Origin of the sequence: Methylobrevis albus, from assembly GCF_015904235.1 — a bacterium.
Taxonomy (GTDB): domain Bacteria; phylum Pseudomonadota; class Alphaproteobacteria; order Rhizobiales; family Pleomorphomonadaceae; genus Methylobrevis_A; species Methylobrevis_A albus.
In genome coordinates this window covers 1-57340 of sequence record NZ_JADZLT010000055.1, presented here as the reverse complement: position 1 = coordinate 57340, position 57340 = coordinate 1, and the positions used below count along the sequence as shown (strand labels likewise).

Annotated in this window: 49 protein-coding genes, 1 tRNA gene and 1 riboswitch (1 of these 51 cut by a window edge); of the genes, 29 read left to right on the top strand and 21 right to left on the bottom strand. The window is 69.6% G+C overall.

Annotated elements, in window-relative coordinates; all coding sequences use genetic code 11:
• From I5731_RS17055 to I5731_RS17045, 3 genes are all read left to right on the top strand, one after another.
• On the top strand, positions 1-952 hold the 3' portion of the coding sequence (locus tag I5731_RS17055) for a type III PLP-dependent enzyme (protein WP_197312624.1). It extends 179 nt beyond the left edge of the window; only the last 952 of its 1131 coding nucleotides appear in the window; its start codon lies beyond the left edge, outside the window; its stop codon occupies positions 950-952.
• A 156-nt stretch (positions 953-1108) separates the two neighbouring features.
• On the top strand, positions 1109-1645 hold the full coding sequence (locus tag I5731_RS17050) for a GNAT family N-acetyltransferase (protein WP_197312623.1): 537 nt from the start codon (positions 1109-1111) through the stop codon (positions 1643-1645).
• A gap of 251 nt (positions 1646-1896) precedes the next feature.
• Entirely contained in the window at positions 1897-3339 is a 1443-nt protein-coding gene (locus I5731_RS17045) for a homospermidine synthase (protein WP_197312622.1), read from the top strand.
• A gap of 186 nt (positions 3340-3525) precedes the next feature.
• On the opposite strand, the gene otsA is transcribed toward I5731_RS17045, so the two are convergent.
• From otsA to I5731_RS17005, 8 genes are all read right to left on the bottom strand, one after another.
• On the bottom strand, positions 3526-4893 hold the full coding sequence (gene otsA / locus I5731_RS17040; protein WP_197312621.1) for an alpha,alpha-trehalose-phosphate synthase (UDP-forming): 1368 nt from the start codon (positions 4891-4893) through the stop codon (positions 3526-3528).
• A gap of 175 nt (positions 4894-5068) precedes the next feature.
• Positions 5069-6853 carry a glycoside hydrolase family 15 protein gene (locus I5731_RS17035; RefSeq protein WP_197312620.1) on the bottom strand — a complete coding sequence of 595 codons (1785 nt, stop codon included), beginning with the start codon at positions 6851-6853 and terminating at the stop codon, positions 5069-5071.
• Positions 6850-7635 (bottom strand): trehalose-phosphatase, encoded by a 786-nt coding sequence (gene otsB / locus I5731_RS17030; RefSeq protein ID WP_197312619.1) that lies wholly within the window; start codon positions 7633-7635, stop codon positions 6850-6852. Before otsB ends, I5731_RS17035 begins: the two co-directional genes overlap by 4 nt.
• Positions 7636-7804: 169 nt before the next feature.
• The gene (gene eda / locus I5731_RS17025) at positions 7805-8440 is read right to left on the bottom strand and encodes a bifunctional 4-hydroxy-2-oxoglutarate aldolase/2-dehydro-3-deoxy-phosphogluconate aldolase (RefSeq protein WP_197312618.1); all 636 of its coding nucleotides are present in this window, start codon (positions 8438-8440) and stop codon (positions 7805-7807) included.
• A gap of 128 nt (positions 8441-8568) precedes the next feature.
• Complete coding sequence (locus tag I5731_RS17020; RefSeq protein WP_197312617.1) at positions 8569-8940, bottom strand: hypothetical protein; 372 nt, start codon at positions 8938-8940, stop codon at positions 8569-8571.
• Between the two features lie 208 nt (positions 8941-9148).
• Positions 9149-10279, bottom strand: coding sequence for a radical SAM protein (locus I5731_RS17015; protein ID WP_197312616.1), 1131 nt, complete (start codon positions 10277-10279; stop codon positions 9149-9151).
• A gap of 4 nt (positions 10280-10283) precedes the next feature.
• Entirely contained in the window at positions 10284-11255 is a 972-nt protein-coding gene (locus I5731_RS17010) for a WD40 repeat domain-containing protein (RefSeq protein ID WP_197312615.1), read from the bottom strand.
• A gap of 278 nt (positions 11256-11533) precedes the next feature.
• Positions 11534-12604 (bottom strand): CobW family GTP-binding protein, encoded by a 1071-nt coding sequence (locus I5731_RS17005; RefSeq protein ID WP_197312614.1) that lies wholly within the window; start codon positions 12602-12604, stop codon positions 11534-11536.
• A 219-nt stretch (positions 12605-12823) separates the two neighbouring features.
• On the opposite strand from I5731_RS17005, the gene I5731_RS17000 reads away from it, so the two are divergent.
• The 3 genes from I5731_RS17000 to I5731_RS16990 all read left to right on the top strand — a co-directional run bounded on the left by I5731_RS17000 (position 12824) and on the right by I5731_RS16990 (position 15697).
• Complete coding sequence (locus I5731_RS17000) at positions 12824-13354, top strand: MarR family winged helix-turn-helix transcriptional regulator (protein ID WP_197312613.1); 531 nt, start codon at positions 12824-12826, stop codon at positions 13352-13354.
• A gap of 254 nt (positions 13355-13608) precedes the next feature.
• Positions 13609-14532 (top strand): DMT family transporter, encoded by a 924-nt coding sequence (locus I5731_RS16995; RefSeq protein WP_197312612.1) that lies wholly within the window; start codon positions 13609-13611, stop codon positions 14530-14532.
• 157 nt (positions 14533-14689) lie between these two features.
• On the top strand, positions 14690-15697 hold the full coding sequence (locus tag I5731_RS16990; protein WP_328839064.1) for a LacI family DNA-binding transcriptional regulator: 1008 nt from the start codon (positions 14690-14692) through the stop codon (positions 15695-15697).
• Positions 15698-15979: 282 nt separating this feature from the next.
• On the opposite strand, the gene I5731_RS16985 is transcribed toward I5731_RS16990, so the two are convergent.
• On the bottom strand, positions 15980-16774 hold the full coding sequence (locus I5731_RS16985) for a tellurite resistance TerB family protein (protein ID WP_197312610.1): 795 nt from the start codon (positions 16772-16774) through the stop codon (positions 15980-15982).
• Positions 16775-17078: 304 nt separating this feature from the next.
• Here I5731_RS16985 and I5731_RS16980 point away from each other — a divergent pair, with 304 nt between their 5' ends.
• The 3 genes from I5731_RS16980 to I5731_RS16970 all read left to right on the top strand — a co-directional run bounded on the left by I5731_RS16980 (position 17079) and on the right by I5731_RS16970 (position 19696).
• A complete protein-coding gene (locus tag I5731_RS16980) occupies positions 17079-18485 on the top strand; it encodes a DEAD/DEAH box helicase (RefSeq protein WP_328839062.1) in 1407 nt (468 codons plus the stop codon).
• Positions 18486-18695: 210 nt separating this feature from the next.
• Positions 18696-18902, top strand: coding sequence for a cold-shock protein (locus tag I5731_RS16975; RefSeq protein WP_197312608.1), 207 nt, complete (start codon positions 18696-18698; stop codon positions 18900-18902).
• Positions 18903-19063: 161 nt separating this feature from the next.
• Positions 19064-19696, top strand: coding sequence for a hypothetical protein (locus tag I5731_RS16970; protein ID WP_197312607.1), 633 nt, complete (start codon positions 19064-19066; stop codon positions 19694-19696).
• Between the two features lie 21 nt (positions 19697-19717).
• Here I5731_RS16970 and I5731_RS16965 read toward each other — a convergent pair whose 3' ends face one another.
• Positions 19718-20842, bottom strand: coding sequence for a hypothetical protein (locus I5731_RS16965; RefSeq protein WP_197312606.1), 1125 nt, complete (start codon positions 20840-20842; stop codon positions 19718-19720).
• A gap of 47 nt (positions 20843-20889) precedes the next feature.
• Between I5731_RS16965 and I5731_RS16960 the strand changes: the two genes are divergently transcribed.
• From I5731_RS16960 to I5731_RS16925, 8 genes are all read left to right on the top strand, one after another.
• A complete protein-coding gene (locus I5731_RS16960) occupies positions 20890-21609 on the top strand; it encodes a hypothetical protein (RefSeq protein ID WP_197312605.1) in 720 nt (239 codons plus the stop codon).
• On the top strand, positions 21606-22697 hold the full coding sequence (locus tag I5731_RS16955; protein WP_197312604.1) for a hypothetical protein: 1092 nt from the start codon (positions 21606-21608) through the stop codon (positions 22695-22697). The genes I5731_RS16960 and I5731_RS16955 overlap by 4 nt, the downstream gene beginning before the upstream one ends.
• 41 nt (positions 22698-22738) lie before the next feature.
• Positions 22739-22842: riboswitch (guanidine-I (ykkC/yxkD leader) on the top strand.
• A 127-nt stretch (positions 22843-22969) separates the two neighbouring features.
• A complete protein-coding gene (locus tag I5731_RS16950; protein ID WP_197312603.1) occupies positions 22970-24064 on the top strand; it encodes a putative urea ABC transporter substrate-binding protein in 1095 nt (364 codons plus the stop codon).
• A gap of 65 nt (positions 24065-24129) precedes the next feature.
• Positions 24130-24948 carry an ABC transporter permease gene (locus tag I5731_RS16945; protein ID WP_197312602.1) on the top strand — a complete coding sequence of 273 codons (819 nt, stop codon included), beginning with the start codon at positions 24130-24132 and terminating at the stop codon, positions 24946-24948.
• Positions 24945-25739 carry an ABC transporter ATP-binding protein gene (locus I5731_RS16940; RefSeq protein WP_197312601.1) on the top strand — a complete coding sequence of 265 codons (795 nt, stop codon included), beginning with the start codon at positions 24945-24947 and terminating at the stop codon, positions 25737-25739. The genes I5731_RS16945 and I5731_RS16940 overlap by 4 nt, the downstream gene beginning before the upstream one ends.
• 177 nt (positions 25740-25916) lie before the next feature.
• Positions 25917-26846, top strand: coding sequence for a ChaN family lipoprotein (locus I5731_RS16935; protein WP_197312600.1), 930 nt, complete (start codon positions 25917-25919; stop codon positions 26844-26846).
• A 345-nt stretch (positions 26847-27191) separates the two neighbouring features.
• Positions 27192-28679, top strand: a complete 1488-nt coding sequence (locus I5731_RS16930; RefSeq protein ID WP_197312599.1) for a methyl-accepting chemotaxis protein — start codon at positions 27192-27194, stop codon at positions 28677-28679.
• Between the two features lie 141 nt (positions 28680-28820).
• Positions 28821-29285, top strand: a complete 465-nt coding sequence (locus I5731_RS16925; RefSeq protein WP_197312598.1) for a YHS domain-containing (seleno)protein — start codon at positions 28821-28823, stop codon at positions 29283-29285.
• On the opposite strand, the gene I5731_RS16920 is transcribed toward I5731_RS16925, so the two are convergent.
• The 3 genes from I5731_RS16920 to I5731_RS16910 all read right to left on the bottom strand — a co-directional run bounded on the left by I5731_RS16920 (position 29263) and on the right by I5731_RS16910 (position 32604).
• Positions 29263-29604, bottom strand: a complete 342-nt coding sequence (locus I5731_RS16920) for a Dabb family protein (RefSeq protein ID WP_197312597.1) — start codon at positions 29602-29604, stop codon at positions 29263-29265. The two genes, I5731_RS16925 and I5731_RS16920, sit on opposite strands and share 23 nt — an antisense overlap.
• Before the next feature lie 101 nt (positions 29605-29705).
• Entirely contained in the window at positions 29706-31301 is a 1596-nt protein-coding gene (locus tag I5731_RS16915; RefSeq protein ID WP_197312596.1) for a DNA recombination protein RmuC, read from the bottom strand.
• Between the two features lie 91 nt (positions 31302-31392).
• Complete coding sequence (locus I5731_RS16910) at positions 31393-32604, bottom strand: ATP-binding response regulator (protein ID WP_197312595.1); 1212 nt, start codon at positions 32602-32604, stop codon at positions 31393-31395.
• 282 nt (positions 32605-32886) lie between these two features.
• Here I5731_RS16910 and I5731_RS16905 point away from each other — a divergent pair, with 282 nt between their 5' ends.
• Positions 32887-34269 carry a glycosyltransferase family 29 protein gene (locus I5731_RS16905; RefSeq protein WP_197312594.1) on the top strand — a complete coding sequence of 461 codons (1383 nt, stop codon included), beginning with the start codon at positions 32887-32889 and terminating at the stop codon, positions 34267-34269.
• A 43-nt stretch (positions 34270-34312) separates the two neighbouring features.
• On the opposite strand, the gene glnT is transcribed toward I5731_RS16905, so the two are convergent.
• The 4 genes from glnT to I5731_RS16885 all read right to left on the bottom strand — a co-directional run bounded on the left by glnT (position 34313) and on the right by I5731_RS16885 (position 38923).
• Complete coding sequence (gene glnT, locus I5731_RS16900) at positions 34313-35614, bottom strand: type III glutamate--ammonia ligase (RefSeq protein ID WP_197312593.1); 1302 nt, start codon at positions 35612-35614, stop codon at positions 34313-34315.
• Between the two features lie 341 nt (positions 35615-35955).
• Complete coding sequence (locus I5731_RS16895; protein ID WP_197312592.1) at positions 35956-37290, bottom strand: FMN-binding glutamate synthase family protein; 1335 nt, start codon at positions 37288-37290, stop codon at positions 35956-35958.
• Complete coding sequence (locus tag I5731_RS16890; protein WP_197312591.1) at positions 37290-38024, bottom strand: GltB/FmdC/FwdC-like GXGXG domain-containing protein; 735 nt, start codon at positions 38022-38024, stop codon at positions 37290-37292. Before I5731_RS16890 ends, I5731_RS16895 begins: the two co-directional genes overlap by 1 nt.
• Entirely contained in the window at positions 38021-38923 is a 903-nt protein-coding gene (locus I5731_RS16885) for a class II glutamine amidotransferase (protein ID WP_197312590.1), read from the bottom strand. Before I5731_RS16885 ends, I5731_RS16890 begins: the two co-directional genes overlap by 4 nt.
• A 398-nt stretch (positions 38924-39321) precedes the next feature.
• Here I5731_RS16885 and I5731_RS16880 point away from each other — a divergent pair.
• Positions 39322-39398: transfer RNA gene (locus tag I5731_RS16880), tRNA-Met, on the top strand.
• 400 nt (positions 39399-39798) lie between these two features.
• On the opposite strand, the gene I5731_RS16875 is transcribed toward I5731_RS16880, so the two are convergent.
• Both I5731_RS16875 and I5731_RS16870 read right to left on the bottom strand, forming a co-directional pair.
• Complete coding sequence (locus I5731_RS16875) at positions 39799-41043, bottom strand: L-rhamnose isomerase (protein ID WP_210336344.1); 1245 nt, start codon at positions 41041-41043, stop codon at positions 39799-39801.
• A gap of 28 nt (positions 41044-41071) precedes the next feature.
• Positions 41072-43168 carry a bifunctional rhamnulose-1-phosphate aldolase/short-chain dehydrogenase gene (locus tag I5731_RS16870; RefSeq protein ID WP_197312589.1) on the bottom strand — a complete coding sequence of 699 codons (2097 nt, stop codon included), beginning with the start codon at positions 43166-43168 and terminating at the stop codon, positions 41072-41074.
• 160 nt (positions 43169-43328) lie between these two features.
• On the opposite strand from I5731_RS16870, the gene I5731_RS16865 reads away from it, so the two are divergent.
• The 7 genes from I5731_RS16865 (at position 43329) to I5731_RS16835 (ending at position 50370) form a co-directional block, all read left to right on the top strand.
• Entirely contained in the window at positions 43329-44141 is an 813-nt protein-coding gene (locus tag I5731_RS16865) for a DeoR/GlpR family DNA-binding transcription regulator (RefSeq protein ID WP_197312588.1), read from the top strand.
• Positions 44142-44175: 34 nt separating this feature from the next.
• Positions 44176-45168: a rhamnose ABC transporter substrate-binding protein gene (gene rhaS, locus I5731_RS16860; protein WP_197312587.1), complete on the top strand. Its 993-nt coding sequence runs from the start codon at positions 44176-44178 to the stop codon at positions 45166-45168.
• Positions 45169-45232: 64 nt separating this feature from the next.
• Complete coding sequence (locus I5731_RS16855; protein WP_197312586.1) at positions 45233-46729, top strand: sugar ABC transporter ATP-binding protein; 1497 nt, start codon at positions 45233-45235, stop codon at positions 46727-46729.
• Positions 46726-47694, top strand: coding sequence for an ABC transporter permease (locus I5731_RS16850; protein ID WP_197312585.1), 969 nt, complete (start codon positions 46726-46728; stop codon positions 47692-47694). Before I5731_RS16855 ends, I5731_RS16850 begins: the two co-directional genes overlap by 4 nt.
• Entirely contained in the window at positions 47691-48686 is a 996-nt protein-coding gene (locus I5731_RS16845) for an ABC transporter permease (protein ID WP_197312584.1), read from the top strand. Before I5731_RS16850 ends, I5731_RS16845 begins: the two co-directional genes overlap by 4 nt.
• Entirely contained in the window at positions 48686-49000 is a 315-nt protein-coding gene (gene rhaM / locus I5731_RS16840; RefSeq protein WP_197312583.1) for an L-rhamnose mutarotase, read from the top strand. Before I5731_RS16845 ends, rhaM begins: the two co-directional genes overlap by 1 nt.
• A complete protein-coding gene (locus I5731_RS16835; RefSeq protein ID WP_197312582.1) occupies positions 48997-50370 on the top strand; it encodes an FGGY-family carbohydrate kinase in 1374 nt (457 codons plus the stop codon). The genes rhaM and I5731_RS16835 overlap by 4 nt, the downstream gene beginning before the upstream one ends.
• A 75-nt stretch (positions 50371-50445) precedes the next feature.
• On the opposite strand, the gene I5731_RS16830 is transcribed toward I5731_RS16835, so the two are convergent.
• Together I5731_RS16830 and I5731_RS16825 are read right to left on the bottom strand one after the other, a co-directional pair.
• Positions 50446-51255, bottom strand: coding sequence for a GntR family transcriptional regulator (locus I5731_RS16830; RefSeq protein ID WP_197312581.1), 810 nt, complete (start codon positions 51253-51255; stop codon positions 50446-50448).
• A gap of 80 nt (positions 51256-51335) precedes the next feature.
• On the bottom strand, positions 51336-53081 hold the full coding sequence (locus I5731_RS16825) for a glycerol-3-phosphate dehydrogenase/oxidase (RefSeq protein WP_197312580.1): 1746 nt from the start codon (positions 53079-53081) through the stop codon (positions 51336-51338).
• Positions 53082-53499: 418 nt separating this feature from the next.
• On the opposite strand from I5731_RS16825, the gene I5731_RS16820 reads away from it, so the two are divergent.
• The 3 genes from I5731_RS16820 (at position 53500) to I5731_RS16810 (ending at position 57273) form a co-directional block, all read left to right on the top strand.
• Positions 53500-55026, top strand: coding sequence for an FGGY-family carbohydrate kinase (locus I5731_RS16820; protein WP_197312579.1), 1527 nt, complete (start codon positions 53500-53502; stop codon positions 55024-55026).
• Between the two features lie 77 nt (positions 55027-55103).
• Entirely contained in the window at positions 55104-56186 is a 1083-nt protein-coding gene (locus tag I5731_RS16815; protein WP_197311146.1) for an ABC transporter ATP-binding protein, read from the top strand.
• 13 nt (positions 56187-56199) lie between these two features.
• Positions 56200-57273, top strand: a complete 1074-nt coding sequence (locus tag I5731_RS16810; RefSeq protein WP_197310601.1) for an ABC transporter ATP-binding protein — start codon at positions 56200-56202, stop codon at positions 57271-57273.
• Positions 57274-57340: the final 67 nt, after the last annotated feature.

Sequence of the window (57340 nt, the reverse complement as noted above, 5' to 3'; positions counted from 1 at the left end):
TCTCGGCTCGAACTTCGATTGCGCTTCGGTCGCCGAGATCGAGATGGCGCTCGAGGCCGGCGCCACGCCCGACCGCATCTCGTTCGGCAACACGATCAAGAAGGAACGCGACGTCGCCCGCGCCTTCTTGCTCGGCGTCGACCTCTTCGCCGTCGATTCGATCGCCGAAGTCGAGAAGGTCGCCCGTCAGGCGCCCGGCGCCCGTGTGTTCTGCCGCATCCTGTGCGACGGCGCCGGCGCCGAGTGGCCGCTGAGCCGCAAGTTCGGCTGTGAGCCCGAGATGGCGATCGACGTGCTCGAGGCTGCGCAGCAGCGAGGGCTCGCCGCCTACGGCGTCTCGTTCCACGTCGGCTCGCAGCAGGGCAACACCGAGGCCTGGGACGGCGCGCTCGCGTCGGCCGCGGAGATCTTCCGCGTGCTCGGCGAGCGCGGCATCCATCTCAAGATGGTCAACCTCGGCGGCGGCTTCCCGACCCGCTACCTGCGCGACATCCCGGCCGTCGAGGCCTATGGCCGCTCGATCGAGAACGCGATCCGCTCGCACTTCGGCAATCGCATCCCGGAGACGATCATCGAGCCGGGTCGCGGCATGGTCGGCAGCGCCGGCGTGATCAAGACCGAGGTCGTGCTGATCTCGCAGAAGGGCGGCGCCGACGACATGCGCTGGGTCTTCCTCGACATCGGCAAGTTCGGCGGTCTCGCCGAGACGATGGACGAGGCGATCCGCTACCCGCTCGTGACCCGTCACGAGGGTGCGGCGTCGACCCCCTGCATCGTCGCCGGCCCGACCTGCGACTCGGCCGACGTGCTCTACGAGAAGACGCCCTACGACCTGCCGATCACCCTGGAAATCGGCGACGAGATCCTGATCGAGGGCACCGGCGCCTACACGACGACCTACGCCAGCGTCGCCTTCAACGGCTTCCCGCCGCTGCAGGCCTACGTCATCTGAGCAGGCCTTGCCTGCTCGGCGTGATCTGAACGGCCGCAAGCCGGACTGACACCGAACTGACGGGCGGCACCGCCGCCCGTCCCCACGCCGGCGCGCGGCCCGAAGGGGACGCTGCGACGGGGTTCCGTGACCATTCCCGTTTTGAAGGACACCCCCATGTACGAGGTGGTGGACGAGGCGCCCGAGCACATCGGCGCCCGCGAGGCCCTGCTCGACCGCGTCTTCGGCGCGGCGCGCTTCCTGAAGTCGTCGGAGAAGATCCGTCGCGGCCGTCTCGCCGCCGACGGCCTGTCGCTGGTCGCCCGCGATGCGGACGCCGGCCGTCTGGTCGGCACCGTCCGTCTCTGGCACGTCGCCGCCGGCGATGCCGGCGCGGCGCTGCTGCTCGGCCCGCTCGCCGTGTCGCCCGATCACCAGGGCGCCGGCCTCGGCGGCATGCTGATGCGCCACGCCCTCCTGCGCGCCCGCCTGCTCGGCCACGAGGCGGTGATCCTCGTCGGCGATCCGGAGTACTACGCCCGCTTCGGCTTCGACGCCGACAAGGCGGCCGGCCTCGCCATGCCCGGCCCGTTCGAGCGCCGGCGGCTGCAGGCCGTGGAGTTCCGCGACGGCAGGCTCGCCGACGCGTCGGGCCTGATCCGTCCGACCGGTGCCTTCGCGCCGGTCCACCTGCCGCTCGCCGCGGCGGCCTGAGGGCCGCAGCGACGCCGGGCGAAAATGCAACGGTCGGGCCGGGCAGCGGCCCGGCCGTTGCATGCATTTCAACTCCGACATCTATACTGTCGTTTTCACCCGTCGCCGGTTCCCGGCGACGTCACCCGGCCGGCCGCCCTCGCGAAGGGCGCCCCGGCCTCATCTGCCGGCCAAAGGGAAACTCGCAAAGCCCCCCGCGACCGCTGGGGCGCACACCACCGGCCCAAAGAACTGCAAGGAGACTTCACGAAATGAGCGATTGGCCAGTCTACGGCACGATCGACGGCCCCATCGTCATGATCGGCTTCGGCTCGATCGGACGCGGCACCCTGCCGCTGATCGAACGGCACTTCGCCTTCGACAAGGCGCGGATGGTGGTCATCGACCCCAGCGACGCCGATCGCGCCCTGCTCGACGAACGCGGCATCCGCTTCGTGCAGCAGGCGGTCACCCGGGAGAACTACGTCGACCTGCTGACGCCGCTGCTGACCAACGGCGGCGGGCGCGGCTTCTGCGTCAACCTCTCGGTCGACACCTCGTCGGTCGACCTGATGCGGCTCTGCCGCAGCCTCGGCACGCTCTACATCGACACGGTGATCGAGCCCTGGCTCGGCTTCTATTTCGACAAGAGCGCCGGCCCCGAGGCGCGCTCCAATTACGCCCTGCGCGAATCCCTGCTCGCCGAGCGCCGCGCCAATCCCGGCGGCCCGACCGCGGTTTCCTGCTGCGGCGCCAATCCCGGCATGGTGTCGTGGTTCGTGAAGCAAGCGCTGCTCAACCTCGCCCGCGACCTTGCCCCCGACAGCGCCGCCAAGGTGCAGGTTCCGGCCGACCGCGAGGGCTGGGCCAGCCTGATGAACTTCGTCGGCGTCAAGGGCATCCACATCGCCGAGCGCGACACCCAGCGCAGCAAGGCGCCGAAGCCGATCGACACCTTCTGGAACACCTGGTCGGTGGAAGGCTTCGTCTCCGAGGGGCTGCAGCCGGCGGAGCTCGGCTGGGGCAGCTTCGAGCCGTGGATGCCCGAGATCGGCCGCACCCACGCGGAAGGCAGCCAGGCGGCGATCTACCTGATGAGCCCCGGTGCCGACACCCGCGTGCGCACCTGGTGCCCGACGGTCGGCGCCCAGTTCGGCTTCCTCGTCACCCACAACGAGGCGATCTCGATCGCCGACTACTACACCGTCGGCGAAGGCGCCGCGCCGGCCTTCCGGCCGACCGTGCACTACGCCTATCACCCGTCGAACGACGCGGTGCTGTCACTGCACGAGATGTTCGGCCGCGCCGGCAAGCCGCAGTCGACCTTCCACGTGCTGGACGAGACCGAGATCGTCGACGGCCGCGACGAACTCGGCGTGCTGCTCTACGGCCACGCGAAGAACGCCTACTGGTTCGGCTCGCGCCTCTCGATCGAGCAGGCGCGCCAGCTGGCGCCCTACCAGAACGCCACCGGCCTGCAGGTGAGTTCGTCGGTGCTCGCCGGCATGGTCTGGGCGCTGGAAAATCCGGAGGCCGGCATCGTCGAGGCCGACGAGATGGACTTCGCCCGCTGCCTCGAGGTGCAGAAGCCCTACCTCGGCCCGGTCGAGGGCCACTACACCGACTGGACCCCGCTCGACGGCCGCCCGGGCCTGTTCCCGGAGGACATCGACGAGCAGGAGCCGTGGGCGTTCAAGAACGTGCTGGTGCGCTGAGCCGCGCGGCGAGTATCGCGCAAAATCCCTTCTCCCCTTGTGGGAGAAGGTGCCCGAAGGGCGGATGAGGGGTCGCGGCGCTTCGGCGATCGCTGAACTGACGGCAGCGCCGCGCCCCCTCATCCGGCGCGTGCCGCGCCACCTTCTCCCGCGAGGGGAGAAGGGTTTCCCCGCGACGCCCTGCCCTTACCCGCCGAGCGCCCGGATGTACCGCGTGGCCCAGTTGTGCGCGTCGTTGCGCACGATGCGCTCGAACATCAGCGCGTGGCGCGACTTGCGCTCGTCGAGCGGCATCTGCAGCGCGGTCTGCAGCGCGGCTGCGACTTCCGCCGCCGAGTAGGGGTTGACGATCACCGATTCGCGCAGCTCTTCCGCCGCACCGGCAAAGCGCGACAGCACCAGCACGCCGGGGTTCTCGGGATCCTGCGCCGCGAGATACTCCTTGGCGACGAGGTTCATGCCGTCGCGCAGCGGCGTCACGAGGCCGATGCGGCTCGCCCGGTAGATGCCGGCGAGCGCCTTCCGCGGAAAGCCGCGCGCGATGAAGCGGATCGGCGTCCAGTCGACGTCGGCGAAGCGGCCGTTGATCTGGCCGGCGAGGCCCTCGAGTTCGCGCTGGATGTCGGCGTAGGCGTCGACCTCCGAGCGCGACGACGGCGCGATCTGCAGGAACGTCACCCGGCCGCGGTTCTCGGGATACTCTTCCAGCAGCCGCTCGAAGCCGCGGAAGCGGTGCGGGATGCCCTTGGTGTAGTCGATGCGGTCGACGCCGACGATCTGGGCCCGGTCGCGCTGCGCCTGGCGGATGCGCTGCTGCTGACGCTTGCCCTCGGGCGAATCGGGGAAGGTCGCAAAGCCCGTGGCGTCGATGCCGATCGGGAACGCCCGCACCGTGATCTCGCGGCCGTAGACCGAGACGACGTCGTCGTCGACCACCCGGCCGCCCTGCTCCTGCACGAGGTAGTCGATGAAGTGGTTGCGATCCCGCATCGTCTGGAAGCCGATGAGATCATAGGCGAGCATCGAGCGGATCAGCGCGCCGTGGCGCGGCAGCGCGGTGATGATGTCCGGGCTCGGGAACGGGATGTGCAGGAAGAAGCCGATCCGGTTCTCGACGCCCATCGCGCGCAGCGTCGAGGCGAACGGCAGGAAGTGGTAGTCGTGCACCCAGATCAGGTCGTCGGGCTTGATCAGCGGCTTCAGCCGCGTCGCGAAGCGCTCGTTGACACGGCGATAGCCTTCCTCGAACGGCCGGTCGAACTCGGCGATGTCGAGCCGGTAGTGCAGGATCGGCCACAGCGTGCGGTTGGCGTAGCCGGCATAATATTCGTCGTAGTCGGCTTTGTTGATGTCGAGCTGCACCAGCTCGACCTGCTTGCTGCGCTCGATCTTGAACTCGCCGAAGGTGCCCTCGTCCGAAACCGCCCCGCTCCAGCCGAACCAGACGCCGCCGCGCTCGCGCAGCACGTCGACCAGCGCGACCGCGAGACCGCCAGCCTTGCCGGTGTCCTTCAGCGAACCGACCCGGTTCGAGACGATGATGAGTTTGCCCATGGTGCCCCCTCGTGGCGCCGGCAACGGCCCTTCGTCGCCTGCGCCTCCTGGTTCTTTCCGCCCGCCCCGAGCGGGCGGACGCTGGCTGCGATGCAGCCGGATGAACGGGAACGCAACGGACGGGGTGACGACATCCAGCCTGCCGGGGCCCTCGTCCGGCTCGTTCGCGTTGTTCTCAGACCACCTTGTCCCAGCCGTTCGACAGGCGAACGGCGCCGTTGATGATGCCGACCATCGAGTAGGTCTGCGGGAAGTTGCCCCAGAGCTCGCCGGTCGCCGTGGTCACGTCTTCCGACAGCAGGCCGACGTGGTTGCGGCAGGCGAGCATCGTCTCGTAGATCTCCCGCGCCTCCTCGCGCCGGCCCATGCGCGCCAGCGCGTCGATCAGCCAGAACGTGCAGATGTTGAAGGCGTTCTCCGGCTCGCCGAAGTCGTCGGCGGCGTGGTAGCGGAACATGTGGTTGCCACGGCGCAGCTTCGCCGCGATCGCGTCGACGGTGGCGACGAAGCGCGGGTCGCGCGGGTCGATGAAGTTGACCTCCGCCATCAGCAGCAGGCCGGCGTCGAGATCCTCGCCGCCGAAGCTCTCGACGAAGGTACCGAGCTTCTCGTTCCAGCCCTTGGTCATGATCGCTTCGCGGATGACATGCGCCCGCTCGGCCCAAACCGCCGCGCGGTCGACGAGGCCGAGATGCGTCGCGATCTTGGCGAGGCGGTCACAGGCGGCCCAGCTCATCAGGCTCGACGTGGTGTGCACGCGGGCGCGGAAGCGGAGTTCCCACATGCCGGCATCGGGCTTGTCGTAGCGCCGGAACGCCTCCTCGCCGATCCGCTCCATCACCGCGAAGGCCTCGATGCCGGCGGGGTTGAGCAAGCGGCGATCGACGAAGGCCTGCGCCGCGCCGAGGATGATGTTGCCGTAGACGTCGTACTGGTGGTGCTCATAGGCCTGGTTGCCGACGCGCACCGGCCCCATGCCGCGGTAGCCCGGCAGGTCGACCGTGCGCTCGACGAGGTTGCGCTCCAGCGCGATGCCGTAGAGCGGCTGGAAATGATCGCCGTCCCAGCCTTCGATGACGTTGTGGAGATAGCGGAGATAATTCTCCATCGTCTCCATCTCAGACAGCGAGTTCAGCGCGCGCACCACGAAGAAGGCGTCGCGCAGCCAGCAGTAGCGATAGTCCCAGTTGCGTTCGGTGTTGGCGGCTTCCGGCACCGATGTGGTGACGGCGGCGACGATCGCGCCGGTCTCCTCGAAGGTGTTGAGCTTCAGCGTGATCGCGGCGCGGATCACCGCCTCCTGCCACTCGAACGGCAGGCTGAGCCGGCGCGTCCAACGCCGCCAGTAGTCGGCAGTGTTCTCCTCGAACTGCCGGCACAGCGAATCGGCGCCGTCGCTCAGCGTCTCGTCCGGGCCGAGGTAGAACGACAGCGAGCGGTCGATCAGGAACGCGGTTTCGTCGCGGACATAGGTGATCGGCGCGTTGGTGGTGAGCCGGACGGCGAATTCGGGGCCGAGATAGCGGATGTGGTTCGAGCCCGTAGTGATCTCCGGCCCGCGCGCGCCCCATTCGAAGCGCGGCCGGCAGCGGACACGGATCCGCGGCCGTCCTGCGATCGGCGACACGCGGCGGGCGAGCGCCGTCGGCCGGAACGAGCGGCCACGCGATTCGAAGCGCGGCATGAAGTCGGCGATCTCGATCGCGTCGCCGTCCGCGGTGAACAGCCGGGTGCGGACGATCGCGGTGTTCTCGTCGTAGGACTGCTCGCTGCGCGCGAGACCGACGAGTTCGATCGCGAAGACGCCGTCGTGCTCGTCGCCGGTCGAGGCGCCGAGCAGGCCGTGGAAGATCGGGTCGCCATCGAGGCGCGGCCAGCACGTCCAGACGATGCGGGCGGAGGTGTCGACGAGGCCGGCAATGGCGCAGTTGCCGATCAGCGCGAGTTCGAGACTGCTCAACGGACGGCTCCCTCTCTGGAAACAGGATCTTCGACGCTCGCCCGGCCGGCCCCTTGCCGCGACGGCGGCAGGTCTTCGAGCCAGGCGTGCACATCGGCGACGGTGGCGAGGCGGAAGCCGGCGACGCTGTCGCCCTCGCCCACCTTGACGCCATAGCCACCGGCGGCGATCGCGGCGCGCATGCCGTCCTCGTCGGTCGCGTCGTCGCCGACGAAGACCGGCGTGCGGCCGGAAAAACGGGCGAGCGTCAGGAAACGCTCGACGACGGTCGCCTTCGAGGCGGCGCGCGGCTTCACCTCGACCACCATCTTGCCGAGGATCAGGCTGAGGTCGTCGAAGCCGTCCACAGCCGCGATCACCGCGGCGCGGACCTCGGCCTCGCGCTCCGGCGCCGAGCGGTAGTGCACGGCGATCGCCGAGCCCTTGTCCTCGACGAGAATGCCGTCGGCGACGGCGAAGGTCCGGTCGATGCGGCCGCGCACGGCGGCGATCGACGGCGGCGGCGCCAGCGCCTGCACCGGCAGGGAGAAATCCTCGCGCCATTCGAGACCGTGCAGGCCGCCGACCGTGAACCGCGCCGGCGCCAGGAAGGCGTCGATCTCGGCGATGGGTCGGCCGGAGACGATCGCGAGCGCTCCATCCAGCCGGTCGGCCAGCCGCTCCAGCCGCACGACGGTGCCCGCAGGCACCCGCACGGCGTCCGGACGTGGCGCAAGTTCCACCAGCGTCCCGTCGAAATCGAGAAACAGGGCGGCGTCGGCAATCCTCGGGGGAGCGATCATGAACCTTCCATGGCGGGGAGCCGGCGGCACAGGCGGGCGGGGATGCGGCATCGACCGCAAGGCGGTGCAGGCCACCCGGAGGGCAGCCGTGCACCGAAAACGCGACCTTGCCGGAAATGTTCCCTGCGCCCCGAAAATTTTCGGGACGCGTCGCCGAGGCCGGCTCGGCTCAGACCGCGAGGTCCATCGCCGCGCGGGCGAGATCCTCGATCCGGCCCCAGTCGCCGTTGTTCATCGCATCGGCCGGCGCCACCCAGGAGCCGCCGACGCAGACGACGTTCGGCAGCGCGAGATACTCGGGCGCATTCTTCTCCGAAACGCCCCCCGTCGGGCAGAACAGCACGTCGGCGAGCGGCGACGCGAGCGCCTTCAGGTAGACCGGGCCACCGGCCGGGCCGGCCGGGAAGAACTTCATGATGCGGTAGCCGGCATCGCGCGCGCGCATCGCCTCGCCGGCGGTGGCGACGCCCGGCAGCAGCGGCACGCCGATTTTCAGCGCATGGGCGAGGATCGTCTCGGTCGCGCCGGGGCTGACCATGAACTTGGCGCCGGCCGCGACGGCGGCGTCCGCCATCTCCGGATCGAGCACCGTGCCGGCGCCGACGATCGCGCCTTCCACCGTGCTCATCGCGCGGATCACCTCCAGCGCCGCCGGGGTGCGCATCGTCACCTCCAGCGCGGGCAGGCCGCCCGCGACCAGCGCCTTCGCCAGCGGAATCGCGTGCTCGACCCGATCGACGATCAGCACGGGCACCACCGGCGCGCGCCGGAGAACCGCGAGAAGGGCTTCGGTGTCCTGTTTCATGAGTGCTCTGTCCGCCGTCGGTTGGGCTTTGCGCCGAAGTGCCGCGACATTGGCGCGCAGGCGCCGCGATTGCAACACCTTGGAGCCCTCCGCACCGCACCGGCGGTGCCGGCGCGGTGCGTCGAAGTTCAGGCCGTCCGGCGGAACACCGCGACGGCAAAGCCGATCGCCGCGAGGAAAATCAGCACCGAAGATGCCGCGACGACGGGCTCGATGGCGGTGTTGCCCAGCAGCAGCAGCGACAGTGACGGGAACATGACCGCGGTGCCGCCGACGTGCAGCACCAGCACGATCTTCGCCAGCCGGCCGGCGGCACTCGCCGGCGAAAGGGCGAAGAAGGCGCCGTAGATCGCGGTGACCACGAAGCCGAGCAGGTTGAGATGGGCGTGCGCCGAATAGATCGTGTGGTCGCCGCTCGCCGACATGGCGATGCCGGCGGCCATGCCGACGATCAGCAGTACGATGGCGGATTTGAAATATAGCAAGGCAGTGGAAGGCATTTCAGGCTCCGATGCCGCCACGGGCGGCGTCGCCCCGCAAAACGGGACGCAGCCGCCGGGGCGGCCAGTCAGTTGGCAATGATTTTCCTCGAAAGGAGGCCTGTCCGTCCGCGCTGCAATTGCCGGATCGGATCAGGTCGGCAGCCTCATAGGGGATTTCGTTTTGCCTGTCTCGCGAAAAAAGCGAAACGAACGGCGAAATCTCACGTCAGCCGCGCCAGAGCATCGTGGCCGGATCGCCGGCGACATCCAGCATCGCCGGGAAATCCGGATAGACGATGCTCTGCCCCTCGCGCCGGAACGTCACCGTGCCGGCGGCGCGGTCGCGGGCGACGATGTGCTCGCGCCGCACCTTGCCGACCGGGCTGTCGAGGGTGAAGCGGATCGCGTTGGCCCAGCCCGGCCAGCCGGTGGTGAGCGCGTCCTGGATCGCGAACACCCGGTCGAGCGGCATCCGGTAGGGCGCCGAATAGCGGATCGGCTCGGGCACATAGACCGACAGCGTGCGCACCCGGGCATCATCGAGATCCTCGACGAGCCGCGCGATCACCGCGGCATGGTCGTTGACGCCGCGCAGCAGCGGAAAATGGTTGTAGAGTCGCACATCGCGCCGGCGCAGCTCGCGCAGCACGCCGCGCACCGCGTCGCAGATCTCGTACGGGTGCACGAAGTGGAAGACGAGGCGCACATCGGCTGCCGCCAGCAGATCGAGCTTCGCCGGATCGGCGAAGGTTCTGGGGGCGAAGGCGAGCGCGCGGGTGTGGATGCGGATCGCCGGCCGCCGCGGCAGCGCGCGCAGCGTCTCGAGGATCAGCTTGAGGTCGCGCAGCGGCAGCGTCAGCGGGTCGCCGCCGGAGAGGATCACCTCGCGCACCTCCGGCACGGTGCCAAGATAGGCGACCAGCCGGCCGAGTTCCTCGGCGACACGCGTGCGCCCCGCCTCATGCTGCTCGGTGAGCACGTCCTGGCGGAAGCAATACTGGCAGTGGCCGGCGCACAGCGACGTCGGCATGAACAGCACCCGGTCCGGGTACTTGTGGATGATCGCGTCCGACCCGGTGACGCGCATGTTGGAACGGTCGTCGACCCAGTCGGCGACCTCGTGGCCGGCGTGCACGGCGAAGCGCTCGCGGGTCGGGTGCGCCGTGCGGTGCAGCGGCCCCTCGGTGTGGCCGAGCGCCGCGACCTCTTCGTCGATCTTTGCCTGGTAGAACGCCGTCACCTTCAGCGGCAGCAGGCGTTCAGCCCGGGCGAGATCGGCAAAGCGCGCATCGAGCAGCGCCTGTTCGGCCGGCAGGGTCGGCGCGACGGACGCCGGGCTGAGGGCGGGGGCGGCCACCGGCTCAGGCCGAAAGGTCGACGACGCCGGCCTCGCCCGCCTCGGTGCCGAAGGCGAGTTCGAGGCCATCCGGCGACCAGCCGAGCGCCGAGATCGGCCCCTCGCCCGGCCGGCGCAGCAGCACCTCCTCGCCGTCGGAGAGCCGCACCAAGAGGATCATGCCGTCCTCGTAGCCGAGCACGGCGATCTCCTCGGCGGGATGTGCCGCGACGCGGGTGACGAGTTCCTGCCGGCCGCCGAGTTCCAGCGGCCGCTTGCCCATCGGCCCGTCCTTGAAATGGAACGGCCAGGCGATCGCGACGCCTGCGCCCGAGGTGACGAGGAAGCGGCCCTTCACCGACCACGACATCGAGCGCACCTTGGTCGGATAACCCGACATGCGCATGTGCTGGCCGTCGGCGAGGCGCCAGCCGTGCAGCGCGTTCTCCTGCATCGACGAGACGACGCTGCGCCCGTCCGGCGAGACGGTGACGCCGATGTGGGCGCCCTTCCATTCCAGCTCCTGCGGCGGCGCGACCGTGCCGGGGAACCAGAGGCCGACGCCGTTGTAGCCGGCGATCGCCACCCGGAACCCCTTCGGCAGGAAGGCGAGCCCGCCGACGGCGCGCGGCCGCGTCAGCTCGAAGGCGGTACCGCGTCCGTCCAGCGCCCAGGTGCTGCGGCCCGAGGCGAAGGCGATGGCGCCGTTCGGACCCGTGGCGAGTTGGTCGATCCATTTCCGCGGCCGCTCCGCGACGAGGCGCGGTGCGCCAGCAGCCTCCGTCCGCATCACCTTGCCGTCGTCGCCGGAGGTGATCAGCGCCTTGCCGTCGAGCGTCGCCGTAGCGGCGAGAATTGCGCCGCCATGCACCTCGGCGCGCTCGGCCGTGGTGCCGCGCACCACCCCGCCGCTGCCGTCGGCGAAGATCGGCTGCTTGCCGAGGAAGCCGGCATGAACGACGTAGCCGGAAACGGCGACGGGCGTGATCGCGACCAAGGCGGGGCGGTCCTTCGGGTGAGGGGCGGGTTCAGGCGCCGTTGTTGGGGCGGGCGGGGTCGGTTGTCAACGGCGGGGGCGTTGCCGTGGGGCCTCCCCCCTCCCTGTCCCTCCCCCGCTTCGCAGGAGAGGGGACGATGGGCGAGAGGGTGTCTGCAAAACGAACGTCACGCCGAACCGAAGCGGTATCGAGATGAACGCCCTCGCCTCCTGCGTCCCCTCTCCTGCGAAGCGGGGGAGGGACAGGGAGGGGGCCGCCCCACGGCAAGCACGAGCCTTCAAGCCAGCGCCGGCTCGCCCACCAGGCACGCCGTGAACGCCCGCTCCAGCGCCGCCTTGTCGAGGTGGCGGCCGATGAAGACGAGGCGGCTTTCGCGTGGCTCGTCGCCGCGCCAGGGGCGCTGCAGGTCGCCCTCGACGATCATGTGCACGCCCTGCACCACATACCGCTGCGGCTCGTTCTCGAAGGCCATGATGCCCTTGAGGCGCAGGATGTTCGGACCTTCCGACTGCGTCACCTCGCCGATCCACTTGATGAAGCGCTCCGGCACCACCGCCGCGCCCTTCAGCGACACCGAGGTGATATCGGTCAGGTGGTGGTGGTGGTGGCCGTGGTCGTGGCCGTGATGATCATGGCTGTGGTCGTGGTGGTCGTGATCGCAGTCCGGCCCGCAGACGTGCTCGTGGTCGTGGCCGGCCTCGAGGAACTGCGGCTCGAGCTCCAGCATGCGCTCGAGGTCGAAGGCGCCGCGGTCGAGCACCTCCGAAAGCGGCACGCTGCAGCGGCTGGTCTTCGTCACCTTGGCGAAGGGATTGAGCTGGTGGATCGTCTCCTCCACCGCCTTCAGTTCCTCGGCCGTGACGAGGTCGGTCTTGTTGAGCAGGATGACGTCGGCGAACGCCACCTGGTCCTCGGCCTCGGTGCTGTCGGCGAGGCGGGCGAGGAAATGCTTGGCGTCGACCACGGTGACGATGGCGTCGAGCTTCGCCGCCTTGCGCACGTCGTCGTCCATGAAGAAGGTCTGCGCCACCGGCACCGGATCGGCGAGGCCCGTGGTCTCGACGATGATCGCGTCGAAGGAGCCGCGCCGCTTGGCGAGCCCCTCGACGACGCGGATCAGGTCGCCGCGCACGGTGCAGCAGATGCAGCCGTTGTTCATCTCGTAGACTTCCTCGTCGGTGTCGACGAGCAGGTCGTTGTCGATGCCGATCTCGCCGAACTCGTTGACGATGACGGCATAGCGCTTGCCGTGGTCTTCGGTGAGAATACGGTTGAGCAGCGTCGTCTTGCCCGCCCCGAGATAGCCGGTGAGCACCGTGACGGGGACGGGGGCATGGGGTTCGGCCATCGGAAGTCTCCTGGAATGCGTCGCGTTCTCTATCATGGTCTTCATCGGACCGTCACGCGGCCCGGCTAAGAAGTCGGCTAATCGATCGCGCGGCGCCGCATGCGGCGACATCGGTCGCGGCAGGCTCTAGATAGGATCCGCGGCGCCGATTCAACATGGGCGTCACGATCGGAGCGGCCCGTGGAGCAACACGGGCCGTGTGGTAGCCGGGGGATGAGAATGAGCTTCAATCATCGCAAGAGCGTGACCTTCCGCCTGACCCAGGCCGCCCGCGCCCACCGCACCCGCGCCGGCGTCCACCTCGGCCGCATCGGCCTGCACCCCGGCCAGGAGGCGGTGCTGAAGGCGCTCGCCGACGACGACGGCCGCAGCATGAGCGAACTCGCCGCCATCCTCGGCGTGCAGCCGCCGACCGTGACCAAGATGATCGCCCGCCTCGGCGCGCAGGACCTCGTCCGCCGCGAATCCTCCGCCTCCGACGGCCGCCTCGCCCGCGTCTACCTCACCGACGTCGGCCGCGAGCGCGTCGACGAGATCGACCGCGCCTGGCGCCGGATCGAGAAGGAGGCGATGGCCGGCCTCGACGACAAGGACCGCAAGCGCCTGCGCAAGATGCTGCGCGCGATCGAGAAGAACCTCGCCCCCGGCACCCTGCCCGACGACGATCCGGCCGACGCCGACGAGCCGGAGGCCGCCGAGCCCGCGGTGCATGCCGCGATCCTCGCCGAGGCCGAGGGCGGCCTGCACTAGGTCCGCCTCAGCGGGGGCCGGGGCCAGACCGCCAGACATGAGGCGTCCGCAACGGAGCCATGCCGCATAAATGCTCGCCGCGGGCCCTTCTGTCGGCGCATAATGCCGGGATTGCCCAAAACGAGTGCGGATCAAAACCTGCCGTGACGCAGTCCTGTGCCGAATCGGCGGGTTCGCCCCCAGCCGGCCACCGTCCCGCGCCGGACCGCGCAGCCGCCCCACCGGCGGGTCGTGACCGGACCGCACCGCCCGCCGTGCCGCCGCGCCAGCGGCTGATCGGCTATGGCCTGATGATCGGCACCGGCATCCTGTTCTGCCTGCTCGACACCGTCGCCAAGCTCGCGAGCCGCGACGCCTCGGTCGCGCAGGTGGTTTGGATGCGCTACGCGGTGCATCTCGTGCTCGCGGTGGTGATCCTCAATCCGCTGATCTCGCCGTCGTCCTGGCGCGTCAACCGCGCCGGGCTGCAGCTGCTGCGCGCCCTGACGCTGGTGATCAACACGGCGCTGAACTTCCTCGCCCTGCAGTACCTGCAACTTGCCGAGACGCTGACGATCCAGTTCCTCGCGCCCTTCATGATCGCCCTGATTTCGGTCGTGGCGCTCGGCGAGCGGATCGGCCCGCGCCGCTGGGTGGCGATCGGGCTCGGATTCTTCGGCATTCTGGTCGTGACGCGCCCGGGCATCGGCGACGTCCACCCGGCGGTGCTGCTGTCGATCGTCGCCGTGATCCTGTTCGCGGTCTATGCCGTGCTGACGCGCGTGCTGACCCGCACCGAAAGTCCGGGCAGCATGCTGCTGGTCTCGGCCGGCGTACCCGCCCTGCTGCTGCTGCCGATCCTGCCCTTCGTCTGGGTCTGGCCGCAGGATCCGTTCACCTGGGTGCTGATGATCGCCGCCGGCGTCTTCGGCGGCCTCAGCCACACCCTGCTGATCGCCGCGCACCGGCTGGTCTCCGCCGCCGAACTCGCGCCGATCGCGTATGTGCAGATCATCTGGACCGTGCTGCTCGGCTTCAGCGTGTTCGGCGACGTGCCCAGCGGCTGGACCGTTGCCGGCGCGCTGATCGTCATCGCCTCCGGCCTCTATTACATGTCGCGCGACCGCGTCCGGAAGGCGAAGACGCCGGTCGCGGTGATCGCGCCGGCGGTGCCCGTGCGCGATCCTGAGCGCCCGTGACGCTCGCCGCGGCCATCGTTGCCGCGCCTTGGGGACACACCCCTGATGCAGGTGTATCCGCGCACCAAAACACTATATATCTGCCGTGGTTGACTGGCCGGGGTGGATGATGCTCGATCCGAGCGCGAATGACGGACGCAAGCTGCGACGAAGACGGGTGACGCTCAGCCAGATCGCGGCGGAGCTGAACGTGTCGACGGCCACCGTCTCGCTGGCCTTGCGCGACAATCCGGCCGTGTCGGTCGATACCCGCCAGAAGGTGCGCGAGCGCGCCGCCGAGCTCGGCTACATCTACAATCGCCAGGCCGCCAGCCTGCGCACCGCACGCACCAACATCATCGGCGTCGTCGTCAACGACGTGATCAATCCCTATTTCGCCGAGGTGTTCCGCGCCGTCGAGAACGAGCTCGAGCGCGCCGGCATCACCATCCTGATCTGCAACCACCGCGACGATCTCGCCCGGCAGAAGAACTTCGTCGACGTGCTGCAGCAGCAGAACGCCGACGGGCTCGTCATCTGCCCGTCGCTCGGCACCACCGCCGCCGACATCGAGCAGATCACCCGCTCCGGCACCCCCGTCACCATCATCTGCCGCGACGTCGAGGGCGCCACCGCGCCGATCGTGCGCGGCGACGATTTCCGCGGCACCTTCGACCTCACCCGCCACCTGATCGCCCAGGGCCATCGCAGCATCGCGATGATCGGCGGCCGGCGCCAGACCTCGTCCGGCCGTGACCGTCACGGCGGCTATCTCGCCGCGATGCGCGAGGCGAACCTCGCCATCCCCGACGGCGGCGGCCTGCCCGAGATCATGACGTCGGCCGAGGGCAAGGTGGCGGTCGAGGCGCTGCTCGCGCTCGACCCCCGCCCGACGGCGATCGTCTGTTTCAACGACCTGCTCGCGCTCGGCGTGATGTCCGGCCTGCACCGCCTCGGCATCGTGCCGGGCGTCGACATCGCCGTGACCGGCTTCGACGACGTCGAGGGTTCGGAAACCTGGAACCCGCCGCTGACCACGGTCCGCAACGGCTCCGACGAGATCGGCAAGCACGCCGCCAACGCGATCCTCGCCCTCGTCAACGACCGCCCCTCCCCCTTCGCCCGCCTGCTGATCCCGCCGCGCCTCGAAATCCGCGAATCGTCCTCGGCCCCGCCGAAGGCGTGATAGGGACCCCGGCCGGCCAAAAGGGCTGGAGCGGCCGGCGACAGCCCGGGCCGGTCGCGTCAGGACCGGAGTGGGCGCAGACCGTCAGCGCACCGACCTCGCCCGTCGAGACGGCCCCTTGCGGGCCTTCGGGGGACGAGACCGTCGGTCGGCTCCGGTTTCATTGGTGAACGGTTGTCCTTTCCCCTCATCCTGAAGACGTCGCGCAGCGACTGTCTCGCAGGACGAGGGGAAAGCCCCGCGGTGACGCCGTTCCGCAGTCCGAGCGGAACAGCGTTCGACTCACCTCACCTCGACCAGCGCCGTGGTCGCCCGCTGCTCGAGATCGGCCGCGAGCGCCTTGTCGATGCCGAGCCGCGCGGCCAGCATGTCGAGATAGGCCCGCTCGGCCGGATGATCCGGCGACATCGCCAGCAGCGAAGCGGCATAGACCTCGAGACCTTCCTCCGGCCCGCGCGCCATGCGCACGACACGGTCGACGTCGAGCGGCCGGCGCAGCTCGTCCATCACGAAGGCCTTCTCGTCGTTTTCGAGCGCGAGCTCGTCGAGCCGGCCGAAGATGCGGCGCTGCTCCTCGGCGTCGATGTGGCCGTCGGCCTTGGCGGCGGCGATCATTGCGACCAGCAGCACTTCCGCCCGGCTGTCGGCCCCGCCGGGGGCGGCGGCCGGGTTGAACGGGCTGTCGCGCGGCGGCTCGATCAGGTCGACGTCCTCGGCCGGGCGCGCCGAGCCCCAGGGCGTGCCGCCCGCCATCTCGCCGACGCCGCGGCTGAACGAACCCGGCTGCGGCGTGGAGCCCTGTCGATCGGCCCCCGGAGCGGCCTGCCCGCCGCCGGCAGAACCTGCCGAATGCGACTGCCACGCCTTGTAGGCGAGGCCCGCGATCAGGGCGAGGCCGCCATAGCCGGCCGCCTTCTTGCCGAGCTTGCGCCCCGACTTCGAGCCCAGCATGTAGCCGAGCGCGGTGCCGGCGAGCCCGCCGGTGGCGAGGCCCTTGCCCTGGCCGGCATAACCCGACTTGTCGAGATAGGACTTGCCGGTCCCCATCAGCTGATCCAGTATCTTCTGTGCGTCCACGGGCGGTTTCCTCTGCGTCTGGTACGTATCGAACCTCGGCGGAGATGGGATCGCCTCGATCACATCGCAACGCTTTCGACAATGATCTGACGCTCGGCCTTGACATTTCGCGGTGCAGCGAGCAAATAGACGTCATTCTGCGATGCGCGCGACGTGACCGTTCGTTCGGTTCATTTCCATCGCGGACAACAGCTCAACAAATCCGTCTGCCCAGTTTGCGCGTGGTCAGTCGACGAACACGCGGCCTATGACGTTGACCCGGTCTTACCGGGCGATTCGGCATGCGGAAGGGTTTTTTCTTCAAGTGACCATCGACCATTTTGATGCGCTCGGCCTGTCCGAGCCGCTGCGCCGTGCGCTCGCCGCTCATGGCTACGAGACGCCGACGCCGATCCAGGCTCAGGCGATCCCGACCGTCCTGACCGGCCGCGACCTGCTCGGCCTCGCGCAGACCGGCACCGGCAAGACCGCGGCTTTCGCGCTGCCGATCCTCGACCACCTCGCCAACGACCCGAAGCGCGCCGCGCCGAAGTCGATGCGAGCGCTGATCCTGGCGCCGACCCGTGAGCTCGTCGTGCAGATCGCCGAGAGCTTCGGCAAGTACGGCAAGTTCACCCGCCTGCGCCACACCACCATCTTCGGCGGCGTCGGCCAGGGCCCGCAGGTCAAGGCCCTCTCGCAGGGCATCGACATCGTCGTCGCCACGCCGGGCCGCCTGCTCGACCTCATCGAGCAGCGTCTCGTCCGTCTCGACGCCGTCGAGCGCCTCGTCCTCGACGAAGCCGACCGCATGTTCGACATGGGCTTCATCCGCGACGTCCGTCGCATCGTGAAGCTGATGCCGAAGGAGCGCCAGTCGCTGCTGTTCTCCGCGACGATGCCGAAGGAAGTCGAGCATCTCGCCATGGAAGTGCTGCGCGACCCGGTGCGCGTCGCCGTGACGCCGCAGGTGATCACGGTCGAGAAGATCGACCAGCGCCTCTACCACGTGCCGACCGCGGCCAAGCGCGGCCTACTGTCCGACCTGCTCGCCGACCCGGCGATGTCGCGCGTCATCGTGTTCACCCGCACGAAGCACGGCGCCAACCGCGTCTCCGAGCAGCTCGAGAAGTCCGGTGTCAACGCCGCGGCGATCCATGGCAACAAGAGCCAGGGTGCCCGCCAGCGCGCGCTGCAGGGCTTCCGCGACGGTGAAGTCCGCGTGCTCGTCGCCACCGACCTCGCCGCCCGCGGCATCGACGTGCCGGAAATCTCGCATGTCGTGAACTACGACCTGCCCGTGGAACCCGAGAGCTACGTCCACCGCATCGGCCGCACCGCGCGTGCCGGCGCCGAGGGCATCGCCATCTCGTTCTGCGATCCGTCCGAGCGCGGCGCGCTGAAGGCGATCGAGCGGCTGAACAAGCGTCCGCTCACCGTCGTCGGCCAGATCGCCGCCTCCCCGGAGGACCGCATGCGCCATGAAGGCGAGGCGGAGCGCACCCGCAACCATCACCAGGGCCGCCCGCAGGGCAAGCCGCAGCCGAACCGCGGCCGCGGTGGCAATGGCGGCGCCGGCAAGCCGGCGCAGCCCGGCCGTCCCGGCCCGGGCAGCCCGGCCTCCATCGCCGCGGCAGCGAGCGGCAATGGCGGCGCGGACGCCAGCGGCGCCGGCCGTCGGCCGGACAACCGCGGCAGCCGCAGCGACGCTGGACGTCGCCGCGCCGTCTGAAGAGATCCGGTGGCCGCCCCGCGGCCGCCGCACCCGGGCGAGGACTGCGGCGGGACGATGTCCGATGGACACGTCCTTGCTGCGCCCACGACCGATACGACCGCGTCGGGCGAACGTTTGCCCGGCGCTGACTTCCGCGAGGACGGCGTGACCGCCTTTGCCGGAGTTTTCACCCGGAAGAACTAACGCCTGTTTTCGAAGGAGACGAACATGGCTACTGGTACCGTCAAGTGGTTCAATTCACAAAAGGGCTACGGCTTCATTCAGCCCGATGACGGCGGCAAGGACGTGTTCCTGCACATCTCCGCCGTCGAGCGTGCCGGCATCGGCAACCTCAACGAAGGCCAGAAGCTCGGCTACGACCTGCAGCAGGACCGTAACGGTCGCGCTTCGGCCGCCGAACTGAAGCTGCTCTGAGGAGCAGCGGACCCGAGCGATCGGATCCGTGGTTAAGAAGAGGCCCGCCGGCACCCGCCGGCGGGCCTCTTTCTTTTTGTCAGCCCGCGCGGCCCCGTAGACGCCTGCGATGAACTGCTGCAGATTTGCGTCATTGTTTATCGATTTTTCGGGGGCGACCAATGAAGCGGCTGCTGGCAATGCTGACAGCATCATTGATGACACTCGTCGTTCCGGCCGCAGCCCAGCAGACGCTGGACGAAATCAAGAAGCAGCTGTCGTCCCAGAAGAGCGAACTCGACGAGGTCGACGCCCTGCTCGCGCAGGAGGACAAGAACCTGCGCATCGCGGCGATGGAACTGCTGCTGAAGTCCGGCAATCCGAGTTTCGTCCAGCGTGCCAAGGAAACCGGGCTGTTCAGTTCCGATCCCGAACTGCAGCGCGCGGCCGTGGCTGCGATTTTCGAGGCCGGCGGACCGTTTCGCCTCGTCGCCGACCTGACGACCGCACCGGAGGAAAAAACCAAAGCGAAGGCTTGGCTTTCCTATGTCCGCGGGGCGTTGACCGTGGACGAGAAGGTCGGGACGTATGTCTTCCAGACCGGGCCCTACGACAAGTCGAAACAGTGCTGGCCGTTCAAGGAAGGCAGGAACTGCGCGTTCACCCTCGCCGGGGCGGCGATATCACTCGCAGAGTGGCGAGGCGTGACCGGTGAACTTACGCTGTCGAGCGATGGCGTTCTTGCAGGCGCACTGCGCTCGACCGATTTCTCCAACACGATTCCCTTTCCGGTCTCGGTCTCCCTGATCGATTGAGCCGGGCCGGCTGCTTGCGCCCTACCGCACCCCCACGCATCCGAGCGTCACCGGCTGCGCCGCGTCCCACGTTCCCTCGACCGTGAGCTTCAGCCGCCGGGCATAGGGCGCCGTGCCGTTGCGCAGCAGGAACGCGCCGAATGGCGTCATGTCGCCGGTACCGAACGCCCGCCAGCGCGGCCGGCCGGAAGCTGAACTGTCGATCTCGATCCGCACCGCCTTCGGCGCCGTGCTCTCACCCTCGACGGGCGACGCGGCGAGGCTGACTTCGGAGACCGGAACCGCGTCGTCCCGATCGATCTCGACGACCATCTCGAACCGCCCGGGCGGCATCAACACGGCCGCTTCCCCCGTGACGAGGTTGCTGCAGCCGAATTCCGGCGCGACAGGCTCGCGGTTGCACACGGCCGACTTCAGTGGCAGCCCGCCCGGCGTGCACCCCTGCCCGCTTGCCGCCGCCCCGGCCGCGGGCGTCTCCGCCTCTGGCCCGCCGGCCACTTCGGCCGCGGCGCCCTGCCCTTCCAGCAGCCGGTCGAGCCGAGCCCGGATCGCATCGATGCGCAGGAACACGGCTTCCGAAACCGAGCCGGATTCGATCGCCATCCCCACCGGCTGCCCGTCGATCCGGAGGATCGCGCCGCTGATGCCCTGGAAGATCTCCGCCTCGCGCTCCTCGCCGACCGGCTTCGCGGTGAACGTCTCGTAGTCGCGGCTGACGATGGCCATCGGCACGTGCAGCGCAAGGCCGGTGCTGGAGAGGCGGACGAGCGTGCCCTCGTCGCTGGCGTCGAGCAGGGGATCGACCCGGTCCGGCAGGTCTTCCCAGCGATCGTTGCAGCGCGGCTCGAACCCCGGCCGGACAAGGCCGATCGAGAGATCGGTCGCCGGCGCGAACGAACGGAAGATGTCGGCATCGCCGGTCGCCGAGGGGGCCGCGGTCAGGATGCTGATGCGCCGTTTCCGGCCGTGCACGTGCGACGGCAGGATCACGTAGCAATGGCGCCGGTAGGTGAAGACGAAGCCGTGTCCGGTGGCGCCGTTGACCGCGACGAGTTCCGCGCGCGCCGGCTCCGGCGAGAAGAGCAGCACCAGCAGCAGCAACAGCCCGGCGACGACGTGCATTGCGACCCCGACCAACGCGTTCAAATTGCCCTCGCGTTGTGCCACAAAGACCGCACGGGGGAAATCTTGCGATGATCCGGTTCTTTTCCGCCTGCACTCTGATCCTGCTCGGCCTCGCGCCGGCCGCGGCCCAGGTGGCCGAAATCACGCCGAAGGGCGCCCTCGTCGAGCGCTACGGCACCAAGGCGCGCATCTCGTCCGGCGAGCTGGTTGCCGGCATCGTCGTCGGGCTCTTGATGAGCGGGCCTAAGGCCGCCGCGCGGCCGGCGCTGTTTGCCCGGGTGCCCGCCGCCTGGCGCGGCGCCGACATGTGCGTCCGGGTCGTCTCCAGCGACGGCCGCTACGAGGCGGAGCAGGCCTACGCGATCGGCGCGACGTGGCGCGGCGGCGTCGCGCGGCTGCCATTTAAGTCGGACCATCACGAAGACCTCCTGAAGGAGATCGAGAGCGAGGACATCGCGGTCGCCGTGCGTCGCGGCGCCTGCGGCGAGGACAGCGCCGAATATGCCCCGGCCGGCTGGAACGAGGACATCCCCGCCGACACGGACGGCGCGCGCCTGCTCGTCAACTCCGCCCGCGCCGACGAGGTGTACCTCGTCGTCGGCGATGCGGACTTCTCCTGCCTTCCCAGCCAGTCGAGCAGCCGCACCGCTTTTGACTTCATCTGCGACTTGCCCGGCGCGATCCTCTTCGGCGGCGACGCGCTGTCCGTCGAGGTCAACCGCGTGCGGCGCGGCTCCTTCGACGCGGCGGTCGCCGTGGTGATCCCGCCGAGCGGCATCACCCCGTGAAGGCGCTCCTTCGCCGCCTCGGCGAAGCCTCGGCGAGCGACCGATACCGGCGGGCGGGCTTTGCCGCCATGATCGCGCTGGTCACCTTCGTTGCCTGCCTGTCGTTCTGGCCGCGCGACCGCTCCTTCATCGTCGAGACCGAGACGAACGGCGTCGAGATCGCGTTCGACCGGCAGGCGTCGAGCCTCTGGCGCCTGCCTCGGTCCATCGTCTGCGTCCGCCGCCCCCGAGCGTTGCGGACGGCGCCGCCCGCCCCGCACGACGCCGTCTGCGACGCCCGGCTCTTCGCGGCTTTCGAAACCGAGGCAGCCGAGATCGCCTGGCCGCCCGGCAGCCGGGTGAACGTCTCGCGCCACGGCCGCGACGCACCGCTGATCGTGCGCGTCGTCGATCAGCCGCCGGGCGGGGACGCCGGCAGCGCCGGGTCCGCGACCGTGCGAGGCGAGACGCTCTCTGCCGGCTCGCTGGTCATCGTCCGCGCCACCGACTGGGCCGACAGCGGGGCGCTGGTTTTCTCCGGCACGGTCGTCGCCGGGTCCGTCCCATCGGCGGGCGCGCGCGACCTGCTGATTCGCGGCCGCTACGAAATCCGGGAACAGCTGTTGCTGCGCGGCGACCGGCCGGTCCGCATCGCCGAGGGCGACCTGCTCCCGGGCGACCAGGTTGCGATCACCACCCGCGACGGCCGCGCCAGCCGGCCGGTGATCGGCTTCCTCACCCAGCGCGACGCCGGCGGCGAGGCGGGTGGCCTGCAGGCCGTGATGTATTCGCCGCTCGGCGATACCGGCATGACGATCGACCGGCTCGGCACCGAGCAGACGATCATTGGCGCGAGCTGGTTCGACCGCGCCACCAGCGACCCGCTGCTGATCGGCCTGACCGCCCTGCTCGCCTTCGTGCTCGCCGCCTACGAACTGCTGTCACGGCTCTGGCCGGAGCGCAGCGACGCCGCAGATGGTGCATGCAAGTCCGTTCGCGGCACCGCTACTTGCCCAACATTTCAGCAGTCCGATGATCGCGGCGCCATCCCGGAGGCTGCATCGGCCGCTGCAGATGCGCCTGTGGCGCCATCCGACGCTACACGTTAGCCGCAAGCCCGGTGGCACATGCCTTGCTTTGCCTATCCCGAGTGCAGAGCATCTAGGGTTCCGATCCGCGGCGCGGGTGCTGGTCCGAGAGATGCGCTCCGGCGGTGAGCGCCCGGAGACACGGCGGGCCAAAATCCCGGGAGGTCACTGCATTCGGTTTGCCGCGCGCAAGCCAGACCTCTCGTTGCGTCTCGTTAGCGCCTGGCGAACCTCTGTCCCTTAACGCGCGCGATGGCCGGACGGCCGGCGCCAGACCGAGGTTTCGGAACACAATGGCCAAGCTTTCATCCTGGACCCGCCGCATGGTGATCGGCGCGGCCGGCGCCGCTCTCGCCCTCGGCGTCGCCGCCGGCGGCACGCTGCCCGCCGCCGCGCAGTCGAAAACCGACTTCAAGGTGTGCTGGTCGATCTACGTCGGCTGGATGCCCTGGGGCTATATCGCCGACAGCGGCCTGATGAAGAAGTGGGCCGACAAGTACGGCATCACCGTCGACATCGTGCAGATCAACGACTACGTCGAATCGATCAACCAGTACACGGCCGGCACCTACGACGGCTGCTCCATGACCAACATGGACGCGCTGTCGATCCCCGCCGGCGGCGGCGTCGACACCACGGCCCTGATCGTCGGCGACTTCTCGAACGGCAACGACGCGGTGATCCTGAAGGACAAGACCGCGCTCGCCGACATCGCCGGCCAGTCGGTCAACCTGGTCGAGCTCTCGGTCTCGCATTACCTGCTCGCCCGCGCGCTCGACAGCGTCGGCCTCGCCGAGAAGGACATCACCGTCGTCAACACCTCCGACGCCGACATGATCGCGGCCTATTCGACCTCGGACGTTTCCGCCGTCGTCACCTGGAACCCGCTGGTCTCGGCGATCCTCGAGCAGCCCGGCGCCACCAAGGTGTTCGATTCGTCCGCGATTCCCGGCGAGATCATCGACGCGATGATGGTCAACACCGAGACGCTCGCCGCCAACCCCGACTTCGGCAAGGCCCTCGCCGGCGCCTGGTATGAGGCGATGACGATCATGTCGGCCGACGACGAGGCCGGCCGCGCCGCGCGCACCGCGATGGCGACCGCGTCGGGCACCGACCTCGCCGGCTTCGACGCCCAGCTCGCGTCGACGAAGATGTACTACGATCCGGCCGAAGCGGTCGCCTTCGTCGGCGGCGAGGACATCGTCAAGAGCATGGACTACGTGCGCAACTTCCTCTTCGACCACGGCATCCTCGGCGAGGGTGCGCCGAGCGCCGATTTCGTCGGCATCGCCTTTCCGGGGGAAAAGATCCTCGGAGACGCCAACAATGTGAAACTGCGCTTCGATCCGGCCTTCATGGCCGAGGCGGCTGCGGGCACACTCTGATCCTCGGCGCACCGCCGCCCCGCCCGGCGGCGGTGGCGGTGCGCGCGGGGCGGGCGGGGCAAGGCATGCGCATCATCAATCAGTTTCCGACGCGGCGCTCGCGGCTGATCCTAGGCGTCGTGCCCTTTGCCGCCATCGCGGTGATCTATGCGCTCGCCTCGCGGATCCGGCTGGAGGCGAACCCGGCCGACCGGCTGCTGCCGGCGTTCTCGTCGATGTTCGACACCTTCGTCCGGCTCGCCACCGAGCCGGACCGTCGCTCCGGCGACATCGTGCTGTGGACCGATACGCTCGCCAGCCTGTCGCGCCTCGGCCTCGGGCTCGGCATCGCCGCGGCGATCGCCCTTGTGCTCGGCATCATGATCGGCTTCGTGCCGAAGTTCCGCGCCACCCTCGCGCCGCTGGTCGGCGCCATGTCGCTGATCCCGCCGCTCGCCATCCTGCCGATCCTCTTCATCGTCTTCGGCCTCGACGAACTCTCCAAGGTGGCGCTGATCGTGATCGGCATCACACCGGTGATGACCCGCGATCTCGCGAGCCGCGTCGCCGACATTCCCGAGGAGCAGATCGTCAAGGCGCAGACGCTCGGCGCCTCGTCCTGGGCGATGACGCTGCGCGTGGTGCTGCCGCAGACGCTGCCGCGCCTCGTCGCCTCGCTGCGCCTCGCCCTCGGCCCGGCCTGGCTGTTCCTCATCGCCGCGGAGGCGATCGCCGCCACCGACGGGCTCGGCTACCGCATCTTCCTCGTCCGGCGCTATCTCGCCATGGACGTGATCCTGCCCTACGTCGCCTGGATCACCCTGCTCGCCTGGCTCAGCGACCTCGCCCTGCGCGAATTCGCCGCCCGCGCCTTCCCCTGGTCGAAGAGCGGAGGCGGGCTGTGAGCACGGTCGACGTCCAGAACATCGCGCTCAGCATCGGCGGCGTGCCGATCCTCGAGCGGGTCAACCTTTCCGTCACCAGCGGCGAGTTCTGCGCCATCGTCGGCGCGTCGGGCTGCGGCAAGTCCACCTTCCTGCGCATGCTGCTGTCGCAGCAGCGCCCGTCGTCGGGCGCGATCCTGATCGACGGCGAGACCGTCGCGCCCGAGCCGACCCCGGACCGCGGCATCGTGTTCCAGAAATACTCGGTGTTCCCGCACCTCACCGTCGCCGGCAACCTGGTGCTGCCGGCGGATTTCGCCTCCGGCTCGCCCCTCGCCCGCCTGTTCGGCGCGCGGCGCCGCAACGCCCGCGCGGCGGCGATGGCGATGCTGGAGAAGATCGGCCTCGGGCCGCACGCCGACAAATATCCCGCCCAGCTCTCCGGCGGCCAACAGCAGCGCCTCGCGATCGCCCAGGCGCTGTCGATGAAGCCGAAGATCCTGCTGCTCGACGAGCCGTTCGGCGCGCTCGACCCCGGCATCCGCGCCGACATGCACGAACTCCTGTCCGGGCTCTGGAAGGAGACGCGGATGACGGTGTTCATGGTGACGCACGACATCGGCGAGGCCTTCAAGCTCGGCACCCGCGTGCTCGTCTTCGACAAGATCCGCCCCGACGGCGGCAAGGCCGGGCCGGCCGGCGCCACCATCACCTACGACCTGAAGCTCGACCGCGAGCAGCGCCGGGCCCGGGCGCTCGCCGGCGCCGCCCTCGTCGCCGCCGCGCCCGCGCGCACCGCCAACGACGCCTGAACCTCGACGCCGGGCGGCTTGCACCCGCGCCGCCGTTCGCCCGGCCCCTGGGATGCCAGCATTGGGATGCCAGCACTGGGATGCCAGCACTGGGATGCCAGCACTGGGATGCCAGCACTGGGACCGGAGCCGAATCGCCCTAGATGGTGTGGGCATTCGACCGACGGGAGAACCGATGTGCTGCGCCTGACCCTCTTCACGGCGACCCTGCTCGCCGCCGCGGCCCCGGCATCGGCGCTCGACGTCGGCGAGATCTGGTCGGCGGCGGCGCAGCGCACGGTGAGCCTCGCCGACTTCGACGCGGCGCTGGCCCGAGCCGACGTCGTCATTCTCGGCGAAATCCACGATCATCCCGGCCATCACACCGGCCAGGCGCAGATCATCCGCCGGCTCGCCGCGGCGGGCGCGCCGCCGGTCGTGGTGCTGGAAATGCTGCCCGCCTCGGCGCAGCCGGCGATCGACGCCCACCGCGCCGGGCCGGACCCGGATGCCGACGGCTTTGCCACGGCGACCGCCTGGGACGAGCACTGGTTCGGCTTCGGTCTCTATCGCCCGGTGATCGCGGCGGCGCTGGCGGCGGGTGCGCCGATCCGCGCCGGCGACCTCGACGTCGCCGACAAGCGCAGCATCGGCCGCGGCGGGCCGGATGCGATCGACGCCGACGAGCGCCGCCGCCTCGGCCTCGACCGCCCGTTTCCCGAGCAGCTCAGCAGCGATCTCGGCCGCGTCCTGATCGAGGCCCATTGCGGCAAGCTGCCGGAAGCCGCCGTGCCGGCGATGATCGCCGTCCAGCGGGCGCGCGACGGCGCCATGGCCGCGGCCCTGCGCGCCGCGAAGGCCGACGCGCCGAACAGCACCGCCGTCCTCGTCGCCGGCGAAGGCCATGCCCGCCACGACTGGGGCGTCCCCTTCGTGCTGCGTGAAACCGCACCGGACCTCGTCACCGTCGCCGTCGGCTTCGTCGAGGCCGGCCGGGAGACGGATGCGCCGGTGCCCACCGGCGCCGACGGCGCACCGCTGTTCGATTTTGCCGTGGCGGTTCCCCCGCGCGGCGGCGGCGGCAACCCGGACCCCTGCGCCGGCATCGGCGAGGCCGCCCCGAAATGAGCGGGCAGCGGGCTTGCCTGCGGGCGCCCCCACACCCGGTCCCGGCCATCCATCTGCGCGTCCCGCAAAAGCTGGACACCGAGATATCCGTCCGTGGGATAGCTCGCCAATTCTGTCATGCTTGGGCTTTACACCCTGAACGCATAGCTCCAGGACGTGTCGTTCCCCTTTAAATTGCTTATCCGGGCAAATTGAATCGATTTCCATCTGCGATAGAACAGTAACGACTATAAGTGTTTCTACTAAACCAGAAGAATTAATCCAATTTTAACGTAATCATTATACGCTGTCCGGACAAGAAAAGCTAAGACAGAAGACCGCATCAGCATCATCGAAGAGAGCGTCATGCTTGGCCTGACCAGTAGCAAAACCCGCGAGGATGCCGCCACCTTGGTGGCCCTCGACAAGTCCCTTGCGATCATCTCGTTCGACACATCCGGAAACATCCTGGATGCGAACGAGAATTTCCTGCGTCTCGTCGGATACTCCTTGTCCGAGATCAAGGGGAAGCATCACCGCATCTTTGTCGATCCCGCCGAACATGGTTCGCCGGCCTATGCGAACTTCTGGGCAACGCTCGCCCGCGGCGAGTATCAGCAGGCCGAATACCGCCGCATCGGCAAGGGTGGCCGCGAGGTCTGGATCCAGGGCTCCTACAACCCGCTGCTCGACAGCAGCGGCCGGCCGTTCAAGATCATCAAGTTCGCCTCGGACGTTTCGACCGCAAAGCTCAGGTCCGCCGAGCACGCAGGCCAGATCGAAGCACTCAACCGCTCGCAGGCGGTGATCCACTTCGAGCTCGACGGCACCGTGACGGACGCCAACGAGAATTTTCTCAACGCGCTCGGCTATCGGATCGAAGAGATCCGCGGCCGGCATCACTCGATGTTCGTCTCGTCCTCCGAGGCGAACTCGCCCGCCTATCGCGACTTCTGGCGCCGCCTCGGCGCCGGCGAGTTCGTCGCCGCCGAGTTCTGCCGCATCGGCAAGGGTGGCCGCGAGGTGTGGATCGAGGCCTCCTATAATCCGATTTTCGACATGAACGGCAAACCGTTCAAGGTCGTGAAGTTCGCGACCGACATCACGGGCAAGGTCGAGGAGCGCAAGCGGCGCGAGATCATCCAGAAGGCGATCGCCGCCGATCTCGCCGCGATCACCGAATCGATCGGCGAGGTCACGTCACAGGCGGCGAGCTCCGCGAGCGCCGCGACCCAGACCTCGTCGAACGTGCAGGCGGTCGCCTCCGGCGCCGAGGAACTCGCAGCCTCCGTGCAGGAGATCAGCCGCCAGCTCTCGACCGCGCTCAACGTCACCACCGAGGCGGTAGACCAGGCCGAGCGCACCACCGGCATCGTCGCCGGCCTGTCGACGTCGGCCCAGAAGATCGGCGCCGTCGTCGAGCTGATCAGCAGCATCGCGGCGCAGACCAACCTGCTGGCGCTCAACGCCACCATCGAGGCGGCGCGGGCTGGTGAAGCCGGCCGCGGCTTTGCGGTCGTCGCGTCCGAGGTGAAGAACCTCGCGACCCAGACCGCCAAGGCGACCGAGGAGATCGGCGCGCAGATCGACGCGGTCCAGACCACCGCCGGCTCCGCCGCCCAGGCGATCGGCTCCATCGCCGCCACGATCTCGCGCATCAACGAGATCTCGTCGGGGATTGCGACCGCGGTCGAGGAGCAGGCGAGCGTCACCCGCGACATGTCGGAAAACATGCAGGTCGCGGCGACCGGCGTCGAGACCATCGTCGGCAACATGGGCGCCATCGCCAGTGCGTCCGAGGAGGTCAACACCGCCGCGATCCAGGTCCGCACCGCCTCCGCCGGTCTGCTCTGAGCTCCCGTCACGCTGCGCGGCGGCGGCCTCGCGCCGCCGTCGAGCGGACGTGAAGACCCCGGCGCCGTTCGTGTTTGGACGCCGGCTTCCGTCGGCGACATTCTGCCTTCCGCGGCGGGTCGCCGTGGGAGGACCAACAAGATGAACAGTCATCGAGGATGGCTTGGCGCGGTCGTGCTGGCCGTCGCACTCGCGGCATCGGGCGCCGCCCACGCCGGCGAGATCAACGAGATCGACGGCGTCGCGATCAAGGGCTACGACCCGGTCGCCTATTTCGAGGACGCCGCCCCCGTCGCCGGCCGGGCCGACATCACCGCCGAGCACGCCGGCGCGACCTTCCGCTTCGCCGACACCGGCAACCGCGACGCCTTCCTCGCCGATCCCGCCCGCTACGCCCCGCAATACGGCGGCTTCTGCGCCTATGGCACGGCACGCGGCTACAAGGCCGGCATCGACCCCGCCGCTTTCACCATCGTCGACGGCAAGCTCTACCTCAACTACGACACCGGCGTGCAGGCGACCTGGGCGAAGGACGTGCCGGGCTACATCGCCCGCGCCGACGGCAACTGGCCCGAGGTGAAGCTCACGACGAAGGTGCACCGCTGACCGGGGCGACGCCGGCCCTGCCGATCGCCGCCGTCGCCGTCTCGTAGTCGGCGGCGATGCGCAATTCGCGCAGCGGCCGCACCAGCTCGATCGAGCGCTGGTACAGCGGATGCGCCTTGTAGGCGGCGAGCGCTGCGGCATCGGCAAACTCGCCGTAGACCACGACGTCGACCTCGCCCGACAGCGCGTCGGCACGCGCGTTCACCGCGACTTCCAGCCGGTCGGCGTGCGGAATGCCGGCAAGAATCGCGAGCCCGGCGCGGATCGCCTCGACGTCGGCCCGGTCGCGGGCGCTGAAGAAGACGATATGGCGGATCATGCCGGGCCTCGCGCGGAGATGTCTGCTGCACCGCAAGCGGCGGCCCCGTCCCTATAGAGTGCCCGGCGCGGCGTTTCCAGCACCCCCGTCGCCGCGCCGGATCACGCGGCCGTTTCTTCCTCCTCGTCGAAGCCGTCGACCTCCAGCGCCAGAACCGCGGCCGGCTGCGGCAATGTTTCGACGTCGCGCAGCCGCCGGCCAATCGCCCGGCTGCGCACGTCGGCCTGGTCGAGCGTGTTCGACGCCTCCTGCAGCTTCTTCTTCACCTTCTCCAGCACCGGCCCGAACTTGCCGAACTCGGTCTTGACCCCGGCGAGGATCTGCCAGACCTCGCTGGAGCGTTCCTGGATCGCCAGCGTGCGGAAACCCATCTGCAGGCTGGAGAGCAACGCCGCCAGCGTCGTCGGCCCGGCCACCACCACGCGGAACTGCCGTTGCAGCTCGTCGGTGAGGCCCGGCCGCCGGATCACCTCGGCGAACAGCCCCTCGGTGGGCAGGAACAGGATCGCGAAATCGGTGGTGCGCGGCGGCAGCACGTATTTGTCGGCGATGTCGCGCGCCGACTGCCGCAGCCGCTGGTCGAGCGCCTTCGCCGCCGCCTCGACGCCGTCGCGGTCGCCGGCATCGGCGGCGAGTTGCAGCCGCTCCCAGTCCTCGACCGGGAACTTCGCGTCGATCGGCAGCAGTACCTCGCGGCCGTCGTCGCCGCCCGGCAGGCGGACGGCGAACTCGACCCGCTCGCCGCCGGTCTCGGCGACGGAGGCGTTGGCGATGTACTGCGCCGGCGTCAGCAGCTGCTCGAGCAGCGCGCCGAGTTGGACCTCGCCCCAGCCGCCGCGCGTCTTGACGTTGGTCAGCACCCGCTTCAGGTCGCCGACGCCGGCGGCCAGCGTCTGCACCTCGCCGAGCCCGCGGTGCACCGCCTCGAGCCGGTCGCCGACCAGCTTGAAGCTCTCGCCGAGCCGCTGCTCCAGCGTGCCCTGCAACTTCTCGTCGACGGTGACGCGCATCTGGTCGAGCTTTTCGGCGTTTTCGCGCCGGAGCCCCGACAGCTGCGCCTCCACGGCCTGGCGCAGCGCCTCGCTGGCGGCGGCGTTCGCGGCGCCGAGCGTTCCGAGCCGCTCGGCGAAATCGGAGTGCTGCGCCTTCTGGATCGCGAACAGCTGCGCCATCTGCGCCGCGCTGGTCTCGCCGAACTGCGCGAGGCTGGCGGCGGTGCGCTCGGCGAGCGCCCGGGCGTGGCCGGCGTTGTCGCCCTTCATCGCCTCGACCTGCTGCAGGAGATGGTCGCGGATGTCCTTCAGCGCACCGAGCATTGCCACCTGGCTCTGCAACTGCCGCCGCTCGGTCTCCACGGCGCCATCGCGGAGCTGGTTGGAAAATCCCTGAAAGAGATCTTTCTGCAGCCGCGACAGCTCGGCCATCTGCGTCAGCACGCCGTCGGCGAGGCCGCGGATCGAGCCGCCGACCTCGACGCGCAGTTCGCGCGCGCCGGCGGAGGCCTCGTCGCGGGAGGCGCGGAACTCGTCGCGGGTCAGCCGTTCGAGCCGCGCCTCGGCGGCGGCGAGCGCCGCGATCGCCTGCCCGCCCGGGCGACCGGCGACGGCAAGCGCCCGCAGTGCGACGAGCAGCGCCAGCACGGCGGCCACCGCCGCGACCACGCTCGACCAGGCGACGACTTCGAACGGCAGGACCATGCAGCCTCCGATCGGCCGCAGCATGCGGCCCCCGGCGACCAGCCTAGGTGATTCGCCCCTTTCGGACGGGTTACCGCACGAGCCCTCGCGGTCAGCCGGCGAGACGCTCCGGGGCGCGGCGCATCGGCAGGCAGAGCGCGAACTCCGCCTCTTCGGCCTCGATGCGCAGCACGTCGAGCCGGCCGGGCTGGCGCTCGATCATCGCCTCGACCAGCATCAGCACCGAGACGAGCCGGTCGACGACGAGGCTGGCGAGATCGATCGGCCCGGCGCGGCCGTCCCAGTCGAGCCCGCCGGCGAAGGTAAGCCGCGCCGGCTGGCGCACCAGGATCTGCAGCCCGCCGCCCTGCATGCGGATGCGGATCGTGATCGGGCCCGGCCGCGGCGCATGGCGGATCGCGCCGATGAACAGCAGCCTGAGCGCGCTGCGCAGCCCGTCCTCGTCGCAGTCGACGTGCACCGGCAGCGCCGGGCGCACGTAGTCGAGCCCCATGCCGGCCCGGTCCGCCTCGGCCTGCATCGTGCGCACCACCTCGGCGACGACGCCGGCGACATCGACGCGGCTGACCACCGGGCCCAGCCGGCCGGCGTCGCGTAGCCGCGCCACCTGCTCATAGAGGTCGCGCCGCACCTCGGAGGTCGAGGCGAGGATCTCGTCGAGATAGTCCTGGGTCTGGCCGGCCTCGGTGTTGGCGAGGCTGCGGCCGATCGCGGCGGCGGCATGGATGCGGTCGACGCGGGCGCTGAGGCCCTTCAGCCAGTCGAGCACGGTGCCGGCCGCCATGTCCGCGCGGTCGGCCTCGGAGAGGATGCGCAGTTGCAGCGCGCTCTGCCGGCGAGCGTCGTGCAGCACGCTGCGCAGCGTGCTGCCGATCAGTTCGGGCGTCAGCAGGTCCTTGCTGAGGAAGGCGGCCGCGCCGGCCCGGAGACCGATGTCCTGGATGTCGCCGGAATCGAGCTGCGACAGCACGACGACCGGCGGCGCCTCGGGACGGCGGCCGAGTTCGGTGATGAAGCCGACCGCGCTTTCGGCGCCGAGCCAGTAGTCGGCGATGCACAGGTCGAAGCTCTCGCGCCCGATGGCGGCGAGCGCCTGTTCGGGCGTCGTGACATGCTTGGCCTTGAACCGGAACCCCTCGACCCGGTCGAGATAGTAGGCGAGGGTTTTGGCGTCGACCTCGTCGTCGTCGAGCACGAGGACGCGCACATCGCGGGCCGGTGCCGGCACGAAGCCGGAAATGTCGAGGCCGGCGTTCGTGTCCGCGAGGGACGAACGGGGCCGAAGAGAATCGCCGTGGGCCATCGCCCGATCTCCCGCAGACCCGTGCTACCGGCGTTCGCTCGCGCAGGCTTCGACGAGGCTGATTCGTGAGAATCGAGGATTATGGTTAACAAATGGTTAACGGCGTATGACGGCGCCGGACCGTGCGTCGCCCCGGCCCCGCGGCGGCGACTGCCGCTGGCGCGCTGCCGCCAAAGCCGGCAAGATCCGATCATGGCGCCGGGGGGCAGACGGCGCAAGGCTCGTTCCTCCCGGCCGCCGGTTCAGCATCTGGCACGCACCATCCTTCCCGCCGGACCCGTCATGACATCGACCGATGACAATCCCCCCGCCACGCCCGGCGACGACGCCGTCACCCGCCGGATCGCCGCCCGGGCGAAGGCGGCCGCGCGCGCCGGCGACTTCGAGGGCGCGGCGCGGCTCTGGCGCAAGTGTCACCTGCTCGGCATGCCGCGGGCCCGGATGCGCCAGGCGAGTTGCCTCGCGCGGGCCGGCCAGCCGGTCGAGGCGGCAAGGATCGCGGCCGGGCGGCTCGGCAGCGTGCCGGCCGGGGAGGTGTATGATTTCGTCGAGGACATCGGCCTCGCTCTGGTGAAGCGCGGCGATCTCGATCTTGCCGAGCGGGTCTGGGCCGAGGTCGCGCGGATCGACGGCCACGCCCCCTACGCCGCCAGCAAGATCATGACGCTGCGTTCGAAGGCCGGCGGCCTCGACGAACCGGCCCTCGGCGAGGCCGCGGCGTTTCTCGCCGGCGCCGACGATCCGCTGCAGACGAGTGCGCGCTCGGCGCTCGTCATGCTGTGGACAAGAGAGGGCGCGTCGCAGCGATTGCTGGACCTCTGCCGGGCGGTGATGGCGCGTGCGCCGGCCGTCGCCGCCGCGATGGCCGCCGACGAATTCGCCCTGCTCGCGGCCCTCGGCCGCGATGCCGAGATCATCGACCGCCTCAAGGCCGAGCCGGCGCTCACGCGCCTTGCCGCCACCTCGCCACCGATCGCCGCGCTGGTCGCAGGCGGCGCCGTCGCGGCCGCCGACCCGGCGCACCACGCCGCCGCAGCCGCCGTCATCGCGGCGGCCGCGCATTTGCGGGCCGAGCGCGACCGGCTCTGGTCGGACCTCGCCGATCCCGCCTTGCGCATCGCCGTCGTCGGCAATTCCGGCATCGAGATCGGCCGCGGCAACGGCGCGGCGATCGACGCCCACGACGTCGTCGTCCGCTTCAACGACTTCTCCGTCGCGCCGGCGTTCGCGCCCGACTACGGCACGCGCACCGACGTGCTGGTGCGCGCCGCGACCGACCGCCAGAAACTCATCCGCAACGTCGGGCCGGACACGCGCCTCGTCCTCGCCGGGGTGCGGTTCATGCAGCTCTGTCGCAACTGGTCGCTGCCGATCGACCTCATCGCCGCCGGCTACCGCGTCGCCTGCTTCCCCGACGACGCCGCCGATCCGCTGATGGCGCGGCTCGACGCCCGCCCCAGCGCCGGGCTCACCGTACTCGGCCTGCTCGCGCGGCTGCGCGGCGGCCTTGCCAATGTCGGCACCTACGGTTTCTCGATGATCGACCAGATCGGCCCCGACGCGGCCTCGGCGCATTACTTCGAAAAGGCGCGCCCGAGCAGCCGGCACGACTGGGCGGCCGAGCGGGCGATCTACGACGAGCTGCTCGTCGGCCGCCTCGGCTGAGCGTCGCCGGCATGGTCCCGGCGATGCTCGCGCGCGATCGCTCTCAGCAGTCGAGCGTGTTCTGCCGCTCCCACTCGGTCAGGAACCGGCAGAAGCTGTTCCATTCCTGGTGCTTCAGCTTGGCATAGGAGCCGACGAAGCCGGCGCCGAGCCGTTGCTTCAGCACGTCGGAGGCCTCGAACACCCGGATCGCGTCGAGCAGGTTGAGCGGCAGCTTGCGCACGTCGGCGACCGTGTGCCCCAGCGCATACATGTCGATGTCGAGCCGCGCGCCCGGGTCGGCCCTGGTCGCGATGCCCTCGAGCCCGGCGGCGAGGATGCCGGCCTGCAGCAGGTAGGGGTTGGCGGCGCCGTCGGCGAGGCGCACCTCGAACCGGCCGGCGTCGGGAATGCGCACCATGTGGGTGCGGTTGTTGCCGGTGTAGGTGATCGAGTTCGGCGACCAGGTGGCGCCCGAGGTGGTGCGCGGCGCGTTGAGGCGCTTGTAGGAGTTCACCGTCGGGTTGGTGAGGGCGCAGATCGCGTCGGAATTCGCCAGCAGCCCGCCGAGGAACTGGTAGCCGAGCGCCGAAATGCCGAGCTCGCCGTCCGGATCGTCGAACACGTTGACGTCGCCCTGCCACAGCGAGACGTGCGAGTGGCAGCCCGAGCCGGTGAGCTCGAGGAAGGGTTTGGGCATGAACGTCGCGCGCAGGCCGTGCTTCTCGGCGATCGACTTCACCATGTACTTGAAGAACATGTGCCGGTCGGCGGTGAGCAGCGCCTCGTCGTATTCCCAGTTCATCTCGAACTGGCCGTTCGCGTCCTCGTGGTCGTTCTGGTACGGCTGCCAGCCGAGCGCCAGCATCGCGTCGCAGATCTCGGTGATCACGTCGTAGCGGCGCATCAGCGCCTGCTGGTCGTAGCAGGGCTTCGCCTGGGTGTCGGCGCCGTCGGCGATCGCCTTGCCGTCGGGCGCGACGAGGAAGAACTCGCACTCGACGCCGGACTTCATCACGTAGCCGAGTTCGGCGGCGGCGGCGATCTGGCGCTTCAGCACCAGCCGCGGCGCCTGCTCCACCGGCTTGCCGTCCATCCAGAGGTCGGCGGCGAGCCAGCCCACTTCCGGCTTCCACGGCAGCTGGATCAGGCTCGCCGGATCGGGGATCGCGAAGAGGTCCGGATCGGCCGGCGTCATGTCGAGCCAGGTGGCGAAGCCGGCGAACCCGGCGCCGTTCTTCACCATGCCGTCGATCGCGACCGCCGGCACCAGCTTGGCGCGCATGGCGCCGAACAGATCGGCGTAGGAAATCAGGAAATACTTGATGCCGCGCTCGCGCGCGATCTCCGACAGGCTGGCCGTCATCCGCGTTGTTCCCCTTGGATCGCTACGGAGCGGCTGCCGCCGAGCCCCGTCCCCTCTGCGCCGCGCGGCCGCCGGAGCTTCGCTCTCGTGTCGGCGATGGTGCTGCTAGTCTGGTCTCATTGTCTTGCAGGCTTCGTGCCGCGGGGCCTTCCCCCCTCCCTGTCCCTCCCCCGCTTCGCAGGAGAGGGGACGCAGGAGGATGGGGCGCCTCGATCATCAGCGTTCCGCCTCGGCGCAACGCCGGCTCTTGCGAAAGTCCTCGCGCCCATCGTCCCCTCTCCTGCGAAGCGGGGGAGGGACAGGGAGGGGGGAGGCCCCACGGCAAGGCCGAGGCTACCCCCTCAGTACCGCACCCCGCCCGGCACCCAGTCCGTCCCCGCCAGCGGCACGCCGGCCATCGCGGCCGCCTCCACCGTCAGCGCCACCAGATCCTCCGGCTCGAGGTTGTGCACGTGGCTCTTGCCGCAGGCGCGCGCGATCGTCTGGGCTTCCAGCGTCAGCACGCTGAGATAGTTGGCGAGCCGCCGCCCGGCCGCGACCGGGTCGAGCCGGGCCGCGAGCGCCGGGTCCTGCGTGGTAATGCCCGCCGGGTCCTTGCCCTCGTGCCAGTCGTCGTAGGCCCCCGCCGTGGTGCCGAGCGCCTGGTAGTCGGCCTCCCACGCCGGGTCGTTGTCGCCGAGCGCCACCAGCGCCGCCGTGCCGATCGACACCGCGTCGGCGCCGAGCGCCAGCGCTTTTGCCACATCGGCGCCGTTGCGGATGCCGCCCGAGACGATGAGCTGCACCTTGCGATGCAGGCCGAGGTCTTCCAGCGCCTTCACCGCCGGCCGGATCGCCGCCAGCGTCGGGATGCCGACGTGCTCGATGAAGACGTCCTGCGTCGCCGCCGTGCCGCCCTGCATGCCGTCGATCACGATGACGTCGGCGCCCGACTTCACCGCCAGCGCCGTGTCGTAATAGGGCCGCGAGGCGCCGACCTTGACGTAGATCGGCTTCTCCCAGTTGGTGATCTCGCGCAGCTCCTCGATCTTGATCTCGAGGTCGTCCGGGCCGGTCCAGTCGGGATGGCGGCAGGCCGAGCGCTGGTCGATGCCTTCGGGCAGCGTGCGCATCGCCGCGACGCGCGGGCTGATCTTCTGGCCGAGCAGCATGCCGCCGCCGCCGGGCTTCGCCCCCTGCCCGACGACGATCTCGATCGCGTCGGCCTTGCGCAGGTCTTCCGGATTCATGCCGTAGCGCGACGGCAGGTACTGATAGACGAGGATCGACGAATGACCGCGCTCCTCCTGCGTCATGCCGCCGTCGCCGGTGGTGGTCGAGGTGCCCATCGTCGAGGCGCCGCGCCCGAGCGCCTCCTTCGCCTGCGCCGACAGCGAACCGAAGCTCATGCCGGCGATGGTGATCGGGATCTTGAGCTCGATCGGCTTTTTCGCGAAGCGCGTGCCGAGCACCACGTCGGTGCCGCAGCGCTCGCGGTAGCCCTCCAGCGGATAGCGGCTGATCGAGGCGCCGAGAAACAGCAGGTCGTCGAAATTCGGTAGCTTGCGCTTTGCGCCGCCACCACGGATGTCGTAGATGCCGGTCGCCGAGGCGCGGCGGATCTCGGCCAGCGTCGCCGGATCGAAGGTCGACGAGAAGCGCGGCAGCGTGCGCGGCACGCGGGGATGGTCGGTCATCAATAGGCCCCGGCGTTGTCGACGTGGAAGTTGTAGAGGCCGCGGGCCGAGCCGTAGCGGCGGAACGCGCCGACATCGACGCCGGTGATCCCGGCCGCCGCGAGCTTTTCGGCGATCTCGGCGCGGTGCTCGTCGCGCATCGGCTTCTCGATGCAGTCGGCGCCGAGGCTCTTCACCGTGCCGCGCACGTAGAGCCGCGCCTCATAGATGGAATCGCCCAGCGCATCGCCGGCGTCGCCGAGCACGATCAGCGTGCCGGCCTGCGCCATGAACGCCGACATCGCCCCGACCGAACCCTTCACGACGATGTCGATGCCCTTCATCGAGATGCCGCAGCGCGAGGCGGCATTGCCCTCGACGAGCAGCATGCCGCCGTGCGCCGTCGCCCCGGCCGAGGCGCCGGCATCGCCCTTCACGTGCACGAAGCCCGACATCATGTTCTCGGCGACGCCGATGCCGGTGTTGCCGTTCACCGTCACGCTCGCGAGCGCGTTCATGCCGGCGCAGTAGTAGCCGGCATGGCCGTCGATCTCGACGCTGAGCGGCGCGGTGAGCCCGACGGCGAGCGCGTGGCGCCCGGCCGGGTTCAGCACGTGGAAACGGGTCGCGTTGGCGCCGGGCTGCACCGCCTGCAGGCGGCTGTTGAGGTCGCGGACGCTGTCGGTGCCAAGGTCGATCGTCTCGGCCTCCGGTCCGGCGAGGCCGGCGGTCGCAAGGTTCGGCGCTGGCGTCACTGATGGCGCTCCCAGAAATAGACGGTGGCGGGCTCCGGCTCGAACAGCCGGGCGGTCTCGATCCCCGGCAGGGCGGCGAGCGCGCGGAATTCCGAGCCGAAGGCGACCCAGTCGTCGGTCTCGGCCATCACGGCCGGCTTGCAGGCGATCGGGTCGCGCAGCACGCCGAAGCCGGTCTCGGTGCCGACGACGAAGGTGAAGAAGCCGTCGAGATCGACGAGGGCGGCGGTCAGCGCCTCGCCGAGGTTGTCGCCCTTGGCGAGCCGTGACGTCAGGTAGCCGGCTGCGACTTCCGAATCGTTCTCGGTCTCGAAGCTCTGCCCCTCGCGCTTCAGGCGCCGGCGCAGCTGGTTGTGGTTCGACAGCGAGCCGTTGTGGACGAGGCACTGGTCGAGGCCGGTGGAGAAGGGATGCGCCCCGGCCGTCGTCACCGCCGATTCCGTCGCCATGCGGGTGTGGCCGATGCCGTGGCTGCCCGCCATGCCGGCGAGGCCGAAGGCGCGCGCGACGTCGGCCGGCAGTCCGACCTCCTTGTAGACCTCCATCCGCCGCCCCGCCGAGACGACGCTGGCGCCGGGCGCGAGCGTCCCGATCGCCGCCGTCGCGGCCTCGATCACGTCCTCGGGCACCTCGACCACGAGATGCGTGCCGCGTGGCGTGATCTCCACCGCGGCGCCGAGCTTGTCGGCGAGCGCCGCCTGCAGCGCGGCATGGTCGAAGCCGGGCGCGACGCGCAGCGTGATCTTGCCGACGCCGTCGGCGCCGGGCTGGCCGTAGACGGCAAAGCCGGCGCTGTCCGGCCCGCGATCCGTCATCATTTCCAGCATCGCCGCGAGGTGGCGACCGAGATCGGGTTCGAGGGCGGGGTTCTTCAGGAAAAGTCCAACGATCCCACACATGACGGGCTCGGGCTCCTTCGCCGGGGTGGCGCCGCTTCGGCACCGCAGGAGAAACGAATTTTCTTCCAAGGAAATAAAAGTTCGCGCGAGTTTCGTCAATCGGAATTGAGCCGCCCCTCCTGCGGCACTCCCGCCCCCCGCCGCCTGCGATGGCCGCCAAACTTATTTCAGGCCCCGTCCGCGGTGCCCGCGCACCCCGCCGAGGCGCCCCGGCTGACCCCGAAAAACCCCGCAACGCCGCCGTTGCCGCCGCCCGCGCCGCACCCGGCGCCACCGCCCGACACTGCCGCACTGCGCCGTGCGCAGACCCGATATGACAAATAAATGTCGTCCAGCCCTTCCCATCCCGGCCGCCACTTGCTAGATACCGCTCGCCGACGGTTCGCCGCCGGCTGTGACGCGGGGTGGAGCAGCCCGGTAGCTCGTCAGGCTCATAACCTGAAGGCCGCAGGTTCAAATCCTGCCCCCGCAACCAACACAAAAAACCCGGCCTCGCGGCCGGGTTTTTTGCGTTTTGGACCTTGGCCGATCACGAGCGGGGCGCTCTTTTGCGTTCTGCGGCAGGCGGGCGGTGCGCTCATCCCCGACGACCGAAGCCGGGACGACGGAAATCTTCCACTGCTGACCGGTTCAGCAACGGTCGGGGTCGGCGCACCCGGCCTTGTCCTTCGAGACGGCCCTCGCGGGCCTCCTCAGGATGAGGCCTTCGAAAGATCTGTTTGATTGCAGACGCTTGTCCTTTTTCCTCATCCTGAGGAAGGCGCGGAGCGCCTGTCTCGAAGGGCGAGGGAAAAGCCGAGGCATCGGCCGACTGCCGCCCGCGGACAGCCGACGTAGCCCTCCCTGCCCTGCCCTGCCCGCCGCGCCTCGGCCCGCTAACCGCGCCCGCTCACCGCCGCCTGATAGGCCTCCAGCCGCCCGAGCAGCGCCTCGCCCACCGGCACCTCCGCCCGCGCGCAGTACTCCGCCCACACCGCGGCGAACGGCAGGTCGCGGGCCTCTTCGGTCAGCACCAGGCGGGCGGTGTAGTCGAGGCGGGCTTCCAGCGCCTTCAGCCGCGCCTGCGGCAGCAGGAACGCCCGGAGCAGGGCCTTCTGCATGTTGCGCACGCCGACCACCCAGGCCGCCGTGCGGCTGATCGTGGCGTCGAAGAAATCGAGGCCGATCCGGGTGCGCGGCAGGAGGTCGGCAAAGACGAGTTCCTGTGCCATCGCCAGCAGGTCGTCGTTCAGCAGCACGACATGGTCGCTGTCCCAGCGCACCGGGCGCGAGACGTGCAGCAGGATGTCCTCGACCGACAGCGCCACGGCCGAGAGCTTGTCGGCGACGCTTTCGGTCGGGTGGAAATGCCCCATGTCGAGGCAGAGCGCTGTGCCCTTGCGGATGGCATAGCCGAGGTAGAACTCGTGGCTGCCGACCGTCATCGATTCGACGCCGATGCCGAAGAGCTTCGATTCCACCGCGTCGATCAGTTCGGACTTTTGAAAGGTCTCGGCGAACATCGCGTCGAGCGACGCCTCCAGCCGGCGCCGCGCCGCCATCCGGTCGACGGGCGTATCCTTCGAGCCGTCCGGCACCCAGATGTTGTTGACCGCCGCCGAGCCGAGCTCCCGGCCCATCGCAGCGGCGATCTCGCGGCAGCGGCGTCCGTGCTCGATCCAGAAGTCGCGGATCCCGGCATCGGGGTGCGACAGGGTCAGGTTGTCGTCGGCCTTGGCGTGGGCAAAGAACGTCGGGTTGAAGTCGAGGCCGAGGCCATTCTCCTTCGCCCAGTCCACCCAGGACGCGAAGTGGCGATACTCGATTTCGTCGCGATCGGGCTGCTCGGCCGTGTCGAGATAGCAGGCGTGCAGGTTGAGGCGATGGCGCCCGGGGATCTGCGCGAAGGCGAAGTCGAGGTCGGCGCGGAGTTCGTCGGGATTGCGGGCGCGGCCCGGATGGTTGCCGGTCGCCTGGATGCCGCCGCCCGAGGTGCCGGACTTGCGCTCGAAACCGCCGACGTCGTCGCCCTGCCAGCAGTGCACCGAGATCGGCACCGCGGAGAGAGCCGTGATCGCGGCGTCGGTGTCGACGCCCCAGCCGGCGAACGCCTCGCGCGCGAGATCATAGTTGTTCGTCACGTCACCCTCCCCCGGCAGCCCTCTTCGCCTAGCGCGTGAAGGCTTCCTTGTTGCCGGCGTCCACGTTGAGAATGTTGCCGGTGGATTTCGCCGACAGGTCTGACGCGAAGAAGTAGACGCCCTCGGCGACGTCTTCGGGCAGCACGGCGCGCTTCAGCAGCGAGCGCTGGCGATACATCTCCTCGAGCCCGTCCTTGTCGGTGTCGTAGGTGCTCGCCCGCTGGGTCAGCCATTCGCCCGACCAGATCTTCGAGCCGCGCAGCACCGCGTCCGGATTGACCACGTTGACCCGGATGCCGCCTTCGGCCCCCTCCAGTGCGAGGCACCGGGCGAGGTGGATCTCGGCGGCCTTGGCCGTGCAGTAGGCGGCGGCGTTGGGGCTGGCGGCGAGACCGTTCTTCGATGCGACGAAGATCACCGATCCGCCGATGCCCTGGCTGCGCAGCATCCGGAACGCCTCGCGGCTGACGAGGAAATAGCCGGTCGAGAGGATGTCCATGTTGCGGTTCCACAGCGCCAGCGTGGTCGCCTCGATCGGCGCCGAGGACGCGATGCCGGCGTTCGACACCAGGATGTCGACGCCGCCGAACTCGACCGCGCTGACCGCGAAGGCGTCGATCACCTGCGCCTCGTCGGTGACGTTCATCGCGGTCGCCCGCACGACGTCGGCGCCGTAGCTGCGCGCGAGGCTTGCCGCGACGTCCTCGGCCGCCGCCGCGTCGATATCGGCGATGAGCACGCAGGCGCCGTCCTTCAGCAGCCGCTCCGCCGTGGCCGAGCCGATGCCGCCGGCGCCGCCGGTGACCAGCGCCACCCGGCCGGCCAGCGCCTTCGGCCGCGGCATCCGCTGCAGCTTCGCCTCTTCGAGCAGCCAGTACTCGATGTCGAAGGCTTCCTGTTCGGGCAGGCCCTGATAGGTGGAGACGGCGCTGGCGCCGCGCATCACGTTGATCGCGTTGACGTAGAACTCGCCCGAGATCCGCGCCGTCGCCTTGTCGAGCGCGAAGGTGATCATGCCGACGCCGGGGACGAGGTAGACGACCGCGTTGGGGTCGCGCAGCGCCGGGCTGTCCGGATGCCGGCAGCGCGCGTAATAGGCGGCGTAGTCGGCGCGGTAGGCCTCGACCGCGGCCGGCAGGCTGGCGAGCGTCGCGTCGAGATCGGGAGCTGCCGGATCGAAATCGACCACCAGCGGCCGGATCTTGGTGCGCAGGAAATGGTCGGGGCAGGACGTGCCCATCGGGGCGAGCGTTTCCAGCATCGGCGAGCCGACGAACTCCAGCACCGCGGGGCTGTCGTCGAAATGCCCGACCTTGTAGCGGTCCTTCGAGATCAGGCCGCGGATCACCGGCATCAGCCGCGCCGCCGTCGCCCGCCGCTCGGCCGGCGCCAGCGTCGGCAGCTTTGCGCCGCCGAAGGCCGGCTTGCCCGCGGATTCCGTCTCCAGCCAGTCCGCCGCCCGGTTGATGATCTCGAGCGTGGTGAGATAGCAGTCGCGCGCGTCGTCCGCCCAGGTGAACAGCCCGTGGCTCTCGAGCACCGCGCCGCGCATCTCCGGGTTCTCCGCCGCGAGCTTGCCGAGCCAGAGGCCGAGCTCGTAGCCCGGCTTCTTCCACGGCAGCCAGCCGATCTCGCTGCCGAACACTTTTTCCGTCAGTTCCTTCGAATTGACCGAGGCGGCGAGCGCGATGATCGCGTCCGAATGCACGTGGTCGACGTGCTTGCGCGGGACATAGGCGTGCAGCGGCGTGTCGATGCTGGCGGCGCGCGGGTTGAGGTTGAACGTGCAGTGCGGCAGGTAGCCCACCATCTCGTCCTCGAACTCAACCCCCCGGTACATGCCCTTCAGCGCGCCGAGCTTCTCCATGTAGAGCGTCGAGAAGCCGTCCATCTTCATCGAGCCGATGTCGCCGCCCGAGCCCTTGACCCACAGCACCTCGACCATCGCGCCGGTCAGCGGGTCGCGCTCCATCACCTTGGCGCTGGTGTTGCCACCGCCGTAATTCGTTACCCGCTTCTCCGATCCGAGCAGGTTCGACCGATAGAGCAGCTTCTCCGACTCGCTCATGCCGGCGGCGCGGGTGTCATCCCACAGATTCTTCAAATGATTTTCGCGCGCAGACATCGCGGCCTCCCCTGATCTGACGCCAAACTGCGACGGAAACGGTCAGCAAGTCAATCAAATTCAATCACTAACGATCATGTTGCGCTGCAATATCGCGATAAATGATCGAAAATGATTGACAGCGCGCGATTCTGAGCGAGACTGGTGGCAGGAGGACGACATGCACGAAAGCGAACGCCACCGGATCATCCTGTCGGCCGTCGAGGGCCGCCCCGTGGTCAACGTGGCGGATCTCGTGACGCTGACCGGCGCGAGCGAGGCCACGATCCGGCGCGACATCGCGGCGCTGCACGTCCAGAAGAAGCTCCGCCGGGTCCGCGGCGGGGCGGAATCGATCTCGCCGCCGCAGTTCGTCAGCATCAACGCGCGCCCGTTCAGCGTGAACGAGGGCATCCGGCTCGCCCAGAAGCGGGCGATCGCGCGGGCCGCCGTCGATCTCTGCACCGACGGCGAGGCGATCATCATCAACGGCGGCACCACGACGTTCCAGATGGTGCACCTGCTCACCGCCAAGCGCCTGCAGGTCTTCACCAACAGCTTTCCGATCGCCGAGCACCTGCTGAAGCACTCGAAGAACACCGTGCTGCTGCCGGCCGGCGCCATCTACCGCGAGCAGAACATCATCCTGTCGCCGTTCGACGAGGACGGCAGCCGCAATTTCTATGCGACGCGCATGTTCATGGGCTGCCGCGGCCTCGGCCCGCTCGGGCTGATGGAGGGCGATCCGATGCTGGTGCAGGCCGAGCAGAAGCTGATCGGCCAGGCCGACGAACTCATCGTGCTCGCCGACAGCAGCAAGTTCGCCGCCCGCTCCAGCCTGCTGCTGTGCCCGCTGGCGCGCATTCACACCGTCATCACCGATGACGGGATCGACGATCGTGCCGCCGCCATGCTCGAGGCGGCGGGCGTCGGATTGGTCGTGGCGCGCGTCGGCGCCGCGGACAAGGCAGAGGACCGCGCGGGCGAGGCCTGACGCGGATGAAAAAACTGACCGGGAGGAGAACATCATGGGTATCTGGAAGAAGACGCTGACGACCGCCGCCGTGGCGACGTTGCTGATGACGCAGGCCGCATCGGCCGAAAACGTCAAGATCGCGCTGCTGGTGAAGGCGCTGGGCATCGGCTTCTTCGAAGCCGCCGCGAAGGGCGCCGAAGAGGCCGCCACCGAACTCGGCGATGTCGAGATCATCTACACCGGCCCGACCAGCACCACCGCCGAGGGCCAGATCGAGGTGATCAACGCGCTGATCGCCCAGGGCGTCGACGCGATCGCCATCTCCGCCAACGACCCGGACGCCGTCGCCCCGGCGCTGAAGAAGGCGATGGACCGCGGCATCACGGTGATTTCGTGGGATTCGGGCGTCGCCCCTGCCGGCCGCCAGATGCACCTCAACCCGTCGTCGAGCGCGCTGATCGGCAACACGATCATCAAGCTCGCCGCCGACCACATGCCGGACGGCGGCGACGTCGCCATCCTGTCGGCGACCTCGACCTCGACCAACCAGAACATCTGGATCGAAGAAGCGACCAAGGTGCTGCCGAACTACCCCGGCATCAACCTCGTCGCCACGGTCTACGGCGACGATCTCGCCGACAAGTCCTACCGCGAAGCGCAGGGCCTGATGTCGACCTACCCGAACCTCAAGGCGATCATCGCGCCGACGACGGTGGGCATCCTCGCCGCCTCGCAGGCCGTCACCGACGCCGGCAAGATCGGCGAGATCAACGTCACCGGCCTCGGCCTGCCGTCGGAAATGGCGGGCGCCGTGGAATCGGGCGCCACCGTCAGCTTCGCGATCTGGAACCCGATCGACCTCGGCTACTCCGCGACGATGATCGCCTACAACCTGCACAAGGGCACCGCGACCGCCGCGCCGGGCGCCGCGATCCCGATGGGCCGCATGGGCTCTGCCACCCTCGACGACAACAACGAGGCGGCGATGTCGGACCCCTTCACCTACGACAAGTCGAACATCGCCGAGTTCAAGTCGATCTTCTGATCTGTCAGGCCAGCCCCGGCTGTCGGCATCGACGGCCGGGGCACATTTTCCCGAAGGTGGTTCAGTGAAACCCGTCCTGTCGCTGCGCGGCATCTCCAAGTCGTTTCCGGGTGTGAAGGCGCTGCAAGGCGTACAGCTCGACCTCTATCCCGGGCAGGTGACCGCGCTGATCGGCGAGAACGGGGCCGGCAAGTCCACCATCGTCAAGGTGTTGACCGGCATCTACCAGCCCGAAGAGGGCAGCATCGAGATCGACGGCACGCCGATCCGCTTCGCCTCGGCGCAGGATGCGTCCCGCGCCGGCGTCACGGCCATCCATCAGGAAACCGTGCTGTTCGACGAGCTGTCGGTCGCCGAGAACATCTGGCTCGGCCACGCGCCGCGCACCCGCTTCGGCCTGATCGACCGCCGCGCCATGCGCACCGGGGCGACGCGACTGCTCGCCAGCATCGGCGCGACGCTGAACCCCGATCTCCGGCTCGGCGACCTCGGCATCGCCTCGAAGCACCTCGTGGCGATTGCGCGGGCGCTCTCCACCGAGGCGCGGGTCGTCATCCTCGACGAACCCACCGCGGCGCTCAGCCACAAGGAGATCCACGAGCTCTACGATCTCGTCGAGACGCTGAAGCGGCAGGGCAAGGCGATCCTGTTCATCAGCCACAAGTTCGACGAGGTGTTCCGCATCGCCGAGCGCTACACCGTGTTCCGCGACGGCCAGTTCGTCGGCGAAGGCGCGATGTCGGCCGTCACCGAGGGCGAGCTGGTGCAGATGATGGTCGGCCGCAGCGTCGACCAGATCTTCCCGCCGCGCAGCCACAACATCGGCCCGCCGGTGCTCACGGTTGCCGGCTACTGCCACCCGACCGAGTTCGCCGACATCGGCTTCACCCTGCACCGGGGCGAGATCCTCGGCTTCTACGGCCTCGTCGGCGCCGGCCGGTCCGAAGTGATGCAGGCGCTGTGCGGCATCACCACCCCATCAAAGGGGGCGGTGCGGATCGACGGCGAGGTGCGCGTGATCCGCTCGACCCACGAGGCGATCGCCGCCGGCATCGTCTATGTCCCCGAGGACCGCGGGCGGCAGGGGGCGATCCGCGGCCTGCCGATCTTCCAGAACGTCACGCTGCCGTCGCTCGCGCGCACCAGCCGAAATGGCTTCCTGCGCCTCGCCGAGGAATTCAGGCTCGCGCGCGACTACACCCGCCGCCTCGACCTGCGCGCCTCCAGCCTCGACCAGGAACTCGGGCTGCTGTCCGGCGGCAACCAGCAGAAGGTGGTGATCGCCAAGTGGCTCGCCACCAAGCCCCGCGTCATCATCCTCGACGAGCCGACCAAGGGCATCGACATCGGCTCGAAGGCCGCCGTGCATGAATTCATGGCGGAACTCGCCGCCGAAGGGCTGGCGGTGATCATGGTCAGCTCGGAGATCCCCGAGGTGCTGGGCATGTCCGACCGGGTCATCGTGATGCGCGAGGGGCGGATCATCGACGAGGTCGCGGGCGACCGCATGACGCCGGAAACCCTGGTCCGCGCCGCGGCCGGCATCGCGGAGGCCGCATGAGCATCCTGAAGCACCGCGAGGCGCTGCTGGCGCTCGCGATCCTCCTGCTGGTGGGCGTCGTCGCCGCGCGGTTCCCGGCCTTCGTGCGGCCCGGCAACCTCGCCAACGTCTTCAACGACACCTCGCCACTGATCCTGCTGGCGATCGGCCAGATGATCGTGATCCTGACCAAGTGCATCGACCTGTCGATGGCCGCCACCCTGGCGCTGTGCGGCATGGTCGCGGCGCTCCTCAACGGCGCCGGCGTGCCGCTGCCGCTGATCCTCGTCCTCGTCGTGGTGCTCGGCGGGCTGCTCGGCGCCGTCAACGGGCTCCTGGTCTGGAAGCTCGGCATCCCGTCGATCGTGGTGACGCTCGGCACCATGACGATTTATCGCGGCACGATCTTCCTGATCACCGACGGCGCCTGGGTCAACGCGCACCAGATGACGGACGACTTCAAGGCCCTGCCGCGCGCGGTGATCGCCGGGCTGCCGGTGATGAGCTGGGTGGCGCTCGCCGCCATCGCCCTCTTCACCGTGCTGCTCACCCGCACCCCGCTCGGACGCTCGTTCTATGCCGTCGGCGGCAATCCGCATGCGGCGGTCTATACCGGCATCAGCGTCGGCCGCACCCAGTTCCTCGCCTTCGTCATCGCCGGCGCGCTCGCCGGGCTCACCGGCTATCTCTGGGTCGCCCGCTATGCGGTGGCCTACGTCGACATCGCCAGCGGCTTCGAACTGTCGGTGGTCGCCGCCTGCGTGATCGGCGGCGTCGCGATCGCCGGCGGGGCGGGCAGCGTGATCGGGACGGTGATGGGCGCCCTGTTCCTCGGCGTCATCAACAACGCGCTGCCGGTCGTCGGCATCTCGCCGTTCTGGCAGCTGGCGATCTCGGGCAGCGCCATCGTCCTCGCCGTCGCCTTCAATTCCGCCCAGAACCGGCCGGCCGGGCGCATCATCCTGAAATCGGTGGAGCCGCGATGACCGAGGCCGCAAAGACCGTGGCCACGGGCCGCGCCATTCCCGACCGCCTGCAATCGCGCACCACCCGCGCCCTGCACAGCTGGGAGACGATCCTGCTCGTCGTCGCCGTGCTGGTGTTCGTCATCAACTCCTTCGCCTCGCCGTATTTTCTCAACGCCTGGAACCTCAGCGACGCCACCTTCAACTTCACCGAAAAGGCGATGATCGCCTTCGCCATGGCGATGCTGATCATCGCGGGCGAGATCGACCTGTCGGTGGCATCGATTATCGCGCTGGTCTCCACGGCGATGGGGCTGGCGATGCAGGCCGGCGCCGGGGTGCCGGTGCTGGTCGGCGTCGGCTTGGCGACTGGGCTCTTCTGCGGCGCGGTGAACGGCCTCTTGGTCGCCGGCATGGGCCTGCCGTCGATCGTCGTCACCATCGGCACGATGAGCCTGTTCCGCGGCATCTCCTACATCGTGCTCGGCGACAAGGCGTTCACCGGCTATCCGGACGGCTTCGACTTCTTCGGCCAGGGCTATGTCTGGTGGGTGTTCAGCTTCGAACTCGCGCTGTTCGCCGTGCTGGCGCTGGTGTTCTGGACCCTGCTGCACCGGACCAACTTCGGCCGCGCGGTCTATGCCATCGGCAACAACGCCACCGCGGCGCAGTTTTCCGGCATCCGCGTCGCGCGCGTCCGCTTCACGCTGTTCCTGCTCACCGGCCTGACATCGGGCATCGCCGCGATCTGTCTCACCTCGCGCCTCGGCTCGACCCGGCCCTCGATCGCCACCGGCTTCGAGCTCGAGGTGGTCACCATGGTCGTCCTCGGCGGCGTCAGCATCCTCGGCGGTTCGGGCACGATCCCCGGCGTCGTGCTCGCGGCGCTGATCATGGGCATGGTGACCTTCGGCTTCGGCCTGCTCAACGTCCCCGGCATCGTGATGAGCATCTTCCTCGGGCTGCTGCTGATCGGCGTCATCGCGGTGCCCAGACTGATCCGAGGCCGATGATGGAAAAATACGCCTTCAAGATGCAGCTCAATCCCGGCATGGAGGCGGAGTACCAGCGCCGCCACGACGCGATCTGGCCCGAGCTCGTCGCGCTGCTCAAGGACGCCGGGATCGAGGACTATTCGATCCACCTCGACCGCGACACCGGCATCCTGTTCGGCGTGCTCTGGCGGCGCGACGATCACGGCATGGCCGACCTGCCCGCCCATCCGGTGATGCAGCGCTGGTGGGCCTACATGGCCGACATCATGCAGAGCCATCCGACCAACGAGCCGGTGGCGACGCCGCTCGTCACCCTGTTCCGCATGCCATGAGGCACATCGCCGTCATCGACGTCGGCAAGACCAACGCCAAGCTGGCGCTGGTCGAAGAGGGCAGCCTCCGCGAACTCACCGTCGTGACGCGCCCGAACACCGTGCTGCCCGGCCCGCCCTATCCGCACTTCGACCTCGCCGGCCACTGGGACTTCTTCCTGCACCACCTCCGGGCGTTTCACGCCACCTGGGGCGTCGATGCCATCTCGGTGACGACGCATGGCGCGGCGGCGGTGCTGCTCGATGCGGCCGGCAATCTCGCCGCCCCGATGCTCGACTACGAACACCCCGGCCCCGACGATCTCGCGGCTGCCTACGACGCCCTGCGCCCGGATTTTGCCGAAACCGGCTCGCCCCGCCTGCCGCATGGCCTGAACCTCGGCGCGCAGCTGCACTGGCTGCTCGCCACCCGGCCGGGTCTTGGTGCCAACCTCGCCCATGTGCTGACCTACCCGCAATACTGGGGCTGGCGGCTGACCGGCGAGATCGCGTGCGACGTCTGCTCGCTCGGCTGCCATACCGATCTCTGGAACCCGAGCCTCGGCGGCTTTTCCACCCTCGTGGCGCGGCTCGGCCTCGGCGAAAAACTCGGCCCCCCGCGCCGCCCCGCCGACGTGCTGGGCCAGCTCCGCCCCGCGATTGCCGCCGTCACCGGCCTGCCCCGGGAGACGCCGGTGAGCGTCGGCATCCACGATTCCAACGCCTCGCTCTACCCCTACCTGCTGGGAGAACAGCGCGCGTTCTCGGTCGTCTCGACGGGAACGTGGGTGATCTCGATGGCGACGGGCGGGGCCGCGATCGTGCCCGATCAGTCCCGCGACGTGCTGGTCAACGTCAACGCCCTCGGCGCGGCGGTGCCGTCCGCACGGTTCATGGGCGGGCGCGAATACGAACTGGTCCGCAAGGGCGCCGAACCGTGCGGCACGGCCGCCGACCGCGCCGCGGTGCTGGCGCGCGGCATCCTGCTGCTGCCGGCGGTCGAAAAGGGCTCCGGCCCCTTTCCGGACCGCACCGCGCGATGGACCGCCGAACCCGCCACGACCGGCGAGCGGCTGCTCGCGCTCTCCTGGTATCTCGCGCTGATGACGCGCACCTGCCTCGACCTTGCCGGCGCGCGCGGGCCGGTCATCGTCGAGGGCCCGTTCGCCCGCAACCCCGACTATCTCGAGATGCTGGCGAGCCTCTCGCCGGAAGGCGTCGAAACCGCCGCCTCGGCGACCGGCACCTCCACCGGCGCCGCCCTCCTCTGCCTCCCCGCCTCTGCCCCGCCCGCCACCCGCCCGGCCCCGCCGCCGGCAGACCGGGCCGCGCTGCTTGACTATGCCGCGCGCTGGAACGGGCTGGCCAACGCGCCGGCCGCCGCCGGCTAGGCCGCGGCTTCGGGCGATTGCCGCACGCGAGCGGTCGTCCTCAAGCGCATCAACTTGGGCAAACTCGCCGCGCTCCTACCGCGACGTGCCGATCTGCAGGTGCAGGCGGGCGCGGTCGGTGCGGTAGAGGGCGGTCCAGTATTCGATCGGGGTGCCGGCGGCCGTATAGGCGACGGATTCGATGCCGAGCAGCGGCGTGCGCGGGGCGACGCCGAGCAGCTTCGCCTCGGCATCCGTCGGCACGACAGCTTCGATCCAGCGCTCGGCGCGGCTGAACACGATGCCGTACTGCCGGCTCAGCGTGTCGTAGAGCGAGCGGCTGTGCAGTGCGGCCTGGTCGAGGCCGGGCACCAGCGTCTCGGGCATCCGCCAGCGCACCAGCATGCGCGGCACGCCGTCGACGCTGAGGATGCGGTCGACGGCGACCAGCAGGCGCTCGTCGGGAAGCTGCAGCAGCTTCTGCACCCGCGCGTCGGCCGGCTCCAGCGCCTGGCGCAGCACCTGGCGCGTGACGCTCTTCTGCTTTTCGGCGAGCTCGCCGCTGAAGCCGATCGTCGAGCCGACGAAGTCCTGGTCCTCGCGCCGGCCGGCGACGAAGGCCCCCTTGCCCTGCAGCTTGTAGATCATCCGCTCGAACACGAGCTGCTTCATCGCCTCGCGGACCACGGTGCGCGAGACGCCGAACTGTTCGCAGAATTCGGATTCCGACGGCAGCCGCGTGTGTTCGGGCAGGTTGCCGCCGACGATCATCGCGACGAGCGACGCCTTGACCTGCGACCAGAGCGGCGCGTCCTGCTCGCCGCTGCGGCTGAGGCGCGTCGCGCTCGGCGCATCGTCGGCGGCTTCCGCGTCCCGGTGCCTCGTGATCGTGTCGTCGGTGGCCATCGCTGCCTTGCGCCCGCCTCTTCCCGTCGTTTCGCCGCGCCGAAACCGGAGGCGCTGCCCTGCCTGCACGTCGCCGCGGCTTACTCCGCCGCATCCACCGCCCGCGCCGCCGTCGCCGGCGGCGCCGCGCCGAAGCCGCCGACCCGGTGGCGGTCGCGCAGCAGCGCGAGGCACGCCTCGATCTCGCGCGCGGTAGTCGCCTCGGACCAGCCGAGCGCCGCGCCGACCACGCCGGCGAGCTCGCGCACCGCCGCTTCGCCGGTGCCGCCCTCGAACGCGATCAGCGTGCGCCGCAGGATCACGTCGGCGAGCCGGGTCACGCGCTCGTTGCGGCAGATATAGGAGATTTCGGCCGCGGAATAGTCCGGAAGCTGCGTGAGGCACCCACCGCCGGCCGCCGCCTCGGCCGCTGCGATCTCCGCCGCCAACGAGCCGTAGCGCAGGGTGAGGCAGGCGGCCCGGTCGGGGCCGAGGCCGGTACGCCGCGCGAGCGCGGCGCCGTAGGCCGCCTGCTCCGCCGCTGCGGTGGGAAACCCGCTGCCGCCGCCGATCGGCGTGCGGGTGAGGTCCGTGCCCCGGTTGCGGCCGAGTCGCGGCAGCGCCGCATCGACGATCTGCGCCGCGCAGGCGCGGTAGGTGGTCCACTTGCCGCCCACCAGCGACAGCATCGGAAACGGCCGCCCCGGCGCCGGCTCGTAGGTGCGCAGTGAATGGTCGCGACTGATCGCGCCCGCGACGACGTTGCCGGTGAGCGGCAGCGGCCGCACACCGGCGAAGCTGAAGACGATATCGCCCCGCCCAAGCGCCGCATGCGGCACCACCTTGCGCAGCACGGCGAACAGATAGTCGATCTCGGCGTCGGAACAGACCATGTCGCCGGGATCCTCGGTGCGGATGTCGGTGGTGCCGAGCAGCAGCCGGTCGTCGCCGAGGCGATAGATCAGGCAGGCGCGGTTGTCCGCCGTCTCGAAGTAGAGCATCCGCTCGCCGAGTTCCGCCGCAAGGCCCGGATGGCGCACGACGATGTGCGAGCCCTTGGTGCCGCCGATCAGCCGCTGGTCGATGCCGAGCACGCCGTGGACGCGGTCGACCCAGGCGCCCGAGGTGTTGATCACCAGCTTCGGCGCGATGGTGAAGGTCTCGCCGTCCAGCGTGTCGCGCAGCACGACCCGGCCGCCCTCGAGGCCGTGCGCCGCGAGATAGGGGATCGCCAGGCTCGCCGGGCAGTCGCGCTCGGCATCGCCGACGAGTTCCATCGTCAGGCGCTCGGGGTGGGTGATGCGGGCGTCGTAATACTCGGCGACGGCACGCACCGACGGGGCGAGCGCCGGCACCTCCGCCCGCGCCGCGCGGCGCGACAGCAGGCGGTGCTTCGGCATCGTGCGGTGCCGCTCGCCGAAAAGGTCGTAGAGCATCAGGCCGGCCTTGACCGCGAAGGCGCCCTTGGCGCTCGGCGTGCGCGTCAGCCGGAAGAAGCGGGCGACCGCCTTCGCCATGCCGCCGGTCCAGCTGAGCAGAGGCACCCAGGTCGGGATCGGCCGGATGTAATGCGGCGCGTTGAGCAGCAGCAGGTTGCGCTCCTCGACCGATTCCCGGACGAGGGCGACCTCGCCGGTCTCGAGATAGCGCAGGCCGCCGTGGATCAGGCGCGACGGCGCCGCGCTGGTGCCGGAGGCAAAATCCCCTGCCTCGACCAGCAGCGCGGCGACGCCCTGCGCCGCGAGATCGCGGTAGACGCCGACGCCGTTGATGCCGCCGCCGATGACCAGCACGTCGATCTCCGCCGTGCCGCGCAGCCTGTCGATCAGGTGCTTGCGCCCGTCCATGTCCTCGTCTCCCCGATGCGGCCGGATCATGCGGGAAAGGCCGGCACCGACGTCGGCGCGCCTGGCCGTCCCGAGAGCCCGAACACGGTACCGCGCCGATCTGGTGCCGGCTGCGGCCAGAGGATAATGCCGCTCAACATATAATTACAAGTGGCTCCAGCCCGCCGCTCGCATTGCAATAATTTTTGCTGCCTTGCAGTATAAATGCTGCGAACTCTCCTCCTTTTGGTCAGCATTCATGCCGTTTGTTGTCCCTTGACAGTCGGCGGTTCGGTGCTACGCTGAACTTGTAATTATAAGTTAGCCCGTCAGAAAGAGGCATCAGACCCATCAAGGGCGCCTCACGGGCCGCTGCTGCCCCCGGTTGCGCATGCGCCGCCGGGGTCCGTTTCGGCCATGGCGGTTGGGGAGGAAAGCGATGACGGAGCGCGTGATCGGCATCGATGCCGGTGGCACGATGACCAAGGCTGCCTTGTTCGATCTTGCGGGCAATGAACTCGCCTGTGCCCGCCGCCACAACCAGATGATCTTCCCGGTTCCCGGCCACACCGAGCGCGACCCCGAGCGGATGTGGCGCGCCGCCGCCGAAGCCGTCGCCGAAGTGCTCGCCTCCAGCGGCACCGCCCCGGCCGACATCGCCGCGGTCAGCGTCGCCGGCTATGGCAGCGGCCTCTATGTGGTCGACGCCGCCGGCCAACCCGTGCGGCCGGGCATCGTCTCGACCGACAGCCGCGGTGTGCCGATCCTCGCCGAGTGGACGGCGAGCGGCGCGGCCGCGCGGGCCGCCGCGCTGATCCAGCAGCGCATCTGGCCGGCACAGACCACCGCCCTGCTCGCCTGGCTCGCCCGGCACGAGCCCGAAACCCTGCAGCGCACCGCCTCGGTGCTGTTCTGCAAGGATTTCCTGCGCCTCCGGCTCTGCGGCGACATCTCGACCGACCCGACCGACGCGGCGATCGCCGGGCTGATCGACGTCACCACCTCGTCCTATGCGCTGGGGATGTTCGAGGAACTCGGCCTCGGCGCCTGGCTCGAGAAAATGCCCCCCATCGGCCCCGCCGACGAGATCGTCGGAACGGTGAGCGCGACCGCCGCCCGGGCGACCGGGCTGCGCCCCGGCACCCCGGTGGTGCGCGGCGCGGTCGACGTCACGGCGGCGGCGATCGCCTCCGGCCTGCACGACGCCAGCCAGCTCAGCATCGTCGCCGGCACCTTCAGCATCAACTCGACCCTGCATCCGGCGCCGCGGCTGAGCACGATGCCCTTCCTGCAGAGCCCCTACCCGATCGGCAACGCCTTCCTCGCCACCGAGGGCGCGGCGACGTCGGCGAGCAACCTCGAGTGGTTCTGCAAGACGGTGCTCGACGGCGAGGCCGCCCGCGCCGCGACCCGGGGCCTCTCGATCTACGACGTCTGCAACACGCTGGTCGCCGACGGCCTCGGCCGCGACAACGACATCCTGTTCTTCCCGTTCCTGTTCGGCGGCCCCGACGGCGCACCGGCCGGCCTGCTCGGCCTCTCCGCCGGCCATGAACTCGGCGACGTGATCCGCGCGATCTACGAGGGCATCGTCTTCGCCCACAAGCACGACATCGACATCCTGCTGTCGGGACCCGATGCCGCCCGCCCGACCTCGATCCGCCTCGCCGGCGGCGCGTCGCGCAGCAAGGTCTGGGCGCAGCTGTTCGCCGACGCGCTCGACCTTCCCGTCGAGATTCCGGCCGGCACCGAACTCGGCGCCCAGGGTGTCGCGATCATCGCCGCGGCGGCGATCGGCGCCTATCCCGATCTCGCCACCGCGCAGCAGAACATGGTCCGCGTCGGCCAGCGGTACGAGCCGCGCGGCGAGCGCACCGCGATCTACACCCGCAAGCATGCCCGCTACATCGCGACCGCCGGTGCCCTCGGCGCCGCCTGGGCCGCCTCGGAACGCCGCGTCGCCTGACCGGCGCCGCCAGGACCCTGTCGACCGGACACGAACGTCCGGGCTGCCGCCTCGAGCGGACCAACGAGGACATCGACATGCTGGAACTCAGCAACGTCTCGAAGCGTGTTGGAGCGGTCGTTCACATCGACGACGTGTCGCTGCGTCTCGAGAAGGGGACGCTGAACGTGCTGCTCGGGCCGACGCTGTCGGGCAAGACGACGCTGATGCGGCTGATGGCGGGGCTGGACAAGCCGACGTCGGGCGAGATCCGGATGGACGGGACGAGCATCGTCGGCGTGCCGGTGGCAAAGCGCAACGTCGCCATGGTCTACCAGCAGTTCATCAATTACCCGGCGATGACGGTCTACGAGAACATCGCCTCGCCGATGCGCGTCGCCGGCGTCGACGGCGCGACGATCGACCGGCGCGTCAAGTCGGCGGCCGAGCTGATGCGGCTGACACCGTACCTCGGTCGCACGCCGCTCAACCTCTCGGGCGGCCAGCAGCAGCGCACGGCGCTGGCGCGGGCGATCGTCAAGGACGCCGGCCTCGTGCTGCTCGACGAGCCGCTCGCCAACCTCGACTACAAGCTGCGCGAAGAGCTGCGCATGGAGCTGCCGAAGATCTTCGCCGCGTCGGGGGCGATCTTCGTCTATGCGACGACGGAGCCGTCGGAAGCGCTGCTGCTCGGCGGCAATACCGCGACGCTCGCCGAGGGGCGCGTCACCCAGTTCGGCCGCACCATCGACGTCTACAACCGGCCCGCCGACCTCGAGGCGGCGCAGACCTTCTCCGACCCGCCGCTCAATGTGGCCCGGGTGGAAAAGCGCGACGAGACGCTGCGCTTTGCCGGCGGCTTCGAGATCGGCGCCGGCCGGGCGGCGGCGGGGCTCAGGGACGCGGTCTACACCATCGGCTTCCGGCCGCATCATCTGTTCCTCGACGCCGTGCCCGGCGCAGTCCCGGTGACGGCGACAGTGGCGGTGACCGAGATCACCGGCTCGGAGAGTTTTGTTCATGTCGACTTTGCCGGGCAGCGCTGGGTGGCGCTGGTGCACGGCATCCGGGCGCTCGACGTCGACCAGCAGGTGACGGTCTGGCTCGATCCCGACCGCTTCTTCCTGTTCGCCGGCGACGGCAGCATCGCCGCGGCCCCCGCCGCCGCGCTCGCGGCCTGAGGAGAGCCATCCGATGTCGCGCATCACCCTCGACCACATCGCCCACAGCTACCTGCCGAGCCCGAAGACCGAGGCCGACTTCGCGCTCAAAGAGGTGCACCAGGTCTGGGAGGACGGCAGCGCCTATGCGCTGCTCGGGCCGTCCGGCTGCGGCAAGACCACGCTGCTCAACATCATCTCCGGCCTGATCACCCCCTCGCACGGCCGCGTCGTGTTCGGCGAGCGCGACGTGACGCTGCTTCCCACCGAGGCGCGCAACATCGCGCAGGTGTTCCAGTTCCCGGTGATCTACGACACCATGACGGTGGCCGAGAACCTCGCCTTCCCGCTGAAGAACCGGAAAGTGCCGCAAGCCGAGATCGACCGGCGCGTCGCCGAGACGATCGAGATGCTCGGGCTCGGGCCGATGGCGAGGCGCAAGGCGCGCGGGCTGACCGCCGACCAGAAGCAGAAGATCTCGCTCGGGCGCGGGCTGGTGCGCTCCGACGTCAACGCGATCCTGTTCGACGAGCCGCTCACCGTCATCGACCCGCACATGAAGTGGCAGCTGCGCTCGCAGCTGAAGCAGCTGCACCGGCGCTATGGCTTCACCATGGTCTACGTCACCCACGACCAGACCGAGGCGCTGACCTTCGCCGACAAGGTGGTGGTGATGTACGCCGGCGAGGTGGTTCAGGTCGGCACGCCGGCCGAACTGTTCGAGCGGCCGAAGCATACCTTCGTCGGCTACTTCATCGGCTCGCCCGGCATGAACGTGCTGCCCGCCGAGGTCGCGGGCGACCGGGCGGTGGTGGGGGGGCATGCGGTGGCGCTCGGCCAGCACTACCGGCCCCAGCCCGGCCGCACCGAGATCGGCGTCCGGCCGGAGTTCGTGCGCCTCGACGACGGCGCCGGCAGCCTGCCGATCAGCGTGCGCAGCGTCGAGGACATCGGCCGCTACCGCATCCTGCGCGGCGCGATCGGGCCGCACGAGCTCAACGCGGTGCTGCCCGAGGGCCGGGCGATCCCGGCGAGCCCGCGCGTGGTGTTCGATCCGGCCCGCGTCAACGTCTACCGCGATGCCCACCTCGTCGAAGCGGAGGCCTGAGAGCCATGGAAAAGACCTGGAACAACAAGGCCTGGTTCATGGTGCTGCCGGTGCTGCTGCTGGTGGC

What these genes read in the sequence shown, in the direction of transcription:
- I5731_RS17050 (WP_197312623.1), top strand. Translation starts at nt 1,109, where the DNA reads ATGTACGAGGTGGTGGACGAGGCGCCCGAGCACATCGGCGCCCGCGAG.
- I5731_RS17045 (WP_197312622.1), top strand. Translation starts at nt 1,897, where the DNA reads ATGAGCGATTGGCCAGTCTACGGCACGATCGACGGCCCCATCGTCATG.
- otsA (WP_197312621.1), bottom strand. Translation starts at nt 4,893, where the DNA reads ATGGGCAAACTCATCATCGTCTCGAACCGGGTCGGTTCGCTGAAGGAC.
- otsB (WP_197312619.1), bottom strand. Translation starts at nt 7,635, where the DNA reads ATGATCGCTCCCCCGAGGATTGCCGACGCCGCCCTGTTTCTCGATTTC.
- eda (WP_197312618.1), bottom strand. Translation starts at nt 8,440, where the DNA reads ATGAAACAGGACACCGAAGCCCTTCTCGCGGTTCTCCGGCGCGCGCCG.
- I5731_RS17020 (WP_197312617.1), bottom strand. Translation starts at nt 8,940, where the DNA reads ATGCCTTCCACTGCCTTGCTATATTTCAAATCCGCCATCGTACTGCTG.
- I5731_RS17005 (WP_197312614.1), bottom strand. Translation starts at nt 12,604, where the DNA reads ATGGCCGAACCCCATGCCCCCGTCCCCGTCACGGTGCTCACCGGCTAT.
- I5731_RS17000 (WP_197312613.1), top strand. Translation starts at nt 12,824, where the DNA reads ATGAGCTTCAATCATCGCAAGAGCGTGACCTTCCGCCTGACCCAGGCC.
- I5731_RS16975 (WP_197312608.1), top strand. Translation starts at nt 18,696, where the DNA reads ATGGCTACTGGTACCGTCAAGTGGTTCAATTCACAAAAGGGCTACGGC.
- I5731_RS16970 (WP_197312607.1), top strand. Translation starts at nt 19,064, where the DNA reads ATGAAGCGGCTGCTGGCAATGCTGACAGCATCATTGATGACACTCGTC.
- I5731_RS16960 (WP_197312605.1), top strand. Translation starts at nt 20,890, where the DNA reads ATGATCCGGTTCTTTTCCGCCTGCACTCTGATCCTGCTCGGCCTCGCG.
- I5731_RS16950 (WP_197312603.1), top strand. Translation starts at nt 22,970, where the DNA reads ATGGCCAAGCTTTCATCCTGGACCCGCCGCATGGTGATCGGCGCGGCC.
- I5731_RS16945 (WP_197312602.1), top strand. Translation starts at nt 24,130, where the DNA reads ATGCGCATCATCAATCAGTTTCCGACGCGGCGCTCGCGGCTGATCCTA.
- I5731_RS16930 (WP_197312599.1), top strand. Translation starts at nt 27,192, where the DNA reads ATGCTTGGCCTGACCAGTAGCAAAACCCGCGAGGATGCCGCCACCTTG.
- I5731_RS16925 (WP_197312598.1), top strand. Translation starts at nt 28,821, where the DNA reads ATGAACAGTCATCGAGGATGGCTTGGCGCGGTCGTGCTGGCCGTCGCA.
- I5731_RS16920 (WP_197312597.1), bottom strand. Translation starts at nt 29,604, where the DNA reads ATGATCCGCCATATCGTCTTCTTCAGCGCCCGCGACCGGGCCGACGTC.
- I5731_RS16915 (WP_197312596.1), bottom strand. Translation starts at nt 31,301, where the DNA reads ATGGTCCTGCCGTTCGAAGTCGTCGCCTGGTCGAGCGTGGTCGCGGCG.
- I5731_RS16910 (WP_197312595.1), bottom strand. Translation starts at nt 32,604, where the DNA reads ATGGCCCACGGCGATTCTCTTCGGCCCCGTTCGTCCCTCGCGGACACG.
- I5731_RS16905 (WP_197312594.1), top strand. Translation starts at nt 32,887, where the DNA reads ATGACATCGACCGATGACAATCCCCCCGCCACGCCCGGCGACGACGCC.
- glnT (WP_197312593.1), bottom strand. Translation starts at nt 35,614, where the DNA reads ATGACGGCCAGCCTGTCGGAGATCGCGCGCGAGCGCGGCATCAAGTAT.
- I5731_RS16895 (WP_197312592.1), bottom strand. Translation starts at nt 37,290, where the DNA reads ATGACCGACCATCCCCGCGTGCCGCGCACGCTGCCGCGCTTCTCGTCG.
- I5731_RS16885 (WP_197312590.1), bottom strand. Translation starts at nt 38,923, where the DNA reads ATGTGTGGGATCGTTGGACTTTTCCTGAAGAACCCCGCCCTCGAACCC.
- I5731_RS16870 (WP_197312589.1), bottom strand. Translation starts at nt 43,168, where the DNA reads ATGTCTGCGCGCGAAAATCATTTGAAGAATCTGTGGGATGACACCCGC.
- I5731_RS16865 (WP_197312588.1), top strand. Translation starts at nt 43,329, where the DNA reads ATGCACGAAAGCGAACGCCACCGGATCATCCTGTCGGCCGTCGAGGGC.
- rhaS (WP_197312587.1), top strand. Translation starts at nt 44,176, where the DNA reads ATGGGTATCTGGAAGAAGACGCTGACGACCGCCGCCGTGGCGACGTTG.
- I5731_RS16850 (WP_197312585.1), top strand. Translation starts at nt 46,726, where the DNA reads ATGAGCATCCTGAAGCACCGCGAGGCGCTGCTGGCGCTCGCGATCCTC.
- I5731_RS16845 (WP_197312584.1), top strand. Translation starts at nt 47,691, where the DNA reads ATGACCGAGGCCGCAAAGACCGTGGCCACGGGCCGCGCCATTCCCGAC.
- rhaM (WP_197312583.1), top strand. Translation starts at nt 48,686, where the DNA reads ATGGAAAAATACGCCTTCAAGATGCAGCTCAATCCCGGCATGGAGGCG.
- I5731_RS16835 (WP_197312582.1), top strand. Translation starts at nt 48,997, where the DNA reads ATGAGGCACATCGCCGTCATCGACGTCGGCAAGACCAACGCCAAGCTG.
- I5731_RS16830 (WP_197312581.1), bottom strand. Translation starts at nt 51,255, where the DNA reads ATGGCCACCGACGACACGATCACGAGGCACCGGGACGCGGAAGCCGCC.
- I5731_RS16825 (WP_197312580.1), bottom strand. Translation starts at nt 53,081, where the DNA reads ATGGACGGGCGCAAGCACCTGATCGACAGGCTGCGCGGCACGGCGGAG.
- I5731_RS16820 (WP_197312579.1), top strand. Translation starts at nt 53,500, where the DNA reads ATGACGGAGCGCGTGATCGGCATCGATGCCGGTGGCACGATGACCAAG.
- I5731_RS16815 (WP_197311146.1), top strand. Translation starts at nt 55,104, where the DNA reads ATGCTGGAACTCAGCAACGTCTCGAAGCGTGTTGGAGCGGTCGTTCAC.
- I5731_RS16810 (WP_197310601.1), top strand. Translation starts at nt 56,200, where the DNA reads ATGTCGCGCATCACCCTCGACCACATCGCCCACAGCTACCTGCCGAGC.